The 55,175-nt window shown below is 63.7% G+C and carries 59 protein-coding genes and 1 riboswitch (1 of these 60 running past the window's edge); of the genes, 32 read left to right on the plus strand and 27 right to left on the minus strand.

The window, feature by feature from the left end:
• Positions 1-144 precede the first annotated feature (144 nt).
• Both Q3C01_RS20505 and Q3C01_RS20510 read left to right on the plus strand, forming a co-directional pair.
• The gene (locus Q3C01_RS20505; RefSeq protein WP_458147118.1) at positions 145-1,008 is read left to right on the plus strand and encodes a hypothetical protein; all 864 of its coding nucleotides are present in this window, start codon (positions 145-147) and stop codon (positions 1,006-1,008) included.
• Positions 1,005-1,127 carry a hypothetical protein gene (locus Q3C01_RS20510; protein WP_458147119.1) on the plus strand — a complete coding sequence of 41 codons (123 nt, stop codon included), beginning with the start codon at positions 1,005-1,007 and terminating at the stop codon, positions 1,125-1,127. Before Q3C01_RS20505 ends, Q3C01_RS20510 begins: the two co-directional genes overlap by 4 nt.
• A gap of 4 nt (positions 1,128-1,131) precedes the next feature.
• On the opposite strand, the gene gcvP is transcribed toward Q3C01_RS20510, so the two are convergent.
• From gcvP to gcvT, 3 genes are read right to left on the minus strand one after another with little or no spacing between them, the layout of a single operon-like run.
• Positions 1,132-3,999 carry an aminomethyl-transferring glycine dehydrogenase gene (gene gcvP / locus Q3C01_RS20515; protein ID WP_458147233.1) on the minus strand — a complete coding sequence of 956 codons (2,868 nt, stop codon included), beginning with the start codon at positions 3,997-3,999 and terminating at the stop codon, positions 1,132-1,134.
• Positions 4,000-4,012: 13 nt separating this feature from the next.
• The gene (gcvH, locus tag Q3C01_RS20520; protein ID WP_284273791.1) at positions 4,013-4,381 is read right to left on the minus strand and encodes a glycine cleavage system protein GcvH; all 369 of its coding nucleotides are present in this window, start codon (positions 4,379-4,381) and stop codon (positions 4,013-4,015) included.
• Between the two features lie 9 nt (positions 4,382-4,390).
• Complete coding sequence (gcvT, locus tag Q3C01_RS20525; protein WP_458147120.1) at positions 4,391-5,539, minus strand: glycine cleavage system aminomethyltransferase GcvT; 1,149 nt, start codon at positions 5,537-5,539, stop codon at positions 4,391-4,393.
• A gap of 143 nt (positions 5,540-5,682) precedes the next feature.
• A riboswitch (glycine riboswitch) is annotated at positions 5,683-5,773 on the minus strand.
• 207 nt (positions 5,774-5,980) lie between these two features.
• Between gcvT and alaS the strand changes: the two genes are divergently transcribed.
• Positions 5,981-8,659, plus strand: a complete 2,679-nt coding sequence (alaS, locus tag Q3C01_RS20530) for an alanine--tRNA ligase (protein WP_458147121.1) — start codon at positions 5,981-5,983, stop codon at positions 8,657-8,659.
• A gap of 5 nt (positions 8,660-8,664) precedes the next feature.
• Complete coding sequence (locus Q3C01_RS20535; RefSeq protein WP_458147122.1) at positions 8,665-9,891, plus strand: cyclic nucleotide-gated ion channel; 1,227 nt, start codon at positions 8,665-8,667, stop codon at positions 9,889-9,891.
• A 4-nt stretch (positions 9,892-9,895) separates the two neighbouring features.
• Here the strand turns inward: Q3C01_RS20535 and Q3C01_RS20540 are convergent, their stop codons facing one another.
• Together Q3C01_RS20540 and Q3C01_RS20545 are read right to left on the minus strand one after the other, a co-directional pair.
• Complete coding sequence (locus Q3C01_RS20540; protein WP_458147123.1) at positions 9,896-10,393, minus strand: DUF3455 domain-containing protein; 498 nt, start codon at positions 10,391-10,393, stop codon at positions 9,896-9,898.
• Positions 10,394-10,490: 97 nt separating this feature from the next.
• On the minus strand, positions 10,491-11,705 hold the full coding sequence (locus Q3C01_RS20545) for an NADP-dependent isocitrate dehydrogenase (RefSeq protein ID WP_458147124.1): 1,215 nt from the start codon (positions 11,703-11,705) through the stop codon (positions 10,491-10,493).
• 338 nt (positions 11,706-12,043) lie between these two features.
• Between Q3C01_RS20545 and Q3C01_RS20550 the strand changes: the two genes are divergently transcribed.
• The 3 genes from Q3C01_RS20550 to cynS all read left to right on the plus strand — a co-directional run bounded on the left by Q3C01_RS20550 (position 12,044) and on the right by cynS (position 15,350).
• Positions 12,044-13,237, plus strand: a complete 1,194-nt coding sequence (locus Q3C01_RS20550; protein WP_458147125.1) for a TrmJ/YjtD family RNA methyltransferase — start codon at positions 12,044-12,046, stop codon at positions 13,235-13,237.
• A gap of 119 nt (positions 13,238-13,356) precedes the next feature.
• Positions 13,357-14,715: a tetratricopeptide repeat protein gene (locus Q3C01_RS20555; protein ID WP_458147126.1), complete on the plus strand. Its 1,359-nt coding sequence runs from the start codon at positions 13,357-13,359 to the stop codon at positions 14,713-14,715.
• A gap of 146 nt (positions 14,716-14,861) precedes the next feature.
• Positions 14,862-15,350, plus strand: a complete 489-nt coding sequence (gene cynS / locus Q3C01_RS20560; protein ID WP_458147127.1) for a cyanase — start codon at positions 14,862-14,864, stop codon at positions 15,348-15,350.
• Here the strand turns inward: cynS and Q3C01_RS20565 are convergent.
• The gene (locus Q3C01_RS20565) at positions 15,337-16,164 is read right to left on the minus strand and encodes an isocitrate lyase/PEP mutase family protein (RefSeq protein WP_458147128.1); all 828 of its coding nucleotides are present in this window, start codon (positions 16,162-16,164) and stop codon (positions 15,337-15,339) included. The two genes, cynS and Q3C01_RS20565, sit on opposite strands and share 14 nt — an antisense overlap.
• Before the next feature lie 115 nt (positions 16,165-16,279).
• On the opposite strand from Q3C01_RS20565, the gene Q3C01_RS20570 reads away from it, so the two are divergent.
• Complete coding sequence (locus Q3C01_RS20570; RefSeq protein WP_458147129.1) at positions 16,280-17,254, plus strand: LysR family transcriptional regulator; 975 nt, start codon at positions 16,280-16,282, stop codon at positions 17,252-17,254.
• 11 nt (positions 17,255-17,265) lie between these two features.
• On the opposite strand, the gene Q3C01_RS20575 is transcribed toward Q3C01_RS20570, so the two are convergent.
• Positions 17,266-17,589, minus strand: a complete 324-nt coding sequence (locus Q3C01_RS20575) for a DUF1476 domain-containing protein (protein ID WP_458147130.1) — start codon at positions 17,587-17,589, stop codon at positions 17,266-17,268.
• Positions 17,590-17,904: 315 nt separating this feature from the next.
• On the opposite strand from Q3C01_RS20575, the gene purC reads away from it, so the two are divergent.
• Both purC and purS read left to right on the plus strand, forming a co-directional pair.
• A complete protein-coding gene (purC, locus tag Q3C01_RS20580) occupies positions 17,905-18,672 on the plus strand; it encodes a phosphoribosylaminoimidazolesuccinocarboxamide synthase (protein ID WP_008974302.1) in 768 nt (255 codons plus the stop codon).
• Between the two features lie 14 nt (positions 18,673-18,686).
• Positions 18,687-18,926: a phosphoribosylformylglycinamidine synthase subunit PurS gene (purS, locus tag Q3C01_RS20585; RefSeq protein WP_458147131.1), complete on the plus strand. Its 240-nt coding sequence runs from the start codon at positions 18,687-18,689 to the stop codon at positions 18,924-18,926.
• A gap of 3 nt (positions 18,927-18,929) precedes the next feature.
• Here the strand turns inward: purS and corA are convergent, their stop codons facing one another.
• The gene (gene corA / locus Q3C01_RS20590) at positions 18,930-19,946 is read right to left on the minus strand and encodes a magnesium/cobalt transporter CorA (protein WP_458147132.1); all 1,017 of its coding nucleotides are present in this window, start codon (positions 19,944-19,946) and stop codon (positions 18,930-18,932) included.
• A 167-nt stretch (positions 19,947-20,113) separates the two neighbouring features.
• Here corA and purQ point away from each other — a divergent pair, with 167 nt between their 5' ends.
• Positions 20,114-20,815: a phosphoribosylformylglycinamidine synthase subunit PurQ gene (gene purQ, locus Q3C01_RS20595; RefSeq protein WP_458147133.1), complete on the plus strand. Its 702-nt coding sequence runs from the start codon at positions 20,114-20,116 to the stop codon at positions 20,813-20,815.
• Between the two features lie 144 nt (positions 20,816-20,959).
• Positions 20,960-21,697, plus strand: a complete 738-nt coding sequence (locus tag Q3C01_RS20600) for a tetratricopeptide repeat protein (protein WP_458147134.1) — start codon at positions 20,960-20,962, stop codon at positions 21,695-21,697.
• A 48-nt stretch (positions 21,698-21,745) separates the two neighbouring features.
• Here the strand turns inward: Q3C01_RS20600 and Q3C01_RS20605 are convergent, their stop codons facing one another.
• On the minus strand, positions 21,746-22,225 hold the full coding sequence (locus Q3C01_RS20605) for a PaaI family thioesterase (RefSeq protein WP_458147135.1): 480 nt from the start codon (positions 22,223-22,225) through the stop codon (positions 21,746-21,748).
• 183 nt (positions 22,226-22,408) lie between these two features.
• Between Q3C01_RS20605 and purL the strand changes: the two genes are divergently transcribed.
• The gene (purL, locus tag Q3C01_RS20610; RefSeq protein ID WP_458147136.1) at positions 22,409-24,622 is read left to right on the plus strand and encodes a phosphoribosylformylglycinamidine synthase subunit PurL; all 2,214 of its coding nucleotides are present in this window, start codon (positions 22,409-22,411) and stop codon (positions 24,620-24,622) included.
• Positions 24,623-24,706: 84 nt separating this feature from the next.
• Here purL and Q3C01_RS20615 read toward each other — a convergent pair whose 3' ends face one another.
• On the minus strand, positions 24,707-25,894 hold the full coding sequence (locus Q3C01_RS20615; RefSeq protein ID WP_458147137.1) for an acyltransferase family protein: 1,188 nt from the start codon (positions 25,892-25,894) through the stop codon (positions 24,707-24,709).
• A 192-nt stretch (positions 25,895-26,086) separates the two neighbouring features.
• On the opposite strand from Q3C01_RS20615, the gene Q3C01_RS20620 reads away from it, so the two are divergent.
• Entirely contained in the window at positions 26,087-26,260 is a 174-nt protein-coding gene (locus tag Q3C01_RS20620; RefSeq protein ID WP_458147138.1) for a DUF1328 domain-containing protein, read from the plus strand.
• Between the two features lie 99 nt (positions 26,261-26,359).
• Here the strand turns inward: Q3C01_RS20620 and Q3C01_RS20625 are convergent, their stop codons facing one another.
• Complete coding sequence (locus tag Q3C01_RS20625) at positions 26,360-26,719, minus strand: DUF427 domain-containing protein (RefSeq protein WP_458147139.1); 360 nt, start codon at positions 26,717-26,719, stop codon at positions 26,360-26,362.
• Between the two features lie 196 nt (positions 26,720-26,915).
• Here Q3C01_RS20625 and Q3C01_RS20630 point away from each other — a divergent pair, with 196 nt between their 5' ends.
• From Q3C01_RS20630 to Q3C01_RS20645, 4 genes are read left to right on the plus strand one after another with little or no spacing between them, the layout of a single operon-like run.
• Entirely contained in the window at positions 26,916-27,152 is a 237-nt protein-coding gene (locus Q3C01_RS20630) for a BolA/IbaG family iron-sulfur metabolism protein (protein ID WP_458147140.1), read from the plus strand.
• A 33-nt stretch (positions 27,153-27,185) separates the two neighbouring features.
• Positions 27,186-28,373 carry a low temperature requirement protein A gene (locus tag Q3C01_RS20635; RefSeq protein WP_458147141.1) on the plus strand — a complete coding sequence of 396 codons (1,188 nt, stop codon included), beginning with the start codon at positions 27,186-27,188 and terminating at the stop codon, positions 28,371-28,373.
• A 59-nt stretch (positions 28,374-28,432) separates the two neighbouring features.
• Positions 28,433-28,963, plus strand: coding sequence for a CbrC family protein (locus Q3C01_RS20640; protein ID WP_458147142.1), 531 nt, complete (start codon positions 28,433-28,435; stop codon positions 28,961-28,963).
• 47 nt (positions 28,964-29,010) lie between these two features.
• Positions 29,011-29,652, plus strand: a complete 642-nt coding sequence (locus tag Q3C01_RS20645) for a hypothetical protein (RefSeq protein ID WP_458147143.1) — start codon at positions 29,011-29,013, stop codon at positions 29,650-29,652.
• A 10-nt stretch (positions 29,653-29,662) separates the two neighbouring features.
• Here the strand turns inward: Q3C01_RS20645 and egtD are convergent, their stop codons facing one another.
• The gene (gene egtD / locus Q3C01_RS20650; RefSeq protein WP_458147144.1) at positions 29,663-30,634 is read right to left on the minus strand and encodes an L-histidine N(alpha)-methyltransferase; all 972 of its coding nucleotides are present in this window, start codon (positions 30,632-30,634) and stop codon (positions 29,663-29,665) included.
• Between the two features lie 51 nt (positions 30,635-30,685).
• Complete coding sequence (gene egtB / locus Q3C01_RS20655) at positions 30,686-31,933, minus strand: ergothioneine biosynthesis protein EgtB (RefSeq protein WP_458147145.1); 1,248 nt, start codon at positions 31,931-31,933, stop codon at positions 30,686-30,688.
• 294 nt (positions 31,934-32,227) lie between these two features.
• Between egtB and grxD the strand changes: the two genes are divergently transcribed.
• Genes grxD through Q3C01_RS20670 form a run of 3 tightly spaced genes read left to right on the plus strand, consistent with a single transcriptional unit; the run spans position 32,228 to position 34,392 of the window.
• Positions 32,228-32,560: a Grx4 family monothiol glutaredoxin gene (gene grxD, locus Q3C01_RS20660; protein WP_458147146.1), complete on the plus strand. Its 333-nt coding sequence runs from the start codon at positions 32,228-32,230 to the stop codon at positions 32,558-32,560.
• Positions 32,561-32,563: 3 nt separating this feature from the next.
• Complete coding sequence (locus tag Q3C01_RS20665; RefSeq protein WP_458147147.1) at positions 32,564-33,112, plus strand: O-acetyl-ADP-ribose deacetylase; 549 nt, start codon at positions 32,564-32,566, stop codon at positions 33,110-33,112.
• Positions 33,113-33,114: 2 nt separating this feature from the next.
• Positions 33,115-34,392, plus strand: a complete 1,278-nt coding sequence (locus Q3C01_RS20670) for a serine hydrolase domain-containing protein (RefSeq protein WP_458147148.1) — start codon at positions 33,115-33,117, stop codon at positions 34,390-34,392.
• Here the strand turns inward: Q3C01_RS20670 and Q3C01_RS20675 are convergent, their stop codons facing one another.
• The 7 genes from Q3C01_RS20675 to murI form a co-directional block, all read right to left on the minus strand.
• A complete protein-coding gene (locus Q3C01_RS20675) occupies positions 34,393-35,460 on the minus strand; it encodes a threonine aldolase family protein (RefSeq protein WP_458147149.1) in 1,068 nt (355 codons plus the stop codon).
• A gap of 34 nt (positions 35,461-35,494) precedes the next feature.
• The gene (locus Q3C01_RS20680) at positions 35,495-35,776 is read right to left on the minus strand and encodes a type II toxin-antitoxin system RelE/ParE family toxin (RefSeq protein ID WP_458147150.1); all 282 of its coding nucleotides are present in this window, start codon (positions 35,774-35,776) and stop codon (positions 35,495-35,497) included.
• Positions 35,773-36,000, minus strand: coding sequence for a hypothetical protein (locus Q3C01_RS20685; RefSeq protein ID WP_458147151.1), 228 nt, complete (start codon positions 35,998-36,000; stop codon positions 35,773-35,775). The genes Q3C01_RS20680 and Q3C01_RS20685 overlap by 4 nt, the downstream gene beginning before the upstream one ends.
• Before the next feature lie 106 nt (positions 36,001-36,106).
• On the minus strand, positions 36,107-36,724 hold the full coding sequence (gene rpsD / locus Q3C01_RS20690) for a 30S ribosomal protein S4 (protein WP_458147152.1): 618 nt from the start codon (positions 36,722-36,724) through the stop codon (positions 36,107-36,109).
• A 192-nt stretch (positions 36,725-36,916) separates the two neighbouring features.
• Complete coding sequence (locus Q3C01_RS20695; RefSeq protein WP_458147153.1) at positions 36,917-37,696, minus strand: acyltransferase; 780 nt, start codon at positions 37,694-37,696, stop codon at positions 36,917-36,919.
• Positions 37,697-37,924: 228 nt separating this feature from the next.
• Positions 37,925-38,698, minus strand: coding sequence for an HpcH/HpaI aldolase family protein (locus Q3C01_RS20700; protein WP_458147154.1), 774 nt, complete (start codon positions 38,696-38,698; stop codon positions 37,925-37,927).
• A 59-nt stretch (positions 38,699-38,757) separates the two neighbouring features.
• Entirely contained in the window at positions 38,758-39,555 is a 798-nt protein-coding gene (murI, locus tag Q3C01_RS20705; protein ID WP_458147155.1) for a glutamate racemase, read from the minus strand.
• 173 nt (positions 39,556-39,728) lie between these two features.
• Here murI and Q3C01_RS20710 point away from each other — a divergent pair, with 173 nt between their 5' ends.
• Entirely contained in the window at positions 39,729-40,286 is a 558-nt protein-coding gene (locus tag Q3C01_RS20710) for a cytochrome b (protein WP_458147156.1), read from the plus strand.
• A 187-nt stretch (positions 40,287-40,473) separates the two neighbouring features.
• On the opposite strand, the gene Q3C01_RS20715 is transcribed toward Q3C01_RS20710, so the two are convergent.
• Positions 40,474-41,280 (minus strand): Crp/Fnr family transcriptional regulator, encoded by an 807-nt coding sequence (locus Q3C01_RS20715; protein WP_458147157.1) that lies wholly within the window; start codon positions 41,278-41,280, stop codon positions 40,474-40,476.
• Between the two features lie 220 nt (positions 41,281-41,500).
• On the opposite strand from Q3C01_RS20715, the gene Q3C01_RS20720 reads away from it, so the two are divergent.
• Both Q3C01_RS20720 and atzD read left to right on the plus strand, forming a co-directional pair.
• On the plus strand, positions 41,501-41,716 hold the full coding sequence (locus tag Q3C01_RS20720; protein WP_458147158.1) for a hypothetical protein: 216 nt from the start codon (positions 41,501-41,503) through the stop codon (positions 41,714-41,716).
• Positions 41,717-41,899: 183 nt separating this feature from the next.
• The gene (atzD, locus tag Q3C01_RS20725; protein ID WP_458147159.1) at positions 41,900-43,021 is read left to right on the plus strand and encodes a cyanuric acid amidohydrolase; all 1,122 of its coding nucleotides are present in this window, start codon (positions 41,900-41,902) and stop codon (positions 43,019-43,021) included.
• A 68-nt stretch (positions 43,022-43,089) separates the two neighbouring features.
• On the opposite strand, the gene Q3C01_RS20730 is transcribed toward atzD, so the two are convergent.
• From Q3C01_RS20730 to Q3C01_RS20745, 4 genes are read right to left on the minus strand one after another with little or no spacing between them, the layout of a single operon-like run.
• Positions 43,090-43,395, minus strand: a complete 306-nt coding sequence (locus Q3C01_RS20730) for a response regulator transcription factor (protein ID WP_458147160.1) — start codon at positions 43,393-43,395, stop codon at positions 43,090-43,092.
• A gap of 51 nt (positions 43,396-43,446) precedes the next feature.
• On the minus strand, positions 43,447-44,670 hold the full coding sequence (locus Q3C01_RS20735) for an ABC transporter permease (RefSeq protein ID WP_458147161.1): 1,224 nt from the start codon (positions 44,668-44,670) through the stop codon (positions 43,447-43,449).
• On the minus strand, positions 44,667-45,389 hold the full coding sequence (locus Q3C01_RS20740; protein ID WP_458147162.1) for an ABC transporter ATP-binding protein: 723 nt from the start codon (positions 45,387-45,389) through the stop codon (positions 44,667-44,669). The genes Q3C01_RS20735 and Q3C01_RS20740 overlap by 4 nt, the downstream gene beginning before the upstream one ends.
• Positions 45,386-46,816 carry an efflux RND transporter periplasmic adaptor subunit gene (locus Q3C01_RS20745; protein ID WP_458147163.1) on the minus strand — a complete coding sequence of 477 codons (1,431 nt, stop codon included), beginning with the start codon at positions 46,814-46,816 and terminating at the stop codon, positions 45,386-45,388. Before Q3C01_RS20745 ends, Q3C01_RS20740 begins: the two co-directional genes overlap by 4 nt.
• Positions 46,817-47,475: 659 nt before the next feature.
• Between Q3C01_RS20745 and Q3C01_RS20750 the strand changes: the two genes are divergently transcribed.
• The 8 genes from Q3C01_RS20750 to Q3C01_RS20785 all read left to right on the plus strand — a co-directional run bounded on the left by Q3C01_RS20750 (position 47,476) and on the right by Q3C01_RS20785 (position 53,363).
• The gene (locus Q3C01_RS20750) at positions 47,476-48,156 is read left to right on the plus strand and encodes a response regulator transcription factor (RefSeq protein ID WP_458147164.1); all 681 of its coding nucleotides are present in this window, start codon (positions 47,476-47,478) and stop codon (positions 48,154-48,156) included.
• A gap of 129 nt (positions 48,157-48,285) precedes the next feature.
• The gene (locus Q3C01_RS20755; RefSeq protein WP_458147165.1) at positions 48,286-48,672 is read left to right on the plus strand and encodes a curlin subunit CsgB; all 387 of its coding nucleotides are present in this window, start codon (positions 48,286-48,288) and stop codon (positions 48,670-48,672) included.
• Positions 48,673-48,810: 138 nt separating this feature from the next.
• A complete protein-coding gene (locus Q3C01_RS20760; RefSeq protein WP_458147166.1) occupies positions 48,811-49,203 on the plus strand; it encodes a curlin repeat-containing protein in 393 nt (130 codons plus the stop codon).
• Positions 49,204-49,247: 44 nt separating this feature from the next.
• Positions 49,248-49,592 carry a curlin repeat-containing protein gene (locus Q3C01_RS20765; protein ID WP_458147167.1) on the plus strand — a complete coding sequence of 115 codons (345 nt, stop codon included), beginning with the start codon at positions 49,248-49,250 and terminating at the stop codon, positions 49,590-49,592.
• 40 nt (positions 49,593-49,632) lie between these two features.
• Positions 49,633-50,085 carry a curlin gene (locus Q3C01_RS20770; RefSeq protein ID WP_458147168.1) on the plus strand — a complete coding sequence of 151 codons (453 nt, stop codon included), beginning with the start codon at positions 49,633-49,635 and terminating at the stop codon, positions 50,083-50,085.
• Positions 50,086-50,102: 17 nt separating this feature from the next.
• Entirely contained in the window at positions 50,103-50,402 is a 300-nt protein-coding gene (locus tag Q3C01_RS20775) for a hypothetical protein (protein ID WP_458147169.1), read from the plus strand.
• A gap of 126 nt (positions 50,403-50,528) precedes the next feature.
• Entirely contained in the window at positions 50,529-51,248 is a 720-nt protein-coding gene (locus Q3C01_RS20780; RefSeq protein ID WP_458147170.1) for a DUF899 family protein, read from the plus strand.
• A 207-nt stretch (positions 51,249-51,455) separates the two neighbouring features.
• Positions 51,456-53,363, plus strand: coding sequence for an acyl-CoA synthetase (locus Q3C01_RS20785; RefSeq protein ID WP_458147171.1), 1,908 nt, complete (start codon positions 51,456-51,458; stop codon positions 53,361-53,363).
• Positions 53,364-53,584: 221 nt separating this feature from the next.
• Here Q3C01_RS20785 and Q3C01_RS20790 read toward each other — a convergent pair whose 3' ends face one another.
• A complete protein-coding gene (locus Q3C01_RS20790) occupies positions 53,585-54,757 on the minus strand; it encodes a M20 aminoacylase family protein (RefSeq protein ID WP_458147172.1) in 1,173 nt (390 codons plus the stop codon).
• Between the two features lie 141 nt (positions 54,758-54,898).
• Positions 54,899-55,175, minus strand: partial view of an adenylosuccinate lyase gene (gene purB / locus Q3C01_RS20795; protein ID WP_458147173.1) — the final stretch only. Its footprint extends 1,031 nt past the window's final position; the window shows 277 of its 1,308 coding nt (coding positions 1,032-1,308); its start codon lies beyond the right edge, outside the window; its stop codon occupies positions 54,899-54,901.

The raw sequence follows: 55,175 nt of genomic DNA on the forward strand, positions 1-55,175 counted from the left end.
TCTATCCCTTGTCGATTTTTGCGAACCGTACGACGTGATCGAACTCTGGTTCGATCCCAGTCCCGAGGATCAATTGCAGCTGATTTGGCTGCTCGATCACCTCAGCTCCCATTCCGGGCCGGAATCCAATTTTGAGATGCGACCGTGTCACATTTGATTTTGGCCACGAACGATCTCGCGGCAAATACGCTTCGCCAGTCAGGTGCGGCGAACATCGCACTCGGGTTCTATCTACGCTTCGTCTCGGGGAAGTTGCCCTCTGCGGAGCAACTTTTGATGGGGCTGGAGCGGCGGTCGGCAAAGCACTGCAATCCCGGCGATCATTGGCTCGATGCCGTTTGTCGCAGCTCGCTGGATGGTTTCGGCACGCGCGATATCGGTTTCTTCGAGTTATGTGCGAAGTTCGATTCGATTGAATTGTGGGTCGATCCTCGGCCCAACGATCAACTCGTGGTGGTCTGGCTGCTCGACCTGCTTCGTCCACACAAGGAGATCACGACGAAGTTGAGCCTGGTGTACACCGATGACGCCGTTGCACGGTATCACCCGCAATCTGTGGCGAAATGGAAGTTGCCGGTGTTCAAGGTGACGGAGAGTCACCTGACACTGGCCAGCCGCGCCTGGCATGCCTGGCGCGCGCCGACGCCCGAACGCTGCTTCGCTCTGCTCGTGAAGGATCTGACTATCCTTCCTCGACTGCGGTCGGCCCTTATCACCATGCTCGAAGAATTGCCCGATTTAGAAACGGGTCTCGGCGAAAATGAGATGGGAATGCTGGGCTGGATCGAAGACGAAGGTACCGAGCCGCGAGAAGTGCTCAGTGCGGCCGAGTTCCGCTACGTGTACGACGAGCAGGAAGCGGTCAACTGCTCCATGCACTGGCGCAGTGCAAGGTCCCCGCAATCATTGAACTTGGCCAGGCGCCGTCCGACGCGAGCGAGGAGCCTCGCCCCTTTCAATACCGAGGGGGTCGGTTGGCCGTTACCGAACTCGGGCGGGCCATCATGAAAGGCGAGGACGACTTCTCCCGCCACAACACGATCAAGCGTTGGTGGGGCGGTACTGAACTGACCAGCGAACGGCTCTGGCGCTGGGATCCGAAAAGCCGTTCGCTGGTGGCACCCTAGAGCCTCACTCCGCCGCCTGCGCGTAATCGCTCACCGGCGGGCACGAGCAAACGAGGTTGCGGTCGCCATAGACGTTGTCAACGCGGCCCACCGGGCACCAGTATTTGTCGGTGCGTGAGACGCCGTTGGGGAAGCAGCCCTCAGTGCGGGTATAGGCACGCTTCCAATCGTCGTCGGCGATATCGTGCACGGTGTGCGGGGCGTTGCGCAGCGGTGACGCTTCGATCTTGAAGCGGCCGGCCTCGACCTCGGCGACTTCTTTCCGGATCGTGATCATGGCGTCGCAGAAGCGGTCGAGCTCCGCTTTCGATTCCGACTCGGTCGGCTCGATCATCAGCGTGCCCGGGACCGGGAAACTCATGGTAGGAGCATGGAAGCCGTAGTCGATCAGCCGCTTGGCGATGTCGTCGACCGTGACGCCGCTGGTCGCCTTCAGCGGGCGCGGATCGATGATGCATTCGTGCGCGACGCGGCCCTTTGCGTTCTTGTAGAGCACCGGGAAATGCGCGTCCAAACGCGCCGCGACATAGTTGGCGTTGAGGATCGCGATCTCGGTCGCACGCTTCAAGCCTTCGCCGCCCATCATCAGGATGTAGATGTAGGAGATGGTCAGGATCGAAGCCGAGCCGAACGGCGCGGCCGAGACCGGGCCGACCGTCGCATTCGGATTGGTTGAGGGATGTCCAGGCAGGAATGGCGCAAGATGCGCCTTCACGCCGATCGGGCCCATGCCCGGGCCGCCGCCGCCATGCGGGATGCAGAAAGTCTTGTGCAAATTGAGATGGCTGACATCGGCGCCATAGTCACCGGGCCGCGACAGGCCGACCTGCGCATTCAAATTGGCGCCGTCGAGATAGACCTGGCCGCCGTGGCCATGCACGATGTCGCAGATCTCGCGGATATGCTCCTCGAACACGCCATGGGTCGAGGGATAGGTGATCATCACAGCGGCGAGATCGTTCGAGTGCTTCTCGGCCTTGGCGCGGAGATCATTGACGTCGACGTCGCCGTTCTTCTCGCAGGCGACGACGACCACCTCCATGCCGACCATCGCGGCCGATGCCGGATTGGTGCCGTGCGCGGAGGAGGGGATCAGGCAGACCTTGCGGTGGCTTTCGCCACGCGCGGCGTGATAGCCGCGGATCGCGAGCAGCCCGGCATACTCGCCCTGCGCGCCCGAATTCGGCTGGAGCGAGATCGCGTCATAGCCGGTGATGTCGCACAGCCATTTTTCCAGCCGCGCGAACAGCGCGTGATAGCCTTTTGCCTGCTCGCTTGGCGCGAACGGATGCAGGCTGGAAAACTCCGGCCAGGTCAGCGGCATCATCTCGGTAGTCGCGTTCAGCTTCATGGTGCATGACCCCAGCGGGATCATGGCGCGGTCGAGCGCGAGGTCGCGGTCCGAAAGCTTGCGCATGTAGCGCAGCATCTCGGTCTCCGAACGGTGCGCGTGGAACACCGGATGGGTGAGGAAGGGCGTCGTCCGCCTCAACGCGTCAGGAAGCGCCTCGCGCGTCGTCGCGTCGATCTCGGCATAGGAGAGCTTGCCGCCAAACGCACGCCAGACCGCCTCGATGGTCGCGGGCGTCGTGGTCTCGTCGAGCGCAATGCGCAGGGCGCCATCACCGAGGCCGAGATTGATTGTCTCGGCGGTCGCGCGCGCGACGATCTCGTCGCGCTTTGTACCGACGTCCACGCTGACGGTGTCGAAGAAGTTTTCGGACCGTGGCGCGAAGCCGAGCTTGCGCAGGCCTGCGGCCAGCACGGCGGCGCGGCGATGAACAGTGCGTGCGATCTGCGAGAGGCCTTCGGGGCCGTGATAGACGGCGTACATCGAGGCGATCACGGCCAGCAGCACCTGCGCGGTGCAGATGTTGGAGGTCGCCTTCTCGCGGCGGATATGCTGCTCGCGGGTCTGGAGCGCGAGGCGGTAGGCCGGCGCGCCGCGCGAATCCACGGACAGGCCGACGATGCGGCCGGGCAGCGAGCGCTTCAGCGCATCGCGCACCGCCATATAAGCCGCGTGCGGACCGCCATACCCCATCGGCACGCCAAAGCGCTGCGCCGAGCCGATCGCGATATCCGCCCCCAGCTCGCCGGGCGAGGCGAGCAGCGTGAGCGCCAGCAGATCGGCCGCAACGATCGCGAGCGCGCCCTTGGCGCGCAGCGTCGCAATGGCCGGCCGCAGGTCGCGGACCGCACCCGAGCTGCCGGGATACTGCAGCAGCGCGCCAAGCACGTTTGCCTTGTCGAGATCGGTGAGGGGATCGCCGACGATCAGGTTCCAGCCCAGGGGTTCGGCGCGGGTGCGCATCACCGCGAGCGTCTGCGGATGCACGTCCTTGTCGACGAAGAAGGCTTGCGCTTTCACCTGCGAGTGCCGCTCCGCGAGCGCCATGGCTTCCGCCGCAGCCGTCGCCTCATCAAGCAGCGAGGCGTTGGCAACGTCGAGCCCGGTGAGATCGCAGATCATGGTCTGGAAGTTGAACAGCGCTTCCAGCCGGCCCTGGCTGATCTCGGGCTGGTAGGGCGTGTAGGCCGTGTACCAGGCGGGATTTTCCAGGATGTTGCGCTGGATGACCGTGGGCAAGATCGTGCCGGAATAGCCCTGGCCGATCAGCGAGGTGAAGACCTGGTTCTGGGCCGCGAGCTCGCCCATATGCGCGATCGCTTCGGTCTCGCTCAAGGGCCTGCCGAGATCGAGGGGGGCTGCCTGCCGGATCGAGGCCGGCAGCGTCTCCGCCATCAGCGCGTCCACGCTTTTCGCGCCGACGGTGTCCAGCATCGCCGCGACATCGCGCGCGGAGGGGCCGATGTGGCGGCGAACGAAAGAAGCGGCGGTGTCGCCGTTGGATTTGCGGTGCGCGGTCATCATTGGTCCTCGCTTACGCCGTATGCGCCTTGTAGGCGGCTTCATCCATGAGGCCGCCGAGCTCGCTTTTGTCGGCAATTTTGATCTTGAAGAACCAGGCCTTGCCTGCGGCGTCCGAATTGACCAGCGCCGGCTCGTCGACGACCGCCTGGTTGACCTCGAGCACTTCGCCCGAGATCGGCGCATAGACGTCGGACGCGGCCTTCACGGACTCGACCACGGCCGCAGCCTCCGTCTTCTTCAGCGCGCGGCCAACCTTGGGCAGCTCGACGAACACGACATCGCCGAGCTGCTGCTGGGCGTAATCGGTGATCCCGACGGTTGCGACATCGCCGTCGATATCAAGCCATTCATGGTCGGAGGTGTACAGCGTCGTGGTCATTCTCTGTCCTCAGCGTTTGTAGGTGTTTTTCACGAATGGCATGGCGGCGACGGTGAGCGGCAGCCGCTGGCCGCGCACTTCGGCAAAGAGCTTTGTGCCGAGCGCGCTCTGTGCGGTCGGCGCATAGCCCATCGCCACCGGTGCATTCAGGCTCGGGCCAAAACTGCCGGAGGTGACGGTGCCGATCGCTTCGCTCGACGTCGCGTCCGCAAACAACAGCGCGCCCTCGCGCACCGGCGCGCGACCTTCGGCCCGCAGCCCGACGCGGCGGCGCGATGCGCCCTGATCGAAATGGGCGAGGATCTTTTGCGCTCCCGGAAAACCGCCGGCGCGGGCGCCACCGGTGCGGCGGCTCTTTTGCACCGACCACTCCAGCGCGGCCTCGACCGGCGTGGTCGCGGTGTCGATGTCGTGGCCGTAAAGGCAAAGCCCGGCTTCGAGCCGCAAGCTGTCACGGGCGCCGAGGCCGATCGGCAGCACGTCGGAATTTGCGAGCAGCGCCTTGGCGAGGCGCTCGGCATCGCCTGCGGGAACCGAGATCTCGAACCCGTCCTCGCCGGTATAGCCCGAGCGCGACACGAAGCAGTCGATGCCATCGACCTTGCGCGGGCCGGCGTCCATGAACTTCATGGACGGCGCCTCTGCACAAAGTTTCGCCAGCACGGCTTCGGCCTTCGGACCCTGAAGCGCGATCAGCGCGCGGTCGCTCAGCGACTCGATGATGCAGCCATCGGAGAGCCGCGCGCGCAGATGCGCCTCGTCCTCGGCCTTGCAGGCGGCGTTGACGACCAGGAACAGGTGGTCGCCGAAATTGGCGACCATCAAATCGTCGAGGATGCCGCCGTCCGGATTGGTGAACTGGGCATAGCGCTGCCGCCCCGGCGCGAGCGCCACGATGTCCTGCGGCACCAGCCGCTCCAGCGCGCGGGCCGCGTCCTCGACCTTGCCGGACTTCGGCCGGAGCGCGATCTGGCCCATATGGGATACGTCGAAAAGGCCGGCGGAGCTGCGGGTATGCAGGTGCTCTTTCAGGACGCCCGCAGGGTACTGCACGGGCATCTCATAGCCCGCGAACGGCACCATCTTGCCGCCAAGGGACACATGCAGGGCGTAAAGGGGGGTGCGTCTGAGGGAGTTTTGGTCGTCGCGCGCAAGCATCACAGGGGCCCTCGCGGTTCCCGGGGAGGATTCCCCGAAAAACCAGTCGAAGCCCCATCTGTCGCTGTGCCTGAGAGTATTATCCCGTCGGCGGGTGCCACCCGGGCATCAATGCCCGTCAGCGCCTCTTTCCAGATGCTGTCAAAGCCACGCGGTCCTTTTGCCTGAGAGTTTCCGGGGCGGTTGCTCCTTCGGCGCCGGCTACCTGAAGCCGGTCTCTCCCGACGTGGCCGTACGATACAGGTAGGTACAGAACACAGGCCGGCCAAGCCTGTCAACGCGCCTGCAACAGCTATCAACGAGGATTGCGCGCCTGCGGCAACCCTCTGATCTCTCTGCACAGTTTCTGGACAGGGCAGCTCACCTTGTCTAAAAGCGCTATCGCCCGCAGATATCAGCCTTAATTCAGGTTTGGGCGGGACCACACCCGATTGGATGAACATGAGCGGCGTCAACGAGATCAGGTCGACCTTTCTGAACTTCTTTGCCAAGAACGGCCACGAGATCGTGCCGTCCTCGCCATTGGTGCCGCGCAACGACCCGACGCTGATGTTCACCAATGCCGGCATGGTGCAGTTCAAGAACGTCTTCACGGGCGTCGAGAAGCGCCCCTATCAGCGCGCCACCACCTCGCAGAAATGCGTGCGTGCTGGCGGCAAGCACAACGACCTCGACAATGTCGGCTACACCGCACGCCATCTCACCTTCTTCGAGATGCTCGGCAACTTCTCCTTCGGCGACTACTTCAAGGAGCGCGCGATCGAGCTCGCCTGGAATCTGATCACCAAGGATTTCGGGCTGAAGAAGGACAAGCTGCTCGTCACCGTCTATCACACTGACGACGAAGCGGCTGGCCTCTGGAAGAAGATCGCGGGCTTCTCGGATGATCGCATCATCCGTATTCCGACCTCGGACAATTTCTGGGCGATGGGCGATACCGGCCCGTGTGGCCCGTGCTCGGAGATCTTCATCGATCGCGGCGAGCACATCTGGGGAGGACCTCCGGGCAGCCCGGAAGAGGATGGTGATCGCTTCCTCGAATTCTGGAATCTCGTGTTCATGCAGTTCGAGCAGGTGACGAAGGAGGAGCGCCAGCCGTTGCCGCGTCCCTCGATCGACACCGGCATGGGCCTGGAGCGCATGGCCTGCATTCTCCAGGGCGTCGACAGCGTGTTCGAGACCGATCTCTTCCGTCAGCTGATCGATGCGACCGCGTCCGCGCTCGGCAGCGGACCGAATGAGCAGACGGTGGCCTCGTTCCGGGTCATCGCCGATCATCTGCGCTCCTCGGCCTTCCTCGTCTCTGACGGCGTGCTGCCCTCGAACGAGGGCCGCGGCTACGTGCTGCGCCGAATCATGCGCCGCGCGATGCGCCATGCGCAGCTCCTGGGCGCGAAAGAGCCGCTGATGCATCGCCTCGTCTGGGCGCTGGTCCGCGAGATGGGCCAAGCCTATCCGGAACTGGTGCGCGCGGAAAAGCTGATCGAGGAAACGCTGCGGCTGGAAGAGACTCGCTTCCGCAAGACGCTGGCGCGCGGCCTTGCGATTCTCGACGAGAAGAGCGCGTCCTTGAAGAAGGGCGACATGTTCGACGGCGACGTCGCCTTCACGCTCTACGACACCTACGGTTTCCCGCTCGACCTCACGCAGGACGCGCTGAAGTCGCGCGGCATCAGCGTCGATCAGTCCGCCTTCACAGATGCGATGGAACGCCAGCGCGAGAAGGCGCGGGCGTCCTGGGCGGGCTCCGGCGAGGCCGCTTCTGAGGCGATCTGGTTTCCGCTGCGCGAAAAACTCGGTGCCACCGAATTCCTTGGCTATGAGACCGAGAGCGCCGAAGGCGTCGTCGCGGCGCTGGTCAAGGACGGCAAGGAAATCGATACTCTCAAGGCCGGCGAGACTGGTTCGATCGTGCTCAACCAGACGCCGTTCTATGCGGAGTCCGGCGGCCAGGTCGGCGACACCGGCGTCATGGTCGGCGAGGGCGGGATCAAATTCCGCGTTACCGACACGCAGAAAAAGCTTGGCGATCTCTTCGTGCATATCGGCACGGTGGAGCAGGGCACGCTGAAGGCCGGCACTGCGCTTCAGCTCGAGGTGGACCACGCGCGCCGCTCCTCGATCCGCGCGCATCACTCCGCGACGCATCTCCTTCACGAGGCGCTGCGCCAGGTGCTCGGCGACCACATCGCGCAGCGCGGCTCGCTGGTCGCGCCCGATCGCCTGCGCTTCGACTTCGTGCATCCGAAGCCGATCACACCGGAGGAACTCGCCCGCGTCGAGGACATCGCCAATGACGTGGTGCTGGAGAATGACGAGGTCACGACCCGCGTCATGGGCGTGGATGAGGCTCGCGAAGCCGGTGCGCGTGCGCTGTTCGGCGAGAAATATGGCGACGAGGTCCGCGTCGTCTCGATGGGCAAGACCGCGCGCGAACACGGCGCCAACGCGCTCGGCTGGTCGGTCGAGCTCTGCGGCGGCACCCATGTCAAGCGCACCGGCGATATCGGCCTGATCACGCTGACGAGCGAGAGCGCGGTCGCCTCCGGCGTGCGCCGTATCGAGGCGCTCACGGGCCGTCATGCGCGCAAGCACGCCAACGACACCATGGCGCTGGCGAAGACCGCAGCCGCCGAGCTGCGCACCTCGCTCGAGGACGTTCCGGCGCGCATCACCGCACTGATGGACGAGCGCAAGAAGCTCGAGCGCGAATTGTCCGACGCCCGCAAGAAGCTCGCGATGGGCGGGGGCGCATCGTCCGGCAATGGCGCTGCCGCAGGCGTGCGCGAGGTCGGCGACGTCAAGCTGATGGCGCGTGCGGTCGAAGGCATCGAGATGAAGGATCTCAAGAGCCTTGCCGACGACGGCAAGAAGCAGATCGGCTCCGGCGTGGTCGCGATCGTCGGCGTTACCGAGGACGGCAAGGCGGGCGTCGTGGTCGGCGTCACCGCCGACCTGACTTCGCGCTTCAATGCCGTCAATCTGGTTCGCGTCGCCTCCGAAGCGCTCGGCGGCAAGGGTGGCGGCGGCCGGCCTGACATGGCGCAGGCTGGCGGGCCCGACGGTGCCAATGCAGCGGCGGCGCTCTCGGCGATCGAAAAAGCCATGGTCGGCGCGTAGACACCGTGCGCCTCGTTCCGCGAGGACGTGGGCTTCGCGATCCCAATTTGAGGGATCGCCTCTATGAGCTCCTGGAGCACGATCCGCTGGCCTATTCCGCCGGGTCGCGCTTCATCCAGGTGATCATTGCCGTCATCGTGCTCGACGTCGTGGCAATGACGCTTGCCTCGGTGCCGGATCTGGATGCGCAATTCGACCCGCTGTTCTCGGCGGTCGCCATCTTCTCAGTGATGGTGTTCGCGCTGGAATACGCGGCGCGGCTATGGACGGTCGCGGGCCATACGCAGGGCAAGGGGTCGGCGCTTGCCGACCGGTTGTCCTACGTCTTCTCTGCGCTCGGCATCATCGATCTCATGGCGTTCCTGCCCGCAGCGATCGTGCTGGCCACCGGCCGGCACGCGACGCTGGCTGCGCTCGGCGTGCTGCCGTTCTTCAAGCTGATCCGCTATTCGCCGGCGATGCGCTCGCTGTTTGCCGCCGTCCACGCCGAACGGCGCGCCTTGATCGGATGCATCGTCATCCTGATCGGCGTGGTGCTCACCTTCGCCTCACTCCTCTACGCCATCGAGCGCGAGGTTCAGCCGGAAAAGCTCGGCACCATCCCGCAGGCGATGTGGTGGGCGATCGTGACGCTCGGCACGGTCGGCTATGGCGACGTCGTGCCGGTGACGCCACTCGGCAAGTTCGTCTCGGTGTTCGCCATCATCAGCGGCTTTGCCATGATCGCGTTGCCGGTCGCGATCATCTCGAGCGCCTTTGCCGAAGAGGTGAAGCGGCGCGATTTCGTCGTCACCTGGGGCATGCTCGCGCGCGTGCCGTTGTTCTCGCCCCTTTCGGCATCAGAGATCGCGGACATCATGCGGCTCCTGCGGGCCCGTACCATCGAGCAGGGCGAGATCCTGGTTCGCCGCGGCGATGTCGCCTCGTCGATGTATTTCATCACCGCCGGCGAGGTCGAGATTTCACTCCCGAGCCAGTGCGTGCGGCTTGCCGACGGCACCTTCTTCGGCGAGATCGCACTGCTGCACAAAACCAAACGCAGCGGTACGGTGACCGCCACGCGCAAGACCCGTCTCCTGGTGCTCGACGCCCAGCATTTTCATGCCCTGATCGAGCGCATGCCGACGCTCGCCGCGCATGTGCACAAGACGGCCAAGGCGCGGCTCGAAGAGACGGGCGACCTCGCGGCGACTGAGATCGCGCAGGCGGAGCAGGAGCACACCGACCGCTGAGCGATCAGCCCTTGCGCAGGAAGACGTAATCGGCCGAGTAGGGCGCGCTCTTGAAATCGCCGGCCTTGTCGCATGCGCCGTCGAGCTTGCCGCCATGGGTGTTGATGCGCTGGACGGTGGTGACGGGCGTGAGAACGCCGCTGCCGCGGCGCGAGGCAACGTCCAGCTTCAGCCAGGGGATATCGCCTGCGGTTGCGCCTGGCGCGTTGCCGATGGCCTTGCCGACCACGGCACTGCCGTCGGCGTGCTCCCAGTTGGGGCCTGCATAGTGGCGGCCGATTGTCTTGCCGTCGGAAAGCAGAGTCGCGATCGGCTCGCGGAAGGCCCAGGCGAGCTTGCCGTCGGTCCCAGCCTTGCACTCATAAACCTGCGCGCCCTCGGCGTGGACGTTGAGCACGACGGTCTCACCGGGGGCGGCGATCGCCTCGGGGAGCTCCGCGGCTGCGGCCGGTCCGATCAGGGCCGAGAGCAGCAAAGTGGGGACGGCGAGCTTGGTGGACATGGTCGGTCTCCGGGCAATGGGCGTCAAAATGAAGGGCCGCGCTGAGCGCGGCCCGGGATGCTGTCGAATGTCACTCAGGCGAAAATGCGGACAGCGCCTAGGCCGCAAGCGCCTTCGCGAGGTTCTCGGCGACCTTGTCGAGGAAGCCGGTGGTGGAGAGCCAGCGCTGGTCGGCGCCGACGAGGAGCGCGAGGTCCTTGGTCATGTAGCCGTCTTCGACGGTGTCGACGCAAACCTTCTCCAGAGTGGCCGCAAACTTCGCCAGCTCCGGGTTGTTGTCAAGCTTGGCGCGGTGGGCGAGGCCACGGGTCCAGGCGAAGATCGATGCGATCGAGTTGGTCGAGGTCTCCTTGCCCTTCTGGTGCTCGCGGTAGTGGCGGGTCACCGTGCCGTGGGCGGCTTCGGCTTCGACCGTCTTGCCGTCGGGCGTGAGCAGGACCGAGGTCATCAGGCCGAGCGAGCCGTAGCCCTGCGCCACCGTGTCGGACTGCACGTCGCCGTCGTAGTTCTTACAGGCCCAGACGTAGCCGCCGGACCACTTCAGCGCCGAAGCCACCATGTCGTCGATCAGGCGGTGCTCGTAGGTCAGGCCCTTGGCGTCGAATTCCTTCTTGAACTCGCGGTCGAAGACGTCCTGGAAGATGTCCTTGAAGCGGCCGTCATAGACCTTCAGAATCGTGTTCTTGGTCGAGAGATAGACCGGGTAGTTGCGCATCAGCCCGTAGTTGAACGAGGCGCGGGCGAAGTCGATGATGGAGTCGTCGAGATTGTACATCTCCATGGCGACGCCGGCGCCGGGGGCCTTGAAGACCTCCTTTTCGATCACGGTGCCGTCCTCGCCGACGAATTTCAGCGACAACGTGCCCTTGCCCGGGAACTTGATGTCGGTGGCGCGGTACTGGTCGCCATAGGCATGGCGGCCGATGATGATCGGCTTGGTCCAGCCGGGAACGAGGCGCGGCACGTTCTTGCAGATGATCGGCTCGCGGAAGATCACGCCGCCCAGGATGTTGCGGATCGTGCCGTTCGGCGACTTCCACATCTGCTTGAGGTTGAACTCCTTCACCCGGGCCTCGTCCGGAGTGATGGTGGCGCACTTCACGCCGACGCCGACCTTCTTGATCGCCTCGGCGGCGTCGATCGTCACCTGATCGTTGGTCTGATCGCGGTGCTCCATCCCCAGGTCGAAATAGAGCAGCTGGACATCGAGGAACGGGTTGATCAGCTTGTCCTTGATGTACTGCCAGATGATCCGGGTCATCTCGTCGCCATCGAGTTCGACGACGGGGTTGGTCACCTTGATTTTTGCCATGATCGGGGAAGCCTCTTGGGAACGGCGCCAGGCGGCGCCAACGGGAATATCCGCCGCCTCATAGCACCGGGAAGCGGCGGGCGAAAGCCAAGGGATTATGCACTTTTAGCCCATCCAGCATCCTTAAGATGGGGAGCCGCAGCGGCGCTGCGGTCCGGGATGGAGCTGAAGTTTCGGGCGAGATTCGATAGTCGAATCTAACCCTGTTATTTCGCTTGAGAATTCTGTCAGGACAGGCAAACGAGGCGCAATCGGCGGAGCCGGCCGGTGGCCGGCTTGAATCAATTCCTAAGGCAGCCTCTCCAAGGCCTTGAGAACCAGCGTGAAAGCAAAACGAGATGTCGGGGACTGACAAGAGCAAGGCGGGCCTCGCCCTCGACGGTCCCATCGTGATCCTGGTCGAGCCGCAGCTCGGCGAGAACATCGGCATGGCGGCCCGCGCCATGGGCAACTTCGCCCTGAGCCGCTTACGCATCGTCAACCCGCGCGATGGCTGGCCCAACATCGCCGCCCAGCGCGCCGCGGCCGGCGCCGACCATATCCTGGAGCGGGTCGAGCTGTTCGATACCGTCGAACAGGCTGTCTCCGACCTCGACCTGCTGTTCGCCACCTCCGCCCGGGCCCATGACCAGGCCAAGGCAGTGGTCGGCCCTGAAGCGGCGACGACCGAGATCGCCGGCCATCTCGCCACCGGCGGAAAGGCCGGCATTCTCTTTGGCCGCGAGCGCTGGGGGCTGACCAACGAGGAGGTCGCGCTCGCCAACCGGGTGGTCACCTTCCCGGTCAACCCGCGCTTCGCCTCGCTGAATCTCGCGCAGGCGGTGCTGCTGGTTGGCTACGAATGGTTCAAACGGGCGACGGAGGGCGCGCTGCCGCACGGCATGCCGGAGCGCTCGGAGCGCGCCTCGCAGCACCAGATCCAGGCCTTCTTCGATAACCTCGTGCGCGAGCTCGACCGCGTCGAATTCCTGCGCCCGGCCGAGAAGCGCGACACCATGCTGGTCAATTTGCGCAACATCTTCACCCGCATGGAGCCGACCAAGCAGGACATGCACACCCTGCACGGCGTGGTGATGGCGATCGCTGAAGGGCGCAAGGGCCCGGCCAAGGGCGGCGTGCTCGACGGCGAGCAGGCGACGCGGCTGCGCGCGCTGCTCGCCGAGCACGGCCAGGGCGGGGCGCCCGACAGCGGCAGCACCGTCCGCGGGCTCGCGCGCCTCCTCCGCCGCAACCCGACCGACGCTGAGCGCCTGCTCTGGCAGGCCCTGACCCGCGACCGCCGCTTCGCCGGCCAGTTCAAGCGCCAGACGCCGGTCGGCCGTCACATCCCGGACTTCGTCTCCTTTCCGCACCGGATCGCGATCGAGCTGGTCAATCCGGGCGAGGGCGAGACCATCGCGGCGGACCGAGCGGCAAGGCGGGCGTGGCTCGAGGCGAGGGACTATCGGGTGATCGAGATCAAGGCGGTGGATGTTGAGCGCGATATCGAGCCGCAGCTTGCGGCGCTGCAGTCGATGATCGTCGAGGCTTGAACAATCCAAAAGTGCTGCCGGAGCTTTCACGCGAGCGCTTGTAGTTGAAGCAACTAAAGGCTGTACACGCGCTCACTGCCCGTTACTATGGTCGGCAGGAATGAGGGCTGGGGCGCTCAATGATCGGGATGGTACGCTGCGCAATCATGGGCGCGGCGGTGATGTTGGTGGTGGCGACGCTTCCTGCGTTGGCCGCAACGGATACTGCGTCGGACTGGAAGTGTACCGCGATAACGGAAGTCCCGATCGACGAACGGATCGTTGCATGTACCTCCGTACTGGAATCCGGGAAATACGGCCAGCAGGGCGCGATCAGGGCTCATTTCAACCGAGCCGCCGCTTACAACAAGAAGCGCGAGTTCGCGCATGCGATCGCGGACTATGATGAGCTGATCAGGCTCTATCCGCGAAATATGTACGCCTACTACTCTCGGGCCTATTCGTATCATCAACTGGGCGAATTTGACCGCGCTATCGCGGATTACGGTGAGGCCATTCGGTTGAACCCCAAAAATCAGCGGGCCTATTTCAGTCGCGGTGTCACCTACTCAAAGAACGGCGACTACGATCGGGCCATCGCCGACTATACCGACGCGATCCAGTTTAGCTCGCAGGGCCCCCAGGCAGATGCCAACGGCGCGGCCTACTACCAGGGAAACGACCTGGCTCCTGTTGTTGCCGATCGCAATCAGGCCAGTCCGGCGAATTCAACGACCAGGCGAGCCTATGTGGCGCGCGGAGCAGCCTATATCAAGAAGGGCAGCATCGATCGGGCCATTTCCGACTATGATCAGGCCATTGGCCTTGATCCGAGCGAAAAGACTGCATTCGTCTACCGTGCCGCAGCGTATCGAGCCGAGCATGAGCTCAATCGCGCCATGGCCGATTGCGAACGCGCTGTTCAGCTCGATCCGAAGGATGAGTTTGCCTATATCTGCCGTGGCGCGACCCACATGGCATCGGCGGATCCTGGGCGGGCCATAGCTGAATTTGATCGGGCGATCGAACTGAACCCAAAGCAGGGCGGTGCCTATCGCGACCGTGCCATGGCCAATTTCCGGACTGGCTCAATTGCAAAATCGATAGCGGATCTTGATCAAGCGAGCAGCCTCGACCCAAAGAACCCTTATATCGCACTGTGGCGCGATATAATCAGCAGGCGCGGCAATCAGCCGGGCCGGCTTGCCGATGCGGCAAGTCAGGTCGATATGGCCAAGTGGCCCGCTCCGGTCATCCGTCTTTTTTTGGGAGAAGTCACGCCAAAGGAGCTGCTCGCCGCCGCGGACGATCAGGACCCGGTGAAGAAGAAGGGGCAAGAGTGCGAAGCGAATTTCTATACCGCGGAGCTCGCCTTGCAGCGAGGGACGATGGAGGAGGCGCGGCGACTCTTCGGCCTGGCTGTGGCCGACTGCCCGAAGACCTTCATTGAGTGGCAAGCCGCCCAAGCTGAGCTTAGCGCACTGGATGCCAAGCGCTGACCATCGGGCCAATTTGCCGAGCTTCACATGGCAGCGTGCTGGCACGTTTCGTGCAGTCCTGAACGACACGAACGAAGCAGTATCTACCGTGCCTCCCGTAAGGGAAGCGATAGCGCGACACAACGGCCTGCAAGGGAGTCCCCAACATGACGCGTTCCGACCTCACCGAAAAGCTGCTCGACATCAAGCGCGAGAAGGGCTGGAGCTGGAAGTACATCTGCGAGAAGGTCGGCGGCTATTCCGAGGTGCTGATCGTCGGCGCGATCATGGGCCAGATGAAACTGACCAAGCCGCAGGCCGCCAATGCTGGCGAATTGTTCGGCCTCTCGAAGGCCGAGACTGCGATGCTCAACGAGGTGCCGATGCGCGGCACGGGCTCGCCGATGCCGCCGACTGATCCCCTGATCTACCGCTTCTACGAGATGGTGATGGTCAACGGTCCGGCCTGGAAGGCCCTGATCGAGGAGGAGTTCGGCGACGGCATCATGTCGGCGATCGACTTCGATATGGCGATCGAGCGCGTCGCCAACCCCAAGGGTGACCGCGTCCAGATCACCATGAGCGGCAAATTCCTGCCGTACAAATATTATGGCGCCAGCGGCAACGTGCCGGAGTACGGTTTCAAGGAGGAGTGACCGCCGCGAAGGCGTCGCGGAGCTCCTTGATCGGCGCCATCTCGCGAACATAGGTGAAGGACCCTGTCTCCTTCATCTCGCGCGCGCTGCGCAGGAAGGCTGCGAGCGCAAATCGCGACATGGCGCCGCCGACGCTGATGCGCTTGACGCCCGCCTCGGACAATTGCGCGAGCGTCAGCGTCGGGTCGGCAAAGCCCATCACCAGGTTGAAGGGCTTTGTCACCGACGAGGCGACCGTCTTGATCGTCGCGAGGTCGTAGACGCCGGGTGCATAGAGCACATCGGCGCCTGCGGCCTCGAACGCCCTAAGGCGCCTGATCGTGTCGTCGAGATCGTTGCGGCCCTTCAGTAGGTTCTCGGCGCGTGCCGTCAGCATGAACGGAAAGGGCAGCGCGCGTGCCGCCTCGACGGCAGCCTGCACGCGCTCGACCGCGAGCGAGAAATCGTAGATCGGCTGGCGGGGATCGCCGGAATAATCCTCGATCGAGCCGCCAACGCAGCCAACCTCCGCCGCGCGCGTGATCGCCCGTGCTGCGGTCTTCGGATCGTCGGCGCCGCAATTTTCGAGATCTGCATTTACGGGCAGGTCGGTCGCCTCGGCAATCGCCCGGCAATTGTCGAGAATGGCATCGAGGCTGATGGTCGCGCTGCCGAGCGTGTTGGCGAGGCCGAGGCTGGTGGTGGCGAGTGCCTCGAACCCCATGGCCGCGAGGAGTTTTGCGGTGCCGGCGTCCCAGGGATTGGGAATGATGAAGGCGCCCGCCCGCTCGTGCAGGGCTCGAAACGTCATTGCCTTCTCCAATTGGTTCGCCATGGCCTGCTTCCCGTGTGCTGGTGTCTGTTCGGACACAGCGATAGGCGCATTTCCACCATTCGCCAAATTTGTTATTTCTCTCCAGATCATCAGCTTTTTGCATGAGGTGTCCGCGATGGACAGCGATGCCCTCGATACGTTCCTGACCGTTCACCGCAGGGGAGGAATCTCGAATGCGGCCAAGGCGCTGCATCGCTCGCAGCCCGCGATCTCGCGCCGCATTGCGCTCTTGGAGCAGGAGCTCGGCGTGCCCCTGTTCGAGCGGGTCGCAGGCCGTACGCTGCTGAGCGATGCCGGGCGCGTGCTGATCCCCTATGCCGAGCGCGCCGTCGCGGCCGCGCAGGATGCCGAGCAGGCAATACGCGCGCTGACGAAGCAGAATTCAGGGCCGGTCTCGCTCGCCGTGACCGGCACGCTCGCCGACAGCCGCCTCTCGGAAATCATGAAAGGATTTGCCAAAGCGAATTCGGACGTCACGCTCACGCTTCGCACCGCCACCAGCGCCGAGGTCAGCGACCTCATCCGCCGCGGCGAGGCGACGCTCGGGCTGCGCTACAATGTCGACCGGTCGGCTGACCTCGCTTGCGAGCCGATCCTGACCGAGAGGCTGCAAGTCGTGTGCGCGCCCGATCATGCGCTCGCCGGCAAGCGCGTCGGACGTCTCGCCGCGCTTGGTGAGCAACGCTGGATCGCGTTTCCCGAGATACCCGGACGCCGCGAGATCGCGGCTTCCCACGTCTTTGCGTTGTTTCTCACGCAAGGATTGGGCGAGGTGGAGTGGACGCCGGTCGATAGTCTCACGGCGCAGAAGCGCCTCGTTGAGTCGGGCTTCGGCCTTGCGCTGCTCGCGCAAAGCCACGTGGCCGAGGAGGTGGCCTCGGGCACCATGTCGACCATTGCCGTCGGCGATCTCTCGGCAAGTCACGATGTGACCGTCGTCACCCGGCGAGACGGATTTTTGAGCATGGCTGCGCGGCGGTTGCTGGAGGCGATTCGGCGTGACTACAGCGCTGTCGGCGCTGTCGTGGCCGGGCGTCCGCGGAAAGGTCGCGCGGCGCGCAAAACACGTGCGCGCCGGCGTGCCGCCTAGAAGGCGTTCGCTTATTTCCCCGTCTTCACCTCGGCCGCCGCCACCGCGATCAGTTCGTTCATCTTGGTGCGAATCGCCTGCTCGGTGACGGCCACGCCTTTGGCTGAGAAATCGCCCAAAACCTTGCGCAGGACGTCACCGTCGCCGGCTTCCTCGAAATCAGCTGCGACCACCTCCTTGGCATAAGTCGTGGCCGCATCCCCCGCGAGACCGAGCTGTTCGGCGGCCCAGAGGCCGAGCAGGCGATTGCGGCGGGCCTCGGCCTTGAATTTCTGCTCCTCGTCGAGGGCGAATTTCTTCTCGAAACCTTCCTCGCGCTTGTCGAAAGTGGTCATGCTTTTCCGTTCCAATTCCCTTGCTGAATCCGGCGGTCGCGCTGCGTTGCGGTGACCCCGGCCGATGCCTAGATAAGGGGCACGAATCGGCAGACCAATGAGCCGTAAAGCCGCAGGCAAGACGGTATAAGTTGGTGCCGGAAGAGCCGGATCGATTGTGCTGGGACAGCCAATCGGATAGGTTGCCTAAAGGTTTGGTTCCTGTTCTGTTTCTATGGGTTCCAGACCGTTCACGGCAGCTCCGCTGTGGGTCCTAATCCTTGTCAACCGGAGCACACCAAATTCATGGATTTTAACAAAACACGGTACATCCCCATGAGCCGTCGGCGTCGCATTTATGAAGGCAAGGCAAAGGTTCTTTACGAAGGTCCCGAGCCCGGCACCTTGATCCAGCACTTTAAAGACGACGCCACCGCGTTCAATGCGAAGAAGCACCAGGTGATCGAGGGCAAGGGCGTCCTCAACAACCGGATCTCGGAGTACCTGTTTCAGCACCTCAACGACATCGGGGTGCCGACCCATTTCATCCGTCGCCTCAACATGCGCGAGCAGTTGATCCGCGAGGTCGAGATCGTGCCGCTCGAGGTGGTGGTGCGGAACGTTGCCGCGGGCTCGCTGTCGCAGCGGCTCGGCATCGAGGAGGGCACGCAGCTGCCGCGCTCGATCATCGAATTCTACTACAAGAACGACCAGCTCAACGATCCCATGGTGTCGGAAGAGCACATCACCGCCTTCGGTTGGGCGACGCCGCAGGAGATCGACGACATCATGGCGCTCGCCATCCGCGTCAACGATTTCCTCACCGGCCTCTTCCTCGGCATCGGCATCCGCCTCGTCGACTTCAAGATGGAATGCGGCCGCCTGTTCGAGAACGAGATGATGCGCATCATCGTCGCCGACGAGATCTCACCGGACTCCTGCCGTCTCTGGGACATCAAGTCGAACGAGAAGCTCGACAAGGACCGCTTCCGGCGCGACCTCGGCGGCCTGCTCGAGGCCTATACCGAAGTTGCAAAGCGACTCGGCATCCTCATGGAGAACGAGCGTCCGGCGGGCTCGGGCCCGGTGCTGGTGAAGAGCTAAGAGGGATTTTTGACGTGAAGGCACGTGTCACCGTTACCCTGAAGACGGGCATTCTGGATCCGCAGGGCAAGGCCATCGAAGGAGCGCTGAAATCGCTCGGCGTCGACGGTATCGCCAGCGTCCGACAGGGAAAGGTGTTCGACATCGAGCTCGCCGGCGCGGACAAGGCCAAGGCGGAGGCCGCGCTGAAGGAGGTCGCCGACAAGCTGCTCGCCAACACGGTGATCGAGAACTATCGCGTCGAGATCGTCTAGCGTTCACAGCCACCCGACGCGGCGGAAGCGCCAGTAGAGCGCGAGACACGCCACCACCATCAGGCCCAGTACGGCAAAATAGCCGTACTCCCAGTCCAGCTCCGGCATGTGCTTGAAATTCATGCCGTAGATTCCTGCGACCGCCGTCGGAACGGCGATGATGGCAAGCCACGAGGCGAGTCGCTTGGAGACCAACGTTTCCTGCGCCTGGCCGACCAAGAGGCTCGCCTCGAACGCGAATGCCAGTACTTCGCGCATGGAATCGATGCGTTCCTGGATATTGCGGACGTGGTCGGTGACGTCGCGGAACAGGGGCTGCATGGTCGGACGCACCATCGACAGCTCATCGTGCTCCAGCCGGCGGCAAACTTCCACCAACGGCCCGATTGCGTTCCGGAGCCGCAGCAGGTCACGACGCAGCATGTAGAGCCGTTCGATCTGCGGCTTGGTGATCACGTTGGAAAGTACGTGGTCCTCGATCTCCTCGACCTCCTCGTGAATGCTTTCGAGCACGGGGGAGTAGTTGTCGACGATGAAATCGAGGATGGCATAGAGGATGTAGTCCTCACCGCGGGCCAGCGCCCGCGGACAGCTTTCGCAGCGCGCGCGCACCGCCGTGTAGGACGTCGAGGCGCCGTGACGGACGGTGACGAGATAGCCGTCGCCGACGAAGATGTGCGTCTCGCCGAAGGCGATGCGGCCGTCGATGAGTTGCGCCGTGCGCGCGACGATGAACAGGGCCTCGCCATATTGCTCGATCTTCGGCCGCTGATGGGCGTTGTTGGCGTCCTCGATCGCAAACTCGTGCAGATCGAATTGCTTCTGCACGGCGCTGAGCATCGCCATGTCCGGCTCATGCAGCCCGATCCAGACGACATGGCCGGGCTTTGCCCGCCAGCTCGAGGCTTCGCTGATTGCGATGTTGGCGACGCGCCGGCCATCGACATAGGCACCGGCGGCAACGACGCCCTCGGTGGAGACCGGTTCGGCTGGGGATGTGGGCGAGGACGGGACGTTCATGGCTTCAATCCCAGGCAAAATCGTTCGGCCAAAGAGCTGGCTATGGCCTGTGCACAAAGCGGCCAAGTGAGGCTAGCACTGGTAAAATCCGCGTCAAATGGTTATGTCTCCTCACGATTTGGCCGCTGGCCAGCCCGATTCCATTCCTCGCTTCGGAACTCAAAGCCATGAAAGCCGCCATCCTCGTCTTTCCCGGAATCAACCGCGAGCGCGACATGGCGCGTGCGTTGAAGCTGATCTCGGGACGCGAGCCGGCGATGGTCTGGCACGCCGAGAACTCGCTGCCGGCAGGAACCGATCTGGTCGTGGTACCCGGTGGTTTCTCTTATGGCGATTATTTGCGCTGTGGCGCCATCGCGGCGCGCGCGCCGGTGATGGATGCGGTGCGCGATTATGCGGCCGAGGGCGGCCTCGTGCTCGGCGTCTGCAACGGTTTCCAGATTCTCTGCGAGTCCGGTCTCTTGCCGGGCGTGCTGATGCGCAATGCGCGGCTGAAGTTCATCTGTCACGACGTGCATCTGCGCGTCGAGCGCTCCGATACGCCGTTCACCCGCGGCTACAATGCCGGCCAAGTGATCCGCGTGCCGGTCGCCCATGGCGAGGGCAACTACGAGGCGGATGAAGAGACTATCAAGCGGCTCGAAGGCGAGGGCCGGGTGCTCTATCGCTATTGCTCGGCCGAGGGCGTGGTCGACGAAGCCCACAACATCAACGGCGCGGCCCATTCCATCGCCGGGATCGTCAACGACAAGGGCAACGTGCTCGGCATGATGCCGCATCCGGAAAATCACGTCGAAGACATCATGGGCTGCACCGACGGACGCGGCCTGTTCGCCGGCCTCGTCGCGCATCTCGACCGCGCGGCGTGAACCTCATCACCCGACATCGCGACTGACGAAGGGTTGTTCGATCGCGCGCGAAGTCCCGCGCGTTTGGAACAACTCTGGATTGTTTCACTGCATCGACATGCTATCAAGGGTGTCGGCGCCATTGATACGTACGTCGGATTTCGCATGCCCGTTGCCCTGATCGTCCTGCTGCTCGAGATCACGCTCATTTGGCACGCAGCACGCACCGGGCGGCTGCGGCCCTGGGCGTTCATCATCCTGATGGTGCCGCTGGTCGGTTCGCTGGCCTACATCGTTGTCGAACTCATTCCCGAATGGTTCTCGAGCCCGCAGGCGCGACAGGCTCGCCAGCGCTTCGCCAACCGGCTCGACCCGGAGAAGCGCTATCGCGAATTGCAGGATCGCCTCGCCGCGACCGATTCCATCGTCAATCGCGCCGCGCTCGCCGAGGAATGCGTGAAGATCGCGCGATTCGGCGAGGCCGAGCGGCACTACGATCACATCCTGAAGCTGCCGATGGGTCACGACCCCGCCTATGCGCTCGGCAAGGCTCAGGCGGAATTTTCAGGCAATCGTCCGGCCGATGCGCTGGCGACGCTCGACGATCTCCAGAAGCAGTGGCCGGAATTCGATTCGGCCGAAGCGCATCTTCTGTATGCCCGCGCTCTTGCCGAGGTCGGACGCCTCGACGAGGCGCTCGAGGAATATCAGGCCGTGGCGGCCTATTTCCCCGGTGCCGAGGCGCGGGTGCGCTACGGCATGCTGCTGCAAATGGTCGGCCGCACCGCGGAAGCGCGGGTGATCTTCAACGAGCTCCTGATCCAGATGCGGCGCGCACCAAAATATCTGCGCAATGCGCAGGCCGAGTGGCTCTCGATCGCCGAGAAGCTGCTTTCGACCTGAGCGGCCGGCGCTGGCTCGCCGTCCATCGCGCGCGGTGCGGCCCCCGGGTCAGGCACCGGTCGGCGATGGCGCCTTCCGCTTCACCCGCTTGATCGTGCCGGAGAAGGTGAACAGCCTGCGCTCGCCGGCCATCATCTCGCCGCGCAGGAAGATCAGCGAGCCGCCGGCGCGGGTGACCTCACCGGTGCATTCGATCAGCTCCCCCTCGTGGCCGGCATCGAGGAATTCGCAGCCAAAATTGACGGTCACGCCGCGGCCGTCCAGCGCGTGGCGGCCGATCGCGAACAGGCAGTAATCGGCGAACGCCATGAAGCAACCGCCATGGACGTTCTGGGAGCCGTTGAGGTGCTTCTTCTCGACCCGGAAGGCGCAGCGCACGCGGCCGTCCTCCTCGAAGCGGTGCCAGAAGGGACCGATATGGTTCTCAAAACTATCGCGAATCCAGGTCTGCCAGCCCTTGAATTCCCCCTCGGTCGCGACATGCAGGTCGGGGCGGCGGTCGGGCATCGTTTTGGTCAGCTCGTGCAAGGAATGGGGCCTTCAAATGAGGGGTTTTTGCCCTTAAATCCGATCCATCCGCGCTGTGCAATTCCTGTTCCCGCGGGCCCCTTCTGCAAAACTATGGACAGTGGGAAAATGCGCCTTAAAGGGCTTTTCCCAGGCCGTGGATGTTCCTAAGAACGGCCAGACCCCGCCGAAAGCGCCGAATCCATGCTCAAGAACGAACCAAAGATCACCCCCGAACTGGTCGCCGCCCACGGGCTCAAGCCCGACGAGTATGAGCGCATCCTGAAGCTGATCGGGCGAGAGCCGACCTTCACCGAGCTCGGCATCTTCTCGGCGATGTGGAACGAGCACTGCTCGTACAAGTCCTCGCGCATCCATCTGCGCGGCCTGCCGACGAAAGCGCCCTGGGTGATCCAGGGGCCTGGCGAGAACGCCGGCGTGATCGATATCGGCGACGGCCAAGCCGTGGCCTTCAAGATGGAGAGCCACAACCACCCGAGCTACATCGAGCCCTATCAGGGCGCGACCACCGGCGTCGGCGGCATCTTGCGCGACGTCTTCACCATGGGCGCGCGCCCGATCGCCTGCCTCAACGCGCTGAGCTTTGGCGCACCCGAGCATCCCAAGACGCGGCACCTCGTCTCCGGCGTCGTCGCCGGCGTCGGCGGCTACGGCAATTCGTTCGGCGTGCCGACGGTCGGCGGCCAGGTGCGCTTCCACACCCGCTATGACGGCAACATCCTCGTCAACGCCATGGCGGTCGGCCTCGCCGACGCCGACAAGATCTTCTATGCGGCCGCCTCCGGCGTGAACATGCCGATCGTCTATTTGGGCTCGAAGACGGGCCGCGACGGCATTCACGGCGCCTCGATGGCGTCGGCCGAGTTCGACGACAAGTCCGAGGAAAAGCGCCCGACCGTGCAGGTCGGAGATCCCTTCGCCGAAAAGCTTTTGCTCGAGGCCTGCCTCGAGATCATGGAAAAGGGCTGTGTCATCGCGATCCAGGACATGGGCGCGGCGGGGCTTACATGCTCGGCAGTCGAAATGGGCGCCAAGGGCGACCTCGGCGTCGATCTCGACCTCGACGCGGTGCCGACGCGCGAGACCGGCATGAGCGCCTACGAGATGATGCTCTCGGAGAGCCAGGAGCGCATGCTCATGGTGCTCAAGCCCGAGAAGGAGAAAGAGGCGGAGGCGATCTTCAAGAAATGGGGGCTCGACTTCGCCGTGGTGGGTTACACCACGCCAACCAAGCGCTTTGTGGTCAAGCATGGCGGCGACGTCATGGCCGACCTGCCGATCAAGGAGCTCGGCGATGAGGCGCCGGTCTACGACCGGCCGCATGTCGCTTCAAGCTCGCTGCCGGTCGTGCATGCCCGCGAGGTGGCGGCGCCGATGGGCATTGGTGCTGCGCTCGAGAAACTGATCGGCACGCCCGAGCTGTGCAGCAAGCGCTGGGTCTGGGAGCAGTACGACCACGTCATCCTCGGCAACACCGTGCAGCGTCCGGGCGGCGATGCCGCCGTCGTCCGCGTAGAGGACGGGCCGAAGGGGCTCGCGATGACGGTGGATGTGACGCCGCGCTATTGCGAGGCTGATCCATTCGAGGGTGGCAAGCAGGCGGTGGCCGAAGCCTGGCGCAACATTACCGCGGTCGGGGGCAAGCCGCTCGCGATCACCGACAATCTCAATTTCGGCAATCCGGAACGGCCCGAGATCATGGGCCAGTTCGTCGGCTGCCTGAAGGGCATTTCGGACGCCTGCCGCGCGCTCGACTTCCCGGTCGTGTCCGGCAACGTCTCGCTCTACAACGAGACCAATGGCCGCGCGATCCTGCCGACGCCCTCGATCGGCGGCGTCGGCGTGCTCGATGATTTCACCAAGTCCGCTTCGCTCGCCTTCAAGGCCGAGGGCGAGGCGATCCTGTTGATCGGCGAGACCCATGGCTGGCTAGGCCAGTCGGTTTATCTGCGCGACATCTGCGGTCGCGAGGAGGGCGCGCCACCGCCGGTTGATCTCACCGCCGAGAAGCGCAATGGCGACGTGGTGCGCGGCATGATCCATGCGGGCACTGCGACCGCAGCGCACGATCTTTCCGACGGCGGTCTTCTGGTGGCGCTGGCCGAGATGGCGATGGCGAGCGGCATCGGAGCGCGCCTGTTGGCTGCGCCCACCGCGCTCGTGCCGCACGCCTATTGGTTCGGCGAGGACCAGGCGCGCTACATTGTGACGGTGCCTGAAACACAGGCCGGCCTCGTGCTTGCAAAGATGCGCGGCTGCGAGGTGCCCTGCGTGCGCATCGGCACCACCGGCGGCGACGCGATTACGATTGGCGGCGAGGCGCCGGTCAAGATCGACACGCTGCGCACCGCATTCGAGCGCTGGCTGCCGGAGTATATGGGCGCGAAGGTGGCTTGAGGTCATTCCGGGGCGCGCGATAGCGCGAACCCGGAATCTCGAGATTCCGGGTTCGATGCTGCGCATCGCCCCGGAATGACTCCCTCACAACACCCGTGTCGCGCCGGGAATCTTTCGTAGCGCTGCCGTGGCGGCCCAGCTCAGGATTACCGTGAGCACGAACGCGATCGTCGCCTTCACGATCGCCGGCACGCTGACGTCGAACAGGTAATACTGGATCCACAGCACGATCGGGTAGTGCACCAGGAACATGCCGTAGGCTTCGCCCTGCATGCGGTCGAGCAACGTCGGTCCCGGTGCTTTCGAGTGCAGGAAGAAGGCGAGGATCGTCAGCAGGATCGCGGCCGAGAACAGCACGAAGAACGAGCCGTAGATTGCATGATACCACCACGGCAGATGGGGCGGATTGCCCAGGATCTCGCGCTTGACGAAGATCATGCACCACATGCCCGCGTAGGGGAGCAGGGTGACGAACAGCCAGCTCCATCGGCTTTTCGGTAACTGGCCGTCCGGGCCCAGCACGCCGGTGGCCATGCTGGCACAGCCGACGCCGGCGCCGATGAAGAAATAGGAGGCGTAGAGCAGCACACGGCTCGCCTGCACCGAGAACGGTCCAAATTCGAACCAGTGATTGACGCCGTAATAGATCAGCAACGGGATGTAGGCGATCTCGGTGACGATGCAGAGCAGCAGCCAGAACCGCCACGGCTCCTTGAAGCCCAATTGCGAGACCCGGTTGATCGGAAACACCAGCGTCGACGAGACCCGGTAGAGCAGGCACGCGGTGACGTCGAAGGCGAGCAGCACCCAGACGAACCAGATCGGACCGCTTGGCCATGGCCCGACGGTCACCGTCTTCCACCAGAACGCCGAGAAGGTGAGATCGGAGCCGCCCTGCAATGCCAGCGCGTAATAGGCGAGCGGGATTAGCGTCAGCGCGCAGACGGCGAAGGGAAGGCCGAGCCGAAGCATGCGGTCGCTGATGAAAGTCAGCGGCGCCTTGTGGCCGAGGCCGGGCCATACGAACAGTCCCGACAGGAAGAAGAACATCGCCATGAAGAACGAGTCGTTGGCGAGCACGATCAGATCGAACCCGATCCACTCGGTCGGATCGGTGTGACCGAAATAGGTATAGGGGATGACGGCATGATGCAGCAGCACCACAAGGGTCAGGAACGTGCGCGCCCGATCCAGCGACAGGTTTCGCACCTTGCTTTTGGGAGCAGCGCTGACCTCCGCGCCAGCCGCCGCCGTAGGTGAGATCGTTGTCATGTTCGCCCCGGTTGCATCCTTCCCTGGATGCGATGTTGCCGCCGGGGCGCGTATTCAGCAAGCTCTGTTTGGCTTGGCAAGGGTTCGTCTCGCGCCCGCAGCGGTGCATAATAGGAACCGCTTTGTCACTCTGCACGTTAAAGTTCACGAAATCTTCAATTGGCCGCCCGCTTCGGCGGCGCGGAGCTGGCGATGACGATCTTGAAATGGGCGCTGATCTTCCTTCTGGTCTCGATCGTGGCCGGCTTGCTCGGCTTCACCGGCATTTCGGCCGCCTCCGCCGACATCGCGCGCTTCCTGTTCTACGTCTTCGTCGTGATCTTCCTGATACTTCTGGTGTTGGGACTCACGATCTTCAGGGCGTAGCTACTGGAGTCGTTCCGGGGCGATGCGAAGCATCGAACCCGGAATCTCGAGATTCCGGGTTCGGTCCTGCGGACCGCCCCGGAATGACAGCATCCAAAATTACCCCACTTCCTCGATCTTCACCTTGTCAGGATAGAAGGCGAGATGGCCGGAGATCTCCGTCATGGCGGGGAACGGCGTCTCGTAAGTCCAGATCGCATTGTCCAGCGTGTTGCCGTCGGCCTTGACGCTGAAATAGCTCGCGTCCCCCTTGTAGGGACAATGGGTGACGCGGTCGGTCCGCTCGAGCAAGGCCATGTTGGCGTCCTCCCGCGGCACGTACTGGACAGCCGGATACCGGGCCTCCTTCAACGTCAGCGCCTTCGTGGTGTCTGCGATCACAACGTCGCCCGCCGTCACGCGGACGCGCCTGGGGTTGTGAGTGATGGTGATGGGGTGGTCGGGGCCCGGAAGCTTCATGATTTCACGCCTTTTTGGTCGATTGGCCGTGCGCGGCACTTAGTCGTGCCTTTATCCCGCTCGAAGCTGAAATATAGTCGCTGGAAGCGTGACCTAGAAGGCCGTTCACGCTAAGTTTGGGCCTGCCGGTCCCGGGGACCCCGGCAAGTGATTCGAAGGCCTGAATTCGAAGGCGGTAGAAGGAGCAAGAGCCGAAATGCCAATGGACGCCCACGATATCGAGGCGATGATCAAGACAGCGATCCCCGATGCCGAGGTAACGATCCGGGACCTCGCCGGTGACGGCGACCATTATGCCGCGACCGTCATCTCGGAATCCTTCCGTGGAAAGTCCCGCGTTCAGCAGCACCAGATCGTCTATCAGTCGCTGCGCGGCCAGATGGGCGGTGTGCTTCACGCGCTGGCGCTGCAGACCGGCGTGCCCGGAAGCTGATGTTGAATTGATCTTTTGCCGGCGGGGTAGGCTATGGCTGCGGACGATACACGCGGCGCGATGTTTCGCGTCATCGTGCCGGACCAGCCGAGCCGCGTTACCTATGTCGAGTTGTTCTTCGATCTCGTCTTCGTCTACGCCGTCACGCAGATTTCGCACATGCTGCTCGGCCGCTTCACGCCGCTCGGCGCTGTCCAGGTCACGCTGCTGTTCCTCGCGGTGTGGTGGGTCTGGGTCTACACCGCCTGGGTCACCAACTGGCTGAACCCCGAGCTGACGCCGGTCCGCGTCCTGCTCTTCCTGATGATGCTGGGCGGCCTCGTGCTGTCGACCTCGATCCCGACGGCATTCGAGGGGCGTGGGCTGTGGTTTGCGATCGCCTATGCGTCCATGCAGGTCGGACGTACCGCCTTCTGGCTGTTTGCGACGCCGCCGCACCGGATTATGGTCCGGCACAATGCGATCCGCATCCTGCTCTGGCTCTCGGTCTCTGCCGTGCTGTGGATCGCAGGCGGGTTTGCGGAGGGAGAGGCGCGGCTGTGGTTCTGGACTGCGGCCGTCGTCTTCGAATACATCTCGCCGGCCGCGCGCTTCTGGGTGCCGAAGCTGGGATTCTCGTCGGTCGAAGCCTGGGCCGTCGAGGGTGGCCATATGGCCGAGCGCTGCGCCGGCTTCATCATCATCGCACTCGGAGAGGCCGTCGTCGTCAACGGCGCGACGTTTGCCGAGCTGAGCTGGACCGGCGAGAACATCTCCGCCTTCCTGGCCGCGCTCCTCGGCAGCGTCGCGATGTGGTGGATCTATTTCAACAAGGGCGCGGAAGCGGGCTCCGAGCTGATCTCGAAATCCGCCGATTCCGGCCGGCTCGCGCGGCTCGCCTACACCTACCTGCATATGCCGATCATTGCCGGCATCATCCTGACCGCCGTGTCGGATGAGCTGGTACTGAAGCATCCGAACGGACATTCCGATCTCAGGACGGTCTTGAGCACAGTCGGCGGTCCCCTGGTGTTTTTGGTAGGCACCATCCTGTTCAAGCACGCGATCCGCGGCTTCCTCCAGCTCTCGCACGGCATCGGCATCGTCATGCTTCTGGCGTTAGGCTGGTTCGGCGGTGAATTATCGCCGCTCTGGCTGTCGATCGCGACGACGGCGATCCTGATCGTGGTGGCGGTGTGGGAATCGGTGTCGTTGCGCGCGCAGCCTGAGGAGGTTGATTGAACCGCTTGTGCTGATCGGACGTCTAACGACGAACCGTTCTCGTCAAGGCTCCGACAGACATGAACCTTCCCGTCTTCAGATATCATCCTGATCCGATTGCAAGCGGCAGCATCGTTGCGTCCGGGGCGCAATGCGTCTGCTGCGACCAGCGGCGCGGCTTCATCTATACGGGGCCGAGCTATTGCGAGGTGGAGCTCGAAGAAGCGCTCTGTCCGTGGTGCATCGCCGACGGCTCGGCGCATGAGAAGTTCGACGCGAGCTTCGTCGACGAAGCGCTCTTTCCGGACGAGATTCCCCGCAACATTGTTGAGGAGATCGCTTTCCGCACCCCGGGCTTCTCCGGTTGGCAGCAGGAGCAGTGGATGGCCTGTTGCGGCGATGCGGCCGCTTTTATCGAGCCAGCCGGCTACGCCGATATCCGCGCGCGCCATCCGCAGCTTGAGGGCACGTTGATGATGCAAATCGTGAACGATCGCGGCATTTCGGCGACGCAATTTCTGGCCTCACTCAACCGCGAACACGGGCCTACGGCTTATGTCTTCTGCTGTCGCCACTGCGACGGCAAGCTCGCTTACACCGACTGTCTGTAGCCGGGGCATGCAGAGCCGACATGAGCCACGCCTTCCGGAGCTGCATAATGTGCCTCGCGATAGTGACGTTCTCGGCGACCGCTGTCTCGGCTGGCGACACGATCCCGCTCGACGTCGAGCTCAAACTGACGGATCAGGACTACCAGCCGCTCGCTGGCGTGCCGGTCCGCCTGGTGTTCGGCACCGCGGATTGGCAGGTGCCCAATTCCGGCACGCGCGTCACCACCGCGGATGATGGCACTGCACGATTTGCGGCGCAGGCCGTCATCGACCGACGCTGGAATTTCCGCAATATCGGCTTCACACCTTTCAGCATGCCGTTTCGTGCCGACCACCTTTTTCTTGCGGCCGAGCTTGAATTCGCAATTCCAAGACGGGACGGCGGGGATGCCGTTCATCGGTTTCTCTACACGGCCGATATCGATCGGATGCCGGACGGGGATTGCAGCACCTTTGACCTCGACAAGGTCTATGAGGCGGGGCCAGACGGCCGATTCACCAAGCTCGTCGGCTCCAACGCAGCCGGCCCGAATTTCGACGGCATGATCGAGGGTTGGAAGCTCGGCAGTGCCGGATACAGGATGTGGGATTACATGCTGACGCCGGTCAAGGATGAGCTGACCGGCACGCGCAAGTGGCACTTGAAGCTCGGCTTGATGCGCCGGCCGAAGCCCATTCTGGTGCAATAGGCCGTCCGGCCTATTTAGACGCGACCAGCGCGTGCACCGAGAACATCCGTTCCGCGTCAGTCCAGGTCTCCTGCACCCGCCAGCCGGCGCCGCGCGCCAGCGCTGCGAACCGCTCCTGGCTGTATTTGTAGCTGTTCTCGGTATGGATGCTCTCGCCCGGCCGGAACGAGAAGCTGGTACCCAGCATGCGTACGGTCTGGCTCTTCCTGCTGATCAGGTGCATCTCGATGCGGTGCTGCTCGCGATTGTAGATCGCGCGATGGGTGAAGGCGGAGAGATCGAAATTGCCGCCGAGCTCGCGGTTGATGCGGACGAGCACATTGAGGTTGAAGCGGGCGGTGACGCCGGCTGCATCGTTGTAGGCGTCGTGGAGCACGCGCTCGTCCTTTTCGAGGTCGGCACCGATGATCATCAGCGCGTCCTGGCCCAGAATCTGCCGCGCGCTCTTGAGGAATGCCTGGGCTTCGTGCGGCTCGAAATTGCCGATGGTCGAGCCGGGGAAGAAGCCGACCTTCGGCAGGTTGGCGACCGCGGGTGGCAGTTCAAACGGCGCAGTGAAGTCGGCGGCCACGGGATGGATGTCGAGCGAGGGGAAATCCCGCCGCAAGCCGTTGGCCTGCCCCTGAAGGAAATCGCCGGAGATATCGACCGGCACGTAGGCCGCGAACCTGCAATGTTTCAGGAGCAGGCGGACCTTGGTAGTCGCGCCGGCGCCGAACTCGACCAGGGCCGCGTGCTCCGGGATGATTTTCGCGATCTCGCTGCCGCGCTCGCGCAGGATCGAGAGCTCGGTGCGCGTCGGATAATATTCCGGCAGGCGGGTGATCGCCTCGAACAGCTCTGATCCCGTCGCATCGTAGAAATATTTCGGCGACAGTCTTTTCGGCTGCTGTGACAGATCCCCGATGGCGTCGCGGGCAAAGGCGGTGGTCTGTTCGTCAGGAAGATGGGCTTCGGCCAAAGCGCTGGCGTGCACATTCATGATACTCTCCTGAACGCGCTTTCCGGCGCGCGGTTGTCGTCGGATGAGAACTCACTCGTAGTCGGCGAGGCGTAATCCCGTGAATTGCCAACGGTGGTGCGGGTAGAAGAAGTTGCGATAGGTGATACGGCTGTGCCCGCCTGGAGTTGCAAGCGAAGAGCCGCGCAGCACCAGCTGATTGACCATGAACTTGCCGTTGTACTCGCCGAGCGCGCCTTCCACGGCGCGGTAACCGGGATAGGGCGAATATGAGCTGCGGGTCCATTGCCAGACGATGCCGAAGGCATCGTTGAGCTGGCCGGCGCGGGCCGCGACCTCCCATTCGATCTCGGTCGGCAGGTGTTTGCCGGACCAGCGCGCGAATGCATCCGCCTCGTAATAGCTCACGTGGCACACGGGCGCGTCGGGATCGACCGGCTTGAGCCCGGCGAGCGTCATCACGTGCCAGTGACCGTCGATCTCGCGCCAGTGGCCTGGCGCCTGCCAGCCCTCGTTGCCGACCGCCGCAAAGCCGTCCATCAGCCAGAGCGACGCGGCCCGGTAACCGCCGTCGCGCATGAAGGCCAGCCATTCGGCATTGGTGACGAGATTGCGTGCGATCCGCACCGGGCCGACGAGCGCGCGATGCGCGGGCTTCTCATTGTCGAAATGGAAGCTCTCGTCGGCGTGTCCGATGCTGTGAATGCCTTCGTTCAGGGATAGCCACTCCGCGCCAGTCTTGTTCGAAGCCGGGAAGTGCCACTCGGGATCGTAAGCAGGCAGGACCGGATTCTGCACAAAGGCATGCAGGATATCCGTGAACATCAGCTCCTGGTGCTGCTGCTCATGATTGAGGCCGACTTCGACCAACGGGCTGATGGCGCGAAGCTTGGCTTCGTCCATCCCGCGGAAGAATCTCACGACGGCGGCATCGACGTGAGCCCGATAGGCAGTGACCTGATCGGCGCTCGGCCGCGTGATGTCACCGCGGCGATGCCGGGCATGGCGTGGACCGGCGCTGACGTAATAGGAATTGAACAGGAATGCGAAGTCGGGATGGAAGGGCTTATAGCCCGGACAGTGCTCGCCAAGCAGAAACTGCTCGAAGAACCAGGTCGTATGCGCGCGGTGCCATTTCGTGGGGCTCGCATCCGGCATGGACTGGATCTGCTGGTCTTCCGCGCTAAGCGGCGCCGCGCGGCGCTCGGTCTCGTTGCGGACCGTCACAAAGGCATCCACCAGCGCTTCGGCCAAGCTGCCGGATTCGGAGAAAGGTGACGCGGGGAGCGGGCTGGCCGTCGCGGAGGCTTGTTTCGTCACGGTTTTCTCCAGGTGGACAAGAGAACGTTGCAGACGTAGCTCGGTTCCAAGAGACAGGTTCGTCCTAAATAGGGCCTCCGTTACGGGATAAAAGTCCTCCTCGGTGATGATATTAGAGCCATCAGGTCATGGTCTGGCCGGCCCCGAACTCGCACGTTGGCCGCATGGCAGGTCTCCGTCGCCGCCATTTTACTTTGGATGTCCAATAGTTTGCGCTACATATAGGGGCAGGTATCGGGTTAGATGGCTGAGCCGGCCCGAAGCGATGAGGGCTCCGCCCCGGAAGGACATGATATGAGCATCGAGGAATTCATCGACGGCGAAGTGAAGTCGAACGACGTGGTTCTGTTCATGAAGGGCACGCCGCAATTTCCGCAGTGCGGTTTCTCCGGCCAGGTCGTGCAGATCCTCGACCATCTCGGGGTCGGCTATAAGGGCCTGAACGTTCTCGAATCGGCCGAGCTGCGCAATGGCATCAAGGTCTATTCGAACTGGCCGACCATCCCCCAGCTCTATGTGAAGGGCGAGTTCGTTGGCGGCTGTGACATCGTGCGCGAAATGTTCCAGGCCGGCGAATTGCAGCAGCTCTTCTCCGACAAGGGCGTTGCCGTCAACGCGGCGGCCTGACGCTTGGCGATGCTGACGCGCCGGATCGGTGGCGCGCAGCTCGAGATCATCGTCGCCGACATCACGACGCTCGGCGTTGACGCGATCGTCAACGCCGCCAACACGTCGCTCCTCGGTGGGGGCGGCGTCGATGGTGCGATCCACCGGGCCGCCGGCCCGGACCTTGTCACCGAGTGCCGCATGCTCCATGGCTGCAAGACGGGTGATGCCAAGATCACGCGTGGCTACCGGTTGAAGGCCGCGCATGTGATCCACACCGTCGGTCCGGTATGGAATGGCGGCAACCTCGGCGAAGACGATCTGCTCGCCTCCTGCTACCGCCATTCGATGGAGCTCTGCCGCAAGCACGAGCTCGCTTCCGTGGCATTCCCGGCGATCTCGACCGGCGTCTACCGTTTCCCGGCGGACCGCGCCGCGCGGATTGCTGTCGCAACCACGGTCGAAGCTCTGGCCGCGACTTCTTCGGTCACTCAGGTCATCTTCTGCTGTTTCTCCGAGCCAAGTGCCGTCTTGCATCGTGAGGCGCTGTTGGCGCACGGCGCCGGCGATTGACGATGAGGCCGGGCCGTCGTTCCGTCGAAGGACGTCTGGCCCTGGCACGTTGGCTGTTTGTCTGCGCCGGGCTCTTGGCATTCGCCGCGGTTGCTGCGGCGGAAGACCTGCTTGCCGGACGTGAACTCGATCCGCAGAAGCTTGCGCCCGTCAGCGACTATCTTCGCAACGAGGTTGTGGCTGGCAAGATTCCCGGCGCCATCCTGCTGATCCAGCAGCATGGCAAGCCCGTGCTCTACGAAAAGTTCGGCCTGCGCAACATCAAGACCGCAGAGCCGATGACGGACGACACCATCTTCCGCCTCTATTCGATGTCGAAGCCGGTGACCTCGGTCGCGGCGATGATGCTGGTCGATGACGGCCGGCTTGGTCTCGACGACGCCCTTTCGAAATACATTCCGGCCTTCGCCGATGTGAAGGTTGGCGTCGTGCAGCCGGACAGTAGCCTGCGGCTTGTGCCAACGGCGCGACCGATCACCATCCGCGACCTCCTGCGCCATACTTCCGGCATCACTTACGGCTTCTATGGCGACAGCCCTGTCCGCAGGCTCTATGCGCAGGCCAGCCTGTTCGACGGCGATCCCGACAATGCGCAGTTTGTCGAACGGTTGGCGCGGTTGCCGCTGGCCGAGCAGCCGGCGACACTATGGGACTACGGCCATTCGACCGACGTGCTGGGGCGGGTGATCGAGATCGTCTCGGGTCAGTCGCTCTATCAGTTCGAGAAGGAGCGGCTGCTCGTTCCGCTGGGGATGAGCGATACCGCTTCTTTCGTCGCCGACGATGCGAAGCGACCATTGATCGCAGAGCCGATGCCGAGCGACTGGTTCGACCGTCCCGTCGCCGGCATTAGGGAGGCGACCGCACCGCATCGCTGGGAATCCGGCGGTGCCGGCATGGTCGGCACTGCCGGCGACTATGCGCGCTTTGCGCAGATGCTGCTCAATGGCGGCGAGCTCGACGGACGGCGCTATCTCAGGCGCGAGACGGTCGCGCTGATGACCTCGAACCAGATCGGCGAAGGGACGGGGATCGGGAAGGATCCTGAGTTCTATTTTCCGGGCCCGGACAGCGGCTTTGGCCTCGGATTTGCCGTGCGGACGGAAGCGAACGCGCCGCTGCCGGCCGGCGAATATCGCTGGGACGGCGTCGGCGGCACGTTCTTTTTCATCGATCCCGCGGACGACCTGTTCGTCGTCTGCATGATGCAGTCGCCGTCGCAGCGTGGGCCGATCCAGATCGAACTGAAGCGGCTGGTCTACGAGGCGATGGGGCGCTGATCACGCCCCGCGCACGATCTCGCGCACATGGCCGATCGTTTCCTCGATCATCGCAGCCGTCACGTCGAGATGCGTGCAGGCGCGGATACGGCCATCCATCATCGCAAGCATCACGCCGTGTTGGCGCAAGGCGCCAACCATCTTGTCGCCGGCAATGCCGGCGCCGTCGGGCCTGAAGAACACGAGGTTGGTCTCGGGCTCCTGCACTTCGATGCCTGCGATCTGCGATAGCCCGCGCGCCAGCGCGCGCGCATTGGCGTGGTCATCCGCAAGGCGATCGACATGGTGGTCGAGCGCATGGATGCAGGCGGCCGCGCAGACGCCGGATTGCCGCATCGAGCCGCCGAGGCGCTGCTTCCACTGCCAGACCGCGTCGATGAAGTCGCGCGAGCCGGCAAGCACGCCGCCGATCGGCGCGCCCAGGCCTTTCGAGAAGTCGATCCAGGCCGAATCCCAGCCTGCCGTCATGTCATGTGGTGAGATTCCGGCGGCGACGGTCGCGTTGAGCAGGCGCGCGCCGTCCATGTGGGTGGCAAGCCCATTCTGCTTTGCGATCGCGACGATCTCGTCGAGCGCTGCCTTCCTCCAGATCGTGCCGCCGCCGATATTGGCGGTCTGCTCGACGCTGACCACTCTCTGGATCGGCTGGTAGCGCGTGCGCGGATGAAGCGCTTTGCGGAACGTCTCAGGTGTGAACTGCCCGTCGGGACCTTGGAGCTGCGTGATCTGGAATCCGCCGAGGGCAGCATGCGCGCCGCCTTCGCGCGCGATGATATGTGCGGTTTCATGCGCGAGGATCTCGTCGCCGGGACGGCAGTGCACCAGCGTCGCGGTGACGTTGCACATCGTGCCCGAGGGCATGAACACCGCTGCTTCCTTGCCGAGCAGGTCGGCGACGCGCTCGCAGAGCGCATTCGTGGTCGGGTCGTCGCCGACCTGCTCGTCGCCGACCTCCGCGCGCGCCATCGCCTCGCGCATCGCAGGCGTCGGCCGCGTCTGCGTGTCCGAGAGCAGGTTGATGCGCACCGACGGCGCCTTCGGATCGACGGGGGGAGGGGTGTAGAGCATCATCAAGTTCCTTGCGAGTTCTATTCGCTCGTTGTCAGCGGCTCTCAAGCGGACGTCGGGCGGCGTGTCGAAATCGCATAATAACGATTTCCGTCGCGGTCACGCGATAATCGATCAGATAGGGATGGGGATTGACCAGAAGGCGGCGCACGTTCGCTCGAGTTGTCTGCCGTCCTGCATAGGGATGGTCCTGCAGCAACGCAATCAGAGCAACAATGCGGTCGCGCACGTGAGCTGCCCCCGGCGATCGGGATTCGATGTAGGTCAAGGCAGTGTCGATCTGGGCGAGCGCCCGCCGTGTGTAACGGACCTTCACAACCCGTGCTTAGTCCACATCGCGCGAACTTCGTCGGCGGTGGCCAGCTCACCGCGGGCGATTTCGGCCTCCGCCTCGGCCAGATCGGCCTCTTCAGCCTCTGTGAGCTGGATCGCCGGTTGATCGACGCCTGCGAGCTCAAGCAGCGCTCGCGCCAGTTCGTCCTGCTCGGAGTCGGGCAGCACCGATACCTTGCTAAATGCCTCGTCCAAAAGACGTGTCATGATCAAGCTCCATCGGTGCGATCATAGCACAAGCAGATCGAGAGGTGGGAGTGACCAGCCCAAACGACAAGGCCCCGGTTTTGCCGGGGCCTTTCGAACTTCGTTATCAGCGCGAATAGAATTCGACGACCAGGTGCGGCTCCATCTGCACCGGGAACGGCACGTCGGAGAGGCCGGGGATGCGCGCATACTTCGCGCTCATCTTGCCGTGGTCGACTTCGAGATAGTCGGGGACGTCACGCTCGGGGAGCTGGCTCGCTTCGAGCACGTGGGCGAGCTGCTTGGAGGCTTCCTTGACCTCGATCACGTCGCCGACCTTGAGCTGGTAGCTCGAGATGTTGACCTTGCGGCCGTTCACCTTGATGTGGCCGTGGTTGATGAACTGGCGTGCTGCGAAAATCGTCGACACGAACTTGGCGCGGTACACGACCGCGTCGAGACGACGCTCCAGGAGGCCGATCAGGTTCTCGCCGGTGTCGCCCTTCAGGCGGCTCGCCTCGACATAGATGCCGTGGAACTGGCGCTCGCTGATGTTGGCGTAGTAGCCCTTGAGCTTCTGCTTGGCGCGGAGCTGAACGCCGAAGTCGGAGAGCTTGCCCTTGCGGCGCTGGCCGTGCTGGCCGGGGCCGTACTCGCGGCGGTTCACGGGGCTCTTGGGGCGGCCCCAGATGTTCTGGCCCATACGGCGATCGATCTTGTACTTCGCCTCACTGCGCTTAGTCATCGCGTCCTCTTGATAGAGTTAGGTTGATTTGAGGAAACGCGCCCTCCTGTGTGACCGGGAAATCCCGGCACCGACAGGCCCCATCCCCAAAGCTTCAAGGGACAAGGCCACGGGTCGCGAAACGCTTCGCGGGCCGAAACCGGCCCGCGAGCAGGCGGCTTTTAGGAGAAATCGGGCCGTCCTGTCAATCTTTTACGTCGCCACGGCCCGGATCGGCTTGGGTTCGGCAGCCTGCCGGCTGCCGCGCAATTCGGCAGCGATTTCAGCGTTCAGGACCTGTTCCAGCTTGGTTAAGACCCGGGCGATCGGGGCGGCATCGGTAATCCGGTGATCCCAGCGAAGGACGACCTTGATGGTCTGGTCCGGCTCGACCACCCCATAGCTCAGGATAAACGGCCCCGGCGTGATGGCATGGAGCTCGCCCCCGCCATAGGCCGCGACGGAGGTGACCGAATAGCTGCCGAAAAAGCTGGCGCGCTGGCGGCCGAAATTGAGCCCGATCAGCCAAGCCAACCGGCGCAGCGGCAGCGGCAGGCGCATCGCCAGCATCATCTTGCGAACCATCGGCACGTCCTTGAGCGGGGCCTCCTTGGCATGCCGGATCAGGACGTCGGTCTCGGCCAGCGGCAGGCCGTCCGGGCCGGCAATCCGCTGCGCCACCACGCATTCCTCGCCGTCCACGACGCGGGCGACCGCCACCATCGCCACGCTTTTGGGCAGCTCATAGAAGGTCGGCCACGGCCATTTGGCATAGAGGGTGCGCAGGATCGGCTCGTCCCTGGCGACGAGCGCGAAGGCCTTGACGAAGATCGCGGCCCAGCCGGCCGGCACCTTTGCGCTGGCCCGGGCCTCAAGCAGGGGACGGATCTGGAGCGGCCGCGACAGCGAGACGAAGGGCACGCCCATCGAGGCGTGCATGAGGTCGAACACCATGCGCCGCAGCAGCGAAATTTTCCTGGATTTACCGCGCATCGTCCTCGGGTTTCCGCGGGGCCCAAATTGATATGGCGAGTCGATGGTCCGCCCACTGCCCTGATCTAGCATGAACCAGCCGGCTTGGAGCCAGCGGGTGCAAGAATCATGACTTCCTCCGGTTCAGAAGAAGTTTGATGAATTCGGTAAAATCATGGCATTTCAATGCCTTAAATGGATAATTTGATGTCGCCCACAATCGACCTTGAGAATCGCGCGAAGGGCGGCCTACCGCCTGATACCCTCGAACGCCGCCATGATACCCCGCTGGAACAGCGACCAGTCGAAGCCGAGCGCAATGGCGCGGTAGCCGCGATCGATCAGGCGATTGGCCTGATCGGTGGTGCGCGCCGCCCCGCCGATCGGCACGCCGCTTCTGAGAATGCCGGCCTCGGCCCGGGCGATCAGCTCCAACAGTTCGGGGTCGTCCATCTGGCCGCGCTTGTTGATGGAGGTAGCGAGATCGCCGGGACCGATGACCGCGATATCGATCCCTGGGGTTGCCATGATCTCGTCGATGCGATTGACCGCATCGACATGCTCGATGGTGATCATGCAGAGCATCTCGTCGTCGGCTGAAGCCATGTAGTCGGGCATCGACTGGCCCCAGCGGAACGGCGCATGGAAGGGACCCCAGAGACGATCGCCGCGCGGCGGATAGCGCACGCTGCGCACCGCCTTTTCGGCTTCCTCGCGGCTGGTGATCATCGGGAAATTGATGCCGAAGGCGCCGATGTCCATCGGGGCCTTGGCAAGCCAGGGCTCGTTGGCGGCGATGCGCACCAGCGGCGTGCATGGCGTCCCCGTGGTGGCCGCGATCATAGCATGTGCTTCGGTGAGCCCGATCGGCCCGTGCTCGAGATCGATGATGATCCAGTCGAGCGACCGCGCCATGATCTGCACGGTCTGCACGCTCGGAATGGTCGCGATCGCTCCGAAGGCCGGACGGCCTTCGCGCCAGAGCTGGCGGAGACGGTTGAGCGGCGTTGATGTGGCTGACATGGCCAGAACCTGCGGGATAGGAGCGGCGCAACCTAGCAGCGCAGTATGCCCGCGAGAAGTCAGGCCGGGATGCGCCCGCCGAAGAATGACGTCAGTGCAGGGCCGAGGCCGTGCGATCGGCGAGACGTGAAGATCATTTCCGCACCGGTCTGCACGATCTCGGCGGCGCGCGGACCGAGCAGGTCCGAGACGCGGCGCGCGATCGCGGGGGCCGGGTCGATCCAGTCGACCGGCCAGGGCGCAAGTTTCGTCAGCCGGTCGATCAGCAGTGGATAGTGCGTGCAGGCGAGCACGATCGTGTCGGTGCGCGCGGTCGCGTCGTGGGGATTGCCGACGAAGCAGGGCTTCAGTTCGGTGAGGATTTCGCCGTCGCTGATCGCGTGGCCGCCGAGCGCAGCTTCCGCGAGCGAGGCGAGCTGGGGCGAGCCGACCAGCGTCACCTCGCAGCCTTGCGCGAAATCACGGATCAAGGCGCGGGTGTATTCGCGTTTCACGGTACCCTTGGTGCCGAGCACGGAGACACGCCTCGTCTTCGATTGCGCGCAGGCCGGCTTGATCGCAGGCACCGTGCCGACGAAGGGTACGGAATAGGCCTCGCGCAAATGCGACAGCACGAGCGTGGAGGCAGTGTTGCAGGCGATGACGACAAGCTCGGGATCGTGCGTGTCGATCAGTTCGCCCATCAGCGGCACCACGCGGGCGATGATCTCGTCCTCGCTGTGATGGCCGTAGGGGAAGAAGGCGTCGTCGGCGACGTAGACATAATGCGCGTCGGGGCGTGCCGCGACGACCTCGCGCAGCACGGTGAGCCCGCCGAGGCCGGAATCGAACACCAATATGGTAGGGGAGTCGGTCACCTGGTTACCCTAGCCCTGCCATGGTTACCATTCGGTTTTTGGGGCGCTTTTGCGGCGAACGCGGGTGCAGCCCAATTTTGAACGATTCAAATCGCCTCGATCGCGCTCGCTCGCTATCAGATCGCGCCATGCTGCGCCGCAGTTGGGGACATCCGCAGAATTCGGGAGCCGACATGATCAGAAACACCAATGCCGGCTGGGGCAGTATCTCCCGCTGGTTTCACTGGATCCTCGCGGCTGCGATCATCGGCATGATCGGGCTCGGCTGGTGGGTCAACCACGTGCCGGCGAGGCCCGACCGCTTCTTCTACCGCTCGATCCACGCCGACATCGGCTACTTGGTCCTGCTGCTCACCGTCATTCGCCTGGCTTGGCGCATCGGCAACCCGACGCCGGCGCTGCCGGACGACAGCCCTCCCTGGCAGAAGTTCGCCGCGCGCATCAGCCACGCCGCGCTCTATCTCATCGTGATCCTGGTCGCGATGCTCGGCTGGGCCCACTCCGGCGCGCATGCGCCCGACTACTCCAGCTTCTTCGGCCTGTTTCACGTGCCGCAATTCACCTCTCCCGACCGCGAGGCGGCACGCGCCTATGAAGACCGCCACATCCTGTTTGCCTATGTGCTGCTGGCCCTGATCGTGGTCCATGTCGCCGCCACCGCCTGGCACCACTACATCCGCCGCGACCGCGTCGCGGTGCGGATGCTGACGGAGGAAGCGAAGGCGGGGTAGGTAGGCGGCCCGTCGTGTGGTCCGACCGTGCCCCCACACCGCTGTCATGCCGCGAAAGCGAGGCATCCAGTGCGCCGCGTCTCCTCCGTATCACGTCACCGCCACAGGAACAGGAATGCTTGATCACCCGCTTTCGCGGGCGATCACAATGAAAGTGCTGTGCGCGTGATGACGGAGTGTGGGGCCTTCACGCAATCCGGTTGGTGGTCGCAGCTCGCTCCGCTTTGAGCTGGTCCTGCAAGCGCGAGATGTTTTCGAGCAGGCGCTGGCTGGCGAGGACCAGGAAGTAGTAGCCGAACTGCGGGTCCTGGAAGTAGATCTCGAGCAGCCGTTCATAGGTGATGGTCAGCACCTGGCCGTCCTCGATGCACTCCACCGTTCCGGTGCGCTGGTTGTTCGGCGTCAGGAAGCCGAGCTCACCCATCAGGCGGCCAGGCGGGATCTCGATGTTGATCTCCTTGACCAGAAACTTGCCGGTCACCGTCAGGAACATCTCGTTGGCGGGGTCGTGGATCTTGAAGAGGGTGTCACCGTGGCGGTATTTGCGCTCGGTCATGAAGGGCTTCAGCCATTCCATCGACATGTCGCCCTGCGTCGCGTGGCGCGCCTTCTTGACGAGCTTGAGCATCTGGCGGAGGCGAACGCCGTTGATCGGGACCAAGAGAAGATACAGCAGAAACGTCGAGGTGTTGCCCGACAGCAGACCGTAGATGGCGAACAACGCGCAGCCGATCATGTTGGCAACCCGCAACGGCACCATGGTCTGCATCAGAAGCGTCGCGACGAAGAAGATCGCGCCGACGACGGCGAACAGATTCGCCAGCGTGATGTTGGCCAGGAAGATCTCCAGCAGGCGGTTGAACAGGGCGTCGTAGGTGATGTTGTTGGGATCGAGGCCCATTTGCACCAGGATCTTCGCGATCCTGAGATTGTCCGCAGCCGTATCGAGAATGCGGTTCAAAATCGACGAGATATCTGCGCTGGACGTCATCATATTTCCTCACGCCTCAAGCCGTCGGTACTTTTAGGATACGGATAATCGAAATCGATCGTTTGAGTAAGATGACCGGCGGATTCGATGCAAGCAGCCAATTCTAGCCCGCACGCCGGTTTCGGCAATTACCCACTCGTCGGGCCTAAAACCGGTCGACCGGGAGGGGGAACGGACCTTATTCGAGGCCGTTAGCACCAAAAGCAATGTCTGGTGAGCCGTCATGTCCGATTCTTGCGACTATTTTCGTGAGCATGCGATTGCGGCCACCCGCAAGGCGCGCGCCTTGCCGGCGGGAGCAGCAAAGCGCAAGCAGCGAACCGTCGCGCGCGTCTATCATCTCTTGTCCAGGGAGGCGGCGTTCGCGCCCAATATCCATCATCTGGATGAGTTTCGCGCGGCACGGCGTCTGGAGCGGCAGATCACGGGGACCGGTTGATCGCCGGGAGACTTGCCTTACCCGACCGACGAGCAGATTTGCAGTCTGCTGCAATTGTGTGCAGCGGTTCGATGACAGCCTGACGAAAGCGACCGCAGATTTTACGGTCTGGAAATCCCCCTCCCGGCCACTATGCTCGTTGTGCGGCCGGCTGCTGCGTCGCCGCGCCGCGAGGGGGGTGGCATGCGCACAACATTGGTCGGCGTCGTTCGCATTGCCACCAAAGGGCCGGGCGACGTGGCGGGCCTTTTGAAAATGATCGGGCAGGGCGAGATCGATCCGAAAGCGATCCTGGCGATCCTGGGCAAGACCGAGGGTAATGGCGGCGTCAACGACTTTACGCGCGAGTATGCCGTGGCTGCGCTCTGCACGGCGCTCGCGCCGCATGTTGGGCTCGAGCCGCATCAGGTCGAGCAGCGCATCGCCTTCGTGATGTCGGGCGGTACCGAAGGCGTGCTGAGCCCGCACATTACCGTCTTCACGCGCCAAAGCATCGCGCCGGCGCCGGCTGGTTTTGCTGGAAAGCGGCTCAGCATCGGCATGGCACAGACCCGCGATTTCCTTCCCGAGGAGCTCGGCCGCGGCGCGCAGATCAGGGAAACGGCGAAGGCGGTGGCATCCGCCATGGCGGATGCCGGCATTACCGAGCCGAACGACGTCCATTTCGTCCAGATCAAATGCCCGCTGCTGACCAGCGAGCGTGTCGAGGCAGCCTCCGCGCGCGGTAACACGACCGTGACGACAAGTGCTTACAGCTCGATGGCCTATTCGCGCGGCGCCTCGGCGCTTGGCGTCGCGCTGGCGCTCGGCGAGATCGAGGGCGGGATCCGTGACGAGGACGTGTTGCGGCGGTTCGAGCTGTTTTCCTCGGTGGCCTCGACCTCGGCGGGGATCGAATTGATGCACAACGTCGTCATCGTGCTCGGCAATTCGGTGTCTTCGGCGAGCCCGTTCGAGATCGGCCATGCCGTCATGCATGATGCCATCGATGCCGCTGCCGTGATCGAGGCGCTTGCAAGCGTGGGGCTAAAGTCGGGATCGACAACGGATACGGGCCGAGAGCTCGTCAATATCTTCGCCAAGGCTGAGGCCTCGCCGACCGGCAGCGTCCGCGGTTTTCGCCACACGATGCTGGAGGATACCGACATCAGCGCGACACGGCATGCCCGCGCGGCCGTTGGCGGCCTGATCGGCGGTCTTGCAGGAAGTGGCGCCGTCTACGTCTCTGGCGGAGCCGAGCATCAGGGGCCTCCGGGCGGCGGCCCCGTTGCCGCCATCGTACGGGTCGCTGACGATTCCGATTGAGCGCAGCGGGGGCAGTATCCCCGTGCTCATCGGCGTTCGGCCGGCTGAGGGCGGCCGGTGCAATGCGTTCACTTCGCGGCGCTGTTCACGCTGCGATGCTGAATCGACACAGGAGCGGAATTGAGCGTTGGACCGGAGCCACTCACGAGGTCACTGCGCAGTGATGGCGAAGCCGCGTGAAGCGCGAAGATGATGGCAATCTGGGTCCGGTTCTGAAGGCGGTACTTGCGCATGATGTTGCCGATATGCGCGCGAACCGTATTTTCGGAGATCTTGAGCTCGTAGGCGATGTTCTTGTTCTGCATGCCACGCGCAATCAGCATCATGAGCTCGCGCTCACGCGGCGTAGGTGTGATCGGTACGCTTGTATTCATGACCAATTCCTCCCTGGCATGAAGGTTGACGTGACCATCCCAGCATTTTTCTCACTCCACCTTGAGCGCCTCGATTGGACTGAGCTTGGAAGCCATGTGCGCGGGATAGAATCCGAAGATCACACCGGTCACGGCTGAAAATCCAACGGCGAGGCCGATCGACTGCATGTCGATCGCAGTGACCCAGCCGGCTATTCGCGCCACCGTCATCGACAGCGTGACGCCGCCGACGACGCCGATGGCGCCGCCAAGAAGACAAAGAACGAGAGCTTCACAAAGGAATTGCAAACGAATATCGCGCATTCGGCCGCCGAGCGCGCGGCGAATACCGATCTCTCGGGTGCGTTCTGTGACGGAAACGATCATGACGTTCATGATGCTGATGCCGCCGACGAGCAGTGAGACCGAAGCGATCGCGAACAGCAGCAGAGCCACGGTGCGGATGGCGCCCTGTTGCGCCTCCATGGCGGCCGCCGGATCCTGCACCTTGAAATCGTCGGCCTGGCCGACGGGAATCCTGTGCCGTTGTCGCAGCAGGCCTTCGATCTCGCTGGTCGCGCCCGCCATCTGGCTATCGGAGGCGACCTTGACGAGGATATAGGCGATGGCGTCCCGGTTGATACCGCTCGCGCTGCCGAGAAAGCGCAGCTTGGCGGTGGTCAGTGGAACGAAGGCGACATCGTCCTGCGCCGGACCCTTGCGATCGAGCACGCCGATGACTTCGAGCGGGACCTGCATGATTCTGACCTGCGCGCCGATCGGATCGTCGCCCGGCGCGAACAGCTCTTTGGCGGCGGCACTGCCGAGAATGACGACCTTTGCGGCGCCGGCTTCCTCTGCCGCGGAGAAGTATCGACCGGATGATAATTGCCAGTCGCGCACCATGAAGTGCGAGGTGGTCGTGCCGTTGATCGTGGTGTTCCAGTTCTTGGCTTCCCGGATGACTTGCGCAGTGCCCGCAACCGAACCCGCCGCGGTCTGGATCTCCGGAATCTGATCGAGGATCGCCTGCACATCGCCCTCGGTCATCGTCAGCTTGGTGCCGGCTTTCATGCGAACGGCGCCCTGTTGGACCGCGCCCGGCATGACCATCAGCACGTTGGAGCCGATAGAACGGATCTGCTCCTCGACGCGAAGCTGCGCGCCCTTGCCGATGGCAAAGACCGTGACGATCGAGGCCACGCCGATCACGATACCCAGGATGGTCAGGATGCTGCGCAGCGGATTCAGGCGCAGCGCGTGAAGGGCGGTCTGAAGGGCTTGATATGCGGTCATGATGCCCAGGCCTTGTTCGGCATTGGGTCACGCATCTCATCCGCGACGACCTCGCCGTCGTGCAGGCGAATGGTGCGTTCGCAGCGCGCGGCCACGGTGGAATCATGGGTGATCATCACGATGGTCTGGCCGCCGTCATGGAGTGCGTCGAACAGGGCCAGAATCTCGGCGCCGGTCCGGCTGTCGAGCGCGCCGGTCGGCTCGTCGGCGAGCACGATCGCGGGCTGGGCGACCAGGGCCCGCGCGATCGCAACGCGCTGCTGCTCGCCACCTGACAGTTGCCGCGGAAAATGCCTCGCCCGGTGCAGCATGCCGACCGCCTCGAGGCACTGTTCGGCACGCAGCATCCGCTGCTTGTGGCGGATGCCGCCATAGACGAGCGGCAGCGCCACGTTCTCGACCGCATTGTGCCGCGCGAGCAGATTGTAGGATTGAAACACGAAGCCGATTGCGTGCGCGCGCAGTTCGGACCTGCGGTCATCAGGCAGATCGGCGACGTCGCCACCTTCCAGAAGTATCGCGCCCTCGCTCGGCCGATCGAGCAATCCGATCATGTTCATCAGGGTCGATTTGCCGGACCCCGACGGGCCCATGATGGCAAGACTTTCACCGCGCCGGATGTCGAAGCTGACGTCATGCACCGCGGTCACCGCGACGCCTTCTGTCCGGTAGATGCGACCGACCGATCTGAGGCTGACGAGTGCGGGCAGGGCGGTCATGATCCGAACCTTATTCCGAGGAGTTCCATGCCCGCAGGCCTGATCGCCTGTCCGATCGCGACCTGGCTGCCTTCCGTCAGGTCGCCGCTCTTGAGCGCGACCTGCTCGGCGCCGTCGCTGGCGACCGTGACCGCGATGCGCTTGAGCGAACCCGTGGGCGTGCGCAGCCATACGCCGTCCCGGCCTTGGGTCGTTGATGGCTGCGTGCCGTTCGGCTGGAACCGCAGCGCCGCGACCGGTACTTTCAGAACGTCGTCCTGGCGGTCGACCACGATCTTGACGAGCGCGGTCATACCGGGAAGCAGTGCGCCGTCGAGGTTGGAGGTCGACAGCACGACGGTATAGGTGACTACGTGCTGCTGCGTCTGCGGCGCCTTGCGGACCTGCCGCACGATCGCTTCGAAGCGGCGGTCGGGATAGGAATCGACCGTGAAGTGCGCGCGCTGCGCGGTCGCGATGCGTCCGATATCTGCCTCATCGACCTGGGCGTGGATCTCCATGTCCTCGAGCCGGTGCGCCACCAGGAAATTCGTCCGGGCCTCGAGGCCAACCGCGAGCGTCTGCCCCTCGTTGATGAAGCGACCGACGATCACACCGTCGATCGGAGAGCGGATGATGGTGCGGTCGAGATCGGCCTCGGCGGCGCGGAGAATGGCCTCCTTCTCCGGCACCGCCGTCCTCGCCTGCTGGAGCTCGGCCTCGATCCGGCGCACGTCGGCAGTGGCGCCTTCGACGGCGTAGGCGTTCAGCGTCACGAGGACCTCCGCCTCGCGCTCCTGTGCGAGACGCGCGGTGAAATCGGTTTGCGCGTCCTCGACTGTCGTGGCGGCCACCACGTTCTGCGACTGCAACGCCAATTTGCGCTGGAGCGTCCGCTGCGCCGACGCCTTCACGGCCTGGGCGCTGTCGAGCTTGGCCGCCAGCACCGCCCTCGTGCCCTTGGCATTCTCCAGGTCGATCTTGCCGCGGTCGAGCTTGGCCTGCTCCAGTTCGACATTTGCGCGCGCCATCTCGACCGCCGCCTTGGCTTCGTCGACCTTGGCCGCAAAGCTCCGCAGGTCGATCTGTGCCAGCGGTTGGTCCTTCCGCACGTTGTCGTTGAAGTCGACGTAGACCTTTGAGATCTGCCCCGACAGTTGCGAGCCCACCTCGATCGTCTTCACCGGCTGAAGCGCGCCGGTCACGGTGATCGTCTGCTCGATGCTGCCGCGCTGGATCGAGGCGTAGCGGAACATCGGCGCGTCTGAGCGGAAGATCGGCGTTTCGCGTGCAGCGGGCAGGATGGTCTTCGTGCTTGAGCGATAGGCGTGTCCGGCTTCGTTTGCGATCCAGTCGGCCGAAGAGCGCATAGCCGCGGGATCGATGGCAAAAGCTACCGCAAGTGCGGAGACGCCACCCAACGCAACGAGGATTGGCACAAAACGCATATTGAAACCTCGGCCTTAATAAAAAGGAGACCGTCAGGCACAATTCGCACCCTAACGCACAGGTAGCAATTCCTGCGCTTTCGCTTGACGGTCCAGCAATATGTCGTCGGTTCTAGGCCTCTGGACGTGTGCGCTCCATGAAACAAACGTCAAGTTGTGGGGCGTCGATCCGCCACTTTTGGGACGATCGATATACTCCGGGATTCGATGTGACCCTGGAATCGATCTTTTTCAATCACTAATTGTAGGATGTGCTATGGTGTGGAGGTGGCACGCGCCAGTCGGATCATACTGATTTCTGCTCGTGTACGAGAGCGCACCATGAATACATGTGCGACACGGCAGCGGCTTCAGCACATTCGTCGCAGGGAAGCTCGGCCTTCCGCATCTACAACGCTGCGTCATGTCTGCGGCGATGCCGTGAGCTCGCGCAAGATCGAGAACAATGACCGCCCGTCGAATGCGACGGAGCGTTTCGACGCCCGCACCTGCGGCGCGTTGTCACTGATCCGTCGCATCGGAGGGAAGGCAGGAAGTGTAATCTGGCCCACAGCAATGTCACGCCGCTGCACTAGGATGGTTCGTTGATTGCGTGTGAGGGAACCCGGCGCAGATCGGTTCTCACGACCAAAAGTTGTTGGACAAGGAGCCTTTAAGTCATGGGTACGAGCCGGGCAACGATTTACGTGATCGACGACGATGAACAAATAAGGAGTGCCCTTGCAGATCTCTGCCAGGACGCAGGCCTCGATGTGAAGCTGTTCGGCTCGACCGACGAATTCTCGTTCGAGGAGCTCTCCGACGGTCCGTCTTGCCTGGTGCTCGACGTTCGCTTTCCCGGAACGTCGCCGACCGGACTCGATCTGCAGCGAACGCTGGCCGACTCCGGAGTCTCGGTTCCGATCGTGTTCATCAGCGGCCATTCGGACATCCGCGTCTCGGTGGAAGCGATGAAGCGCGGCGCCGTGGAATTCCTGCCCAAGCCGTTTCGTGAGCAGGAGTTTCTCGATGCGGTGCGGCTCGGCGTGGAACGCGACCGCAGGCGGCTTGAGCGCGAGTTCATCGTGCGCGAAGCCCGGCGTCGCTTCGAGGAGCTGACGGTACGCGAGCGCGACATATTGCTGCTGATGGCGGAGGGGCTTGTCGCCAAGCAGATCGCGGCAAGGCTGAATGTCAGCGAGGTGACGGTGAAGGTGCACCGCGCGCGCATGATGCGGAAGCTACAGCTGCGTTCACCCATCGAGGTGGTGAGACTCGTCGACAGCATCAGGCCGAACGTTGCGACGCCACGTCAAGGCGCAGTTGCATTGAATGGAGCCGAATTCGCACGCGGCATCTAGTCCGTCCGGACTAGCATGAACCTCAGTCTATCAAGCGCCGCGTCGACGGTTCAGAGTATCCCGCATGATGTCGCAGAGTTTTGCATACGACATCGCTCACCGCTAACCTTGGCACGAAAGGGATACTCCATGCGTAAGTTGATTCTTGCCTCCGCCGCACTGATCGCCCTCACCGCCGGCGCCCGCGCCGACAATACGGCGACCACCTTCCAGCTTGGCCTCGTGAACGGCTCCTCCGTGAATCAGCAGGGCCACGTGAACGACAGCTCGACCACCACTCAGATCGGTCTCGCGAATGGCGCGCTCACCCTGCAAGGCACGACTACGCCTTCGCTCAACAACGCCAGCTCGGTGACCCAGGTCGGCGCCGCGAACGCAGCCATCACCGGACAGGTTGCGACCGGCAACAACACCAGCTCGATCGGCCAGTTCTCGATCGGCGGCGCGCCGAACAACTTCGCTGCCGTTGGGCAGATCGGCGGCGGCCTGAACCTCAGCTCCATTACGCAGCACTAAGCCAGCCCCGTACCTCCCTGGGCGCGTCACAGCGCGGGCGCGCCCGGGCCTTGCTCGAAATGATTGCGATCTGGCCTGTTGATGAAACGCCGGACCGACCAGTTACTACTGCCCGTTTACTACTGCGGAGGATTTCATATGCGGATCAATTATCTGATTGCGACGGCCGTCATGCTCGGTGCGCTGACCTCTGTCGAAGCCAAAGCGGACAACACGGCCAGCGTGTTGCAATTCGGTACCACGAATGCCTCGTCCACGACGCAGAGCGGGCCGGTGAACAACACCGCGACGACGCTGCAATTCGGTGCGACCAATCAGGCGACGAGCGTGCAGTTGGGATCACTGTCCTCGGTCAATTCGGCGACGATTGGACAGGGGGGCACGACGCCTACTGCGACCAACACTGCCGGTGTGGGTCAGGTCGGCGGCTCCAACACGAGCCTTATCGGACAGATTGGCCTGAACAACACGGCCGCCGTCGGCCAGCTTGGGATCCTGAACGGCTCGACCATCCTGCAGGCAGCTCCGTGACGTGAGGTCGTGCCGAGATCTCGGCATCATTGTGGAGGCATGTGATGAACAAGCATCTTCTGATCGCTGCGATGGCAGCTCTCGTCTCCTGTTGCGCAGCGAGCGGCCCGGCCCGGGCACAAAGCGCCGACATCAAGACGATCGTCTCGCTCAACGGACCGCCGGTCGTGTTGAACCAGAGCAGCTCGACCAACATGGCGGGCATATTCATGGTCGGCGGCACGACCAGCGCGACCGTCACCCAGAACGGAAAAAACAACGCAACCGGCATCCTGCAATTTGGCGGAACGAACAGCGCTTCGCTCTCCCAATTCGGGAGCTTGAATTCCGCGTTCGCTGGCCAAGTCGGCTTGAACAACACGTCGCACGTCACCCAGACCAGTCCGTGAGATCCGAACCCCCGTTCGGAACTGCCGGGAGAAAGATCTCATGAGATGGCGTAGTCACATTTGGGCGGCGACCACGATCGCCGCCGCGATCGCGGCGAGTACGGCAGCGTCCGCCGGCACGATCAAGAGCGGGCTGTCCAACGACAAGGTCAGCGTCGAGACGATCTTCGGGTTCGGCAATGATCAGAAGCCAGTGGTGGTCGAGGAAAACGGCAGCAAGCTCAACTTCGTGCAGGTGTTCGAACTCGGCGGTGCTGGTCCGGTTGGTGCAACGATTATCCAAAACGGAGCAACCAACTATGCTAACGTCATGCAGACCGGCGCAACGACCAGCGCAGCGATCGGTCAGTTTGGCGCGAGCAACACGACGCAGGTCATGCAGATGGGCAATGTCACCGATACGCTGCTCGTGCAGGTCGGTGACATGAACACCGGCGCCGTCAGTCAGGCCGGCCGCTTCAACTGGGCAGCCATCTTCCAGTTCGGGCGGTGATCGCAAGAGGCGCGCGCATGAAACTCGTTCTGTTTGCAACGGGAGTGGTGATGATGGTGTCGGGCGGAACCGGGCCGGCGTCGGCAGGCAGCGATGGAGACGGCCATACGACGATCGTGCAGGATGCCAACGGCCAGACGGTGATCACCCAGAGCGGCGATCCCGTGCAAGCCGATGTACGGATCGAGAAAGAGCCCGGGCGCACGATCGTCTACCGCAAGAGCGGCGGGAACACTGCGGTCGTGACCCAGAGCACCAATCCGGGGGACCTCCCGCCCGCCTTGCGCGAATGGTTGCGGAGCCTCTCCGGGCAGTGAAGACCGAGCCATGCGTTGATGCCTGGCATCCAACGAGAGATGGCGCCGGCGCGTCCGGAACCCGGCTGTCGCTGGGACGTTGAGCCCGTCAATCCTGTTGGACCGCGGCAGCATCCGGAGGTGGCGATGGAGCATCTGCGCTATCCCAATGAGACCGGTGAATATCGTGCGGCTCGGAACGCGCTTCTCGAGGAGGAGATGGCACTCCGTGCGCAGATCGAGGCCGTCGCGGCCAAACGTCGCGCGCTGCCGCTCGGCGGCGAAGTACCCGAGGACTACCTGTTCGAGCGGATCGGCAAGAACAGCATGCCGGAGAAGGTAAGGATGTCCGAGCTGTTCGGGGCGAGCAACACGCTCATCCTGTACAGCTTCATGTACGGACCGGAAAGCGCGCTGCCATGTCCGGGGTGCACGCATTTGCTCGACGGGCTCGATGGTGCGGCGAGGCATATCGGCCAGCGCGCCGCGATGTACATAGTTGCCAAATCGCCGATAGCGCGTCTTGCGGCCTGGGCACACGAGCGCGGCTGGAATCATCTTCTGCTGCTCTCGACGGCCGGCAATTCCTACGACGCCGATTATTTCGGCGATACTCTGAAGCTGTCCGCCGGAATGCGCACGCAGCATCGCGTGCCGGACAACGAGAATTGGGACGAGACGATCTTCAACGTGTTCAAGAAAAGCGACGGGGCGATCAGGCACTCTTGGGGCTCTGAGATGGCCTATGCGCCGCCGGTTGCAAATCAGCATCATCGTGCCGGCGATCTTGTCGACCCGCTCTGGGGCCTCCTGGACATGACGCCGGAAGGCCGTGGCGATTTCTTTCCCAAGGTGAACTACGATTAACCGCCCCGTGCGTCCGAACCGCCATATTGGAGCGATTCCGGTGGCGGTGGGCGCCTGTCCTGTCACCGGCGAGCGATCGGGGCATGGACGGCGGCCAAATCATCGATCATTCTGTCCGCTCTTGATCCGCGCGGGCGGATCGAGCCCCGCCTGAAAGCAAAACCCAAAGAGTCCAGGCGGCACCAGACACGAGGGAGGACGGACGGGATGGCGGGCATTCACGCGCTCGATCGGATCATCGGCGAGGACTATCCGGAATTGGCCACGGACGAGCAGGTCCGGACGCTGGAGCGGGTGCCTTACGCGGAGCGCATCGCAGCCGAAAGCACCTATGATGCGATCAGGCTCGGGGCGGCCAGAAATCCGGATGCGCCCTCGATCCAGTTTCTGCCCAATGCCGATCCCGCCGATGCGCCGCTGGTCATCTCGCACCGGGATTTCGTCGCGCGCGTCACGCAAGCCGCCAACATGTTTCACGCGCTGGGTGCGGGCAAGGACGACGTCATCAGCTTCATGCTGCCGCTGCTGCCCGACGCTTTCGTGACCCTGTTCGCCGCAGAGGCCACAGGCATCGCCAATCCCGTCAATCCGCTGCTGGAGCCGCATCAGATCGCGGAGATTCTGGAGGCCGCCAACACCACGATCCTGGTCGCGCTTGGGCCCATGCCTGGCACCGACATCTGGCAGAAGGTCGAGCAGATCCGTCCGTCCTTGAAGCGCCTCAAGGCGATCGTGCAGGTCGGTGGCGGCGGCGATCCCGCGAACGGCATCTTCGCCTTCAACGATCTCATCAAGGTACAGCCGGCGGACCAACTCGTCAGCGGTCGCAAGATCGCAGGCGGCGACATCGCGGCCTATTTCCACACCGGCGGCACTACTGGCACGCCGAAGCTCGTTCGCCACACCCACACTAACCAGGTCTACCAGGCCTGGGGCCTCAACCTGCTCCTGAAGTCGAAGCCGGGCGGCAATCTGCTGTTCGGCATGCCGCTGTTTCACGTCGGAGGCTCGTTGACGCAGGTGCTGACGACGCTCGCGGGCGGCGGGTGCCTCGTGGTGCTGTCACCGTCCGGCTGGCGCAATCCCAATGCGGTGAAGAACATCTGGCAGCTCGTCGAACGCTTCAAGCCGGAGGCGCTATCGAGCGTGCCGACCGTGCTTGCGGCAACGCTTGCCGTGCCGCCGGGTGGTGCCGACCTTTCGAGCCTGAAATTCGCCGCCGGCGGCGGCTCGGCGATCCCCGTCGCGGTCGGCTCTGCGATCCAGGACAAGCTGAAGCTCCCGGTGGTCGAGGTCTACGGCATGACCGAGACCTCGAGTGTGCACACCATGGCCTATCCGGACCGGCCCATCCGCCTCGGCTCGGTCGGCCTGCCGATGCCCTATGCGCAGGTGCGCATCGTCCAACTCGACGCCGAGGGGCGGCTCGCGCGCGACTGCGCCGTGGATGAGATCGGCGTCGTGATTATGGCCGGGCCCGGCGTGTTCGGTGGCTATCTCAACGATGCCCACAACTCGGGCGCGTTCGTCGACGAGGTCTGGGTCAATTCCGGCGATCTCGGCCGGCTCGATGCGGACGGCCATCTCTGGATCACCGGCCGCGCCAAGGATCTCGTGATCCGCGGCGGCCACAACATCGATCCCGCGCCGATCGAGGAAATCATGTTCCAGCATCCGGCCGTCGGCTTTGCTGCCGTGGTCGGCCAGCCCGACGCCTATGCCGGCGAGATCCCCGTCGGTTACGTGCAGCTCAAGTCTGGTGCCAAGGTCGAGCCGGGCGAGTTGGAAACCTGGGTGCGCGAGCGCACGCCCGAGCGCGCCGCCGTGCCCGTGCAGATCATTCCGATCGATCCGATGCCCGTCACCGGCGTCGGCAAGGTGTTCAAGCCTCAGCTGCGCTGGGACGCAGCTCAGCGCGTGTTTGCCAAGGTGCTCACCCCGCTCACCGAGACGGGCATCGACTGCAAGGTGAAAGTCGGTGCGCATGGCAGCCACGGCTCGATCGCGACGGTGACGATTGCGAATGTGCCGGAAGGCAAACGCGACGAGATCGCAGGCGAGGTGCACAAGCTGCTGGCACCATTCGTGATGCGGCATGAGGTGGTGCACGCGTAGGCTTCTTTGCGGCGAGATAGTCGCAAGAAAAAGTTGAGGTCCCGGAGCTTACGAGTTCCGGAACCGACGCGACTATCCGGCGCCGCGTGACATGCAGGGTGGGTTAGCGAAGCGTAACCCGCCAAGTCTATTTCCGCGGAAGCTGAAGAGGCGGCGGGTTACGCCCAGCGGACTGCGCTTCGCGTAGCCGCAGAGCTAACCCACCCTACGAAGCACACAGCCTAGCCCGCGGGCATTGTCTTCTCGATCAGGCGAACCCAATAGGACGCGCCGTGGCCGAGGATGTTGTCGTTGAAGACGTAAGCGGGATGGTGACACTCGTTGCCGTCGCCCATGCCGACCAGGATCATCGCGCCCGGACGCGCTTCCAGCATGAAGGAGAAGTCCTCGGCGCCCATCATCGGTATGAATTTCTCGTTGACGCGATCGGCGCCGGCAATCTCGCGGGCGACCTCGGCGGCAACGCCGGCTTCGCGCGCGTGGTTCATCGTCACCGGATACATGCGGCTGTATTTCGTCTCGGCCGATCCGCCATAGGCGCGCGCCACGCTGTCGGCGACCTCGCCGATGCGACGCTCGACGAGATCACGCACTTCCGGATCCAGCGTGCGCACCGTGCCGCTGAGCTCGGCGACCTCCGGGATGATGTTGAACGCCGTGCCGGCGTGGAATTGCGTGATCGAGATGACGGCGGATTTCAGCGGGTCGACGTTGCGCGCGACGATCGATTGCAGCGCATTGACGATCTGCGATCCGATCAGGACGCTGTCGATCGCCTTGTGCGGGGTGGCGCCGGCATGGCCGCCCTTGCCGTGAACGGTGATCTGGATGTTGTCGGAAGAGGCAAGCATCGCGCCCGGCGTCGTGGCGAAATGGCCTTCGGGAAGACCCGGCATGTTGTGCATGCCATAGACCTCCTGGATGCCCCAGCGCGTCATCAGGCCGTCGTCGACCATCGCCTTGCCACCGCCGCCGCCTTCTTCCGCAGGCTGGAAGATCACGACCGCGGTGCCGTCGAAATTGCGGGTCTCGGCGAGATACTTTGCGGCGCCCAGCAGCATGGCGGTGTGCCCGTCATGGCCGCAGGCGTGCATCTTGCCGGGTACCTTCGAGGCATACGGCACGCCCGACGTCTCCATGATTGGCAGCGCGTCCATGTCGGCGCGCAGGCCGATCGTCCTGCCAGACGTAGCCTTGCGGCCGCGTATCACGCCGACCACGCCGGTGCGGCCAATGCCGGTCACCACCTCGTCGCAGCCGAACGCGCGCAGCCTGTCGGCGACGATGCCGGCGGTGCGGTGCACCTCGTAGAGCAACTCGGGGTTCTCGTGGAAGTCATGGCGCCAGGCGGCCATTTCATCGGACAGGGCGGCGACGCGATTGATGACGGGCATGGGCAGGGTCCGTTTCTTGTTGGATTGCCGAGGATAGCGTCATTCCGGGGCGATGCGAAGCCTCGAACCCGGAATCCGGAGATTGTGGCGCGAGATTCCGGGTTCACGCGCGACGCGCGTGAACCCGGAATGACGGTGAAATCAGCTCTCCCCGAACACGCGCTTGAAGATCGTATCGACGTGCTTGAGGTGATAGCCGAGGTCGAACTGCTCCTCGATCTCGGCGTCCGAGAGATATTTCTTCACCTCGGCGTCCTTCTTCAGGAGCTGCAAAAAGTCGCCTTCACCGCGCCAGACCGGCATGGCGTTGCGCTGCACGAGCTTGTAGGCGTCCTCGCGGCTCGCGCCCTTCTGCGTCAGGGCCAGCAGCACGCGCTGCGAATGCACGAGGCCGCCGAGGCGGTCGAGGTTCTTCTGC

The organism is Bradyrhizobium sp. UFLA05-109 (assembly GCF_054185165.1).

Coding starts and splice junctions, on each gene's coding strand:
- Q3C01_RS20735 (WP_458147161.1), bottom strand. CDS start 44,670: ATGACCGCATATCAAGCCCTTCAGACCGCCCTTCACGCGCTGCGCCTG.
- Q3C01_RS20575 (WP_458147130.1), bottom strand. CDS start 17,589: ATGACCACTTTCGACAAGCGCGAGGAAGGTTTCGAGAAGAAATTCGCC.
- Q3C01_RS20555 (WP_458147126.1), top strand. CDS start 13,357: ATGATCGGGATGGTACGCTGCGCAATCATGGGCGCGGCGGTGATGTTG.
- Q3C01_RS20700 (WP_458147154.1), bottom strand. CDS start 38,698: ATGTCAGCCACATCAACGCCGCTCAACCGTCTCCGCCAGCTCTGGCGC.
- Q3C01_RS20670 (WP_458147148.1), top strand. CDS start 33,115: ATGAGGCCGGGCCGTCGTTCCGTCGAAGGACGTCTGGCCCTGGCACGT.
- Q3C01_RS20760 (WP_458147166.1), top strand. CDS start 48,811: ATGCGGATCAATTATCTGATTGCGACGGCCGTCATGCTCGGTGCGCTG.
- Q3C01_RS20750 (WP_458147164.1), top strand. CDS start 47,476: ATGGGTACGAGCCGGGCAACGATTTACGTGATCGACGACGATGAACAA.
- grxD (WP_458147146.1), top strand. CDS start 32,228: ATGAGCATCGAGGAATTCATCGACGGCGAAGTGAAGTCGAACGACGTG.
- Q3C01_RS20545 (WP_458147124.1), bottom strand. CDS start 11,705: ATGGCAAAAATCAAGGTGACCAACCCCGTCGTCGAACTCGATGGCGAC.
- cynS (WP_458147127.1), top strand. CDS start 14,862: ATGACGCGTTCCGACCTCACCGAAAAGCTGCTCGACATCAAGCGCGAG.
- Q3C01_RS20675 (WP_458147149.1), bottom strand. CDS start 35,460: ATGCTCTACACCCCTCCCCCCGTCGATCCGAAGGCGCCGTCGGTGCGC.
- gcvP (WP_458147233.1), bottom strand. CDS start 3,999: ATGACCGCGCACCGCAAATCCAACGGCGACACCGCCGCTTCTTTCGTT.
- Q3C01_RS20685 (WP_458147151.1), bottom strand. CDS start 36,000: ATGACACGTCTTTTGGACGAGGCATTTAGCAAGGTATCGGTGCTGCCC.
- Q3C01_RS20790 (WP_458147172.1), bottom strand. CDS start 54,757: ATGCCCGTCATCAATCGCGTCGCCGCCCTGTCCGATGAAATGGCCGCC.
- Q3C01_RS20780 (WP_458147170.1), top strand. CDS start 50,529: ATGGAGCATCTGCGCTATCCCAATGAGACCGGTGAATATCGTGCGGCT.
- Q3C01_RS20730 (WP_458147160.1), bottom strand. CDS start 43,395: ATGAATACAAGCGTACCGATCACACCTACGCCGCGTGAGCGCGAGCTC.
- corA (WP_458147132.1), bottom strand. CDS start 19,946: ATGAACGTCCCGTCCTCGCCCACATCCCCAGCCGAACCGGTCTCCACC.
- Q3C01_RS20745 (WP_458147163.1), bottom strand. CDS start 46,816: ATGCGTTTTGTGCCAATCCTCGTTGCGTTGGGTGGCGTCTCCGCACTT.
- Q3C01_RS20785 (WP_458147171.1), top strand. CDS start 51,456: ATGGCGGGCATTCACGCGCTCGATCGGATCATCGGCGAGGACTATCCG.
- Q3C01_RS20755 (WP_458147165.1), top strand. CDS start 48,286: ATGCGTAAGTTGATTCTTGCCTCCGCCGCACTGATCGCCCTCACCGCC.
- gcvT (WP_458147120.1), bottom strand. CDS start 5,539: ATGCTTGCGCGCGACGACCAAAACTCCCTCAGACGCACCCCCCTTTAC.
- Q3C01_RS20715 (WP_458147157.1), bottom strand. CDS start 41,280: ATGATGACGTCCAGCGCAGATATCTCGTCGATTTTGAACCGCATTCTC.
- Q3C01_RS20600 (WP_458147134.1), top strand. CDS start 20,960: ATGCCCGTTGCCCTGATCGTCCTGCTGCTCGAGATCACGCTCATTTGG.
- Q3C01_RS20645 (WP_458147143.1), top strand. CDS start 29,011: ATGTGCCTCGCGATAGTGACGTTCTCGGCGACCGCTGTCTCGGCTGGC.
- gcvH (WP_284273791.1), bottom strand. CDS start 4,381: ATGACCACGACGCTGTACACCTCCGACCATGAATGGCTTGATATCGAC.
- Q3C01_RS20710 (WP_458147156.1), top strand. CDS start 39,729: ATGATCAGAAACACCAATGCCGGCTGGGGCAGTATCTCCCGCTGGTTT.
- Q3C01_RS20615 (WP_458147137.1), bottom strand. CDS start 25,894: ATGACAACGATCTCACCTACGGCGGCGGCTGGCGCGGAGGTCAGCGCT.
- egtD (WP_458147144.1), bottom strand. CDS start 30,634: ATGAATGTGCACGCCAGCGCTTTGGCCGAAGCCCATCTTCCTGACGAA.
- Q3C01_RS20540 (WP_458147123.1), bottom strand. CDS start 10,393: ATGTCCACCAAGCTCGCCGTCCCCACTTTGCTGCTCTCGGCCCTGATC.
- purC (WP_008974302.1), top strand. CDS start 17,905: ATGAGCCGTCGGCGTCGCATTTATGAAGGCAAGGCAAAGGTTCTTTAC.
- Q3C01_RS20720 (WP_458147158.1), top strand. CDS start 41,501: ATGTCCGATTCTTGCGACTATTTTCGTGAGCATGCGATTGCGGCCACC.
- Q3C01_RS20770 (WP_458147168.1), top strand. CDS start 49,633: ATGAGATGGCGTAGTCACATTTGGGCGGCGACCACGATCGCCGCCGCG.
- Q3C01_RS20630 (WP_458147140.1), top strand. CDS start 26,916: ATGCCAATGGACGCCCACGATATCGAGGCGATGATCAAGACAGCGATC.
- Q3C01_RS20740 (WP_458147162.1), bottom strand. CDS start 45,389: ATGACCGCCCTGCCCGCACTCGTCAGCCTCAGATCGGTCGGTCGCATC.
- Q3C01_RS20550 (WP_458147125.1), top strand. CDS start 12,044: ATGTCGGGGACTGACAAGAGCAAGGCGGGCCTCGCCCTCGACGGTCCC.
- Q3C01_RS20510 (WP_458147119.1), top strand. CDS start 1,005: ATGAAAGGCGAGGACGACTTCTCCCGCCACAACACGATCAAGCGTTGG.
- Q3C01_RS20625 (WP_458147139.1), bottom strand. CDS start 26,719: ATGAAGCTTCCGGGCCCCGACCACCCCATCACCATCACTCACAACCCC.
- Q3C01_RS20765 (WP_458147167.1), top strand. CDS start 49,248: ATGAACAAGCATCTTCTGATCGCTGCGATGGCAGCTCTCGTCTCCTGT.
- Q3C01_RS20775 (WP_458147169.1), top strand. CDS start 50,103: ATGAAACTCGTTCTGTTTGCAACGGGAGTGGTGATGATGGTGTCGGGC.
- purL (WP_458147136.1), top strand. CDS start 22,409: ATGCTCAAGAACGAACCAAAGATCACCCCCGAACTGGTCGCCGCCCAC.
- alaS (WP_458147121.1), top strand. CDS start 5,981: ATGAGCGGCGTCAACGAGATCAGGTCGACCTTTCTGAACTTCTTTGCC.
- purQ (WP_458147133.1), top strand. CDS start 20,114: ATGAAAGCCGCCATCCTCGTCTTTCCCGGAATCAACCGCGAGCGCGAC.
- atzD (WP_458147159.1), top strand. CDS start 41,900: ATGCGCACAACATTGGTCGGCGTCGTTCGCATTGCCACCAAAGGGCCG.
- Q3C01_RS20570 (WP_458147129.1), top strand. CDS start 16,280: ATGGACAGCGATGCCCTCGATACGTTCCTGACCGTTCACCGCAGGGGA.
- Q3C01_RS20635 (WP_458147141.1), top strand. CDS start 27,186: ATGGCTGCGGACGATACACGCGGCGCGATGTTTCGCGTCATCGTGCCG.
- Q3C01_RS20695 (WP_458147153.1), bottom strand. CDS start 37,696: ATGCGCGGTAAATCCAGGAAAATTTCGCTGCTGCGGCGCATGGTGTTC.
- Q3C01_RS20620 (WP_458147138.1), top strand. CDS start 26,087: ATGACGATCTTGAAATGGGCGCTGATCTTCCTTCTGGTCTCGATCGTG.
- Q3C01_RS20565 (WP_458147128.1), bottom strand. CDS start 16,164: ATGGCGAACCAATTGGAGAAGGCAATGACGTTTCGAGCCCTGCACGAG.
- rpsD (WP_458147152.1), bottom strand. CDS start 36,724: ATGACTAAGCGCAGTGAGGCGAAGTACAAGATCGATCGCCGTATGGGC.
- Q3C01_RS20640 (WP_458147142.1), top strand. CDS start 28,433: ATGAACCTTCCCGTCTTCAGATATCATCCTGATCCGATTGCAAGCGGC.